General features: G+C 72.1%; 49 protein-coding genes (1 of these 49 cut by a window edge). 26 read left to right on the top strand and 23 right to left on the bottom strand.

From position 1 onward, the window contains the following. The 3 genes from ACWD12_RS07990 to ACWD12_RS07980 all read right to left on the bottom strand — a co-directional run. Window positions 1-836, bottom strand: the 5' end (the start) of a protein-coding gene (locus tag ACWD12_RS07990; RefSeq protein WP_450098831.1) for an FtsX-like permease family protein. It extends 1024 nt beyond the left edge of the window; only the first 836 of its 1860 coding nucleotides appear in the window; its start codon is at window positions 834-836; the stop codon falls past the left edge of the window. A gap of 103 nt (window positions 837-939) precedes the next feature. Further along, the gene (locus ACWD12_RS07985; RefSeq protein WP_450099059.1) at window positions 940-2175 is read right to left on the bottom strand and encodes a glycosyltransferase; all 1236 of its coding nucleotides are present in this window, start codon (window positions 2173-2175) and stop codon (window positions 940-942) included. 205 nt (window positions 2176-2380) lie between these two features. Beyond that, window positions 2381-3157 (bottom strand): enoyl-CoA hydratase/isomerase family protein, encoded by a 777-nt coding sequence (locus tag ACWD12_RS07980; RefSeq protein ID WP_358355623.1) that lies wholly within the window; start codon window positions 3155-3157, stop codon window positions 2381-2383. Between the two features lie 163 nt (window positions 3158-3320). Here ACWD12_RS07980 and ACWD12_RS07975 point away from each other — a divergent pair, with 163 nt between their 5' ends. Then, window positions 3321-4946, top strand: coding sequence for a FadD3 family acyl-CoA ligase (locus ACWD12_RS07975; RefSeq protein ID WP_450098830.1), 1626 nt, complete (start codon window positions 3321-3323; stop codon window positions 4944-4946). A 130-nt stretch (window positions 4947-5076) separates the two neighbouring features. On the opposite strand, the gene ACWD12_RS07970 is transcribed toward ACWD12_RS07975, so the two are convergent. Then, window positions 5077-5991 carry an NAD(P)-dependent oxidoreductase gene (locus tag ACWD12_RS07970; protein ID WP_450098829.1) on the bottom strand — a complete coding sequence of 305 codons (915 nt, stop codon included), beginning with the start codon at window positions 5989-5991 and terminating at the stop codon, window positions 5077-5079. Between the two features lie 71 nt (window positions 5992-6062). Between ACWD12_RS07970 and ACWD12_RS07965 the strand changes: the two genes are divergently transcribed. The 3 genes from ACWD12_RS07965 (at window position 6063) to ACWD12_RS07955 (ending at window position 8212) form a co-directional block, all read left to right on the top strand. Continuing rightward, on the top strand, window positions 6063-6413 hold the full coding sequence (locus ACWD12_RS07965; RefSeq protein ID WP_358355619.1) for a winged helix-turn-helix transcriptional regulator: 351 nt from the start codon (window positions 6063-6065) through the stop codon (window positions 6411-6413). 100 nt (window positions 6414-6513) lie between these two features. Beyond that, window positions 6514-7362 (top strand): helix-turn-helix transcriptional regulator, encoded by an 849-nt coding sequence (locus ACWD12_RS07960; protein ID WP_450098828.1) that lies wholly within the window; start codon window positions 6514-6516, stop codon window positions 7360-7362. Between the two features lie 76 nt (window positions 7363-7438). After that, entirely contained in the window at window positions 7439-8212 is a 774-nt protein-coding gene (locus tag ACWD12_RS07955; protein ID WP_450098827.1) for an SDR family NAD(P)-dependent oxidoreductase, read from the top strand. A gap of 54 nt (window positions 8213-8266) precedes the next feature. Here ACWD12_RS07955 and ACWD12_RS07950 read toward each other — a convergent pair whose 3' ends face one another. After that, entirely contained in the window at window positions 8267-9100 is an 834-nt protein-coding gene (locus tag ACWD12_RS07950; protein ID WP_450098826.1) for an enoyl-CoA hydratase/isomerase family protein, read from the bottom strand. Window positions 9101-9207: 107 nt separating this feature from the next. On the opposite strand from ACWD12_RS07950, the gene ACWD12_RS07945 reads away from it, so the two are divergent. The 5 genes from ACWD12_RS07945 to surE all read left to right on the top strand — a co-directional run bounded on the left by ACWD12_RS07945 (window position 9208) and on the right by surE (window position 17585). Then, on the top strand, window positions 9208-10158 hold the full coding sequence (locus ACWD12_RS07945; RefSeq protein ID WP_450098825.1) for a TIGR03619 family F420-dependent LLM class oxidoreductase: 951 nt from the start codon (window positions 9208-9210) through the stop codon (window positions 10156-10158). A gap of 232 nt (window positions 10159-10390) precedes the next feature. Continuing rightward, a complete protein-coding gene (locus ACWD12_RS07940) occupies window positions 10391-12127 on the top strand; it encodes an N-acyl-D-amino-acid deacylase family protein (protein WP_358355611.1) in 1737 nt (578 codons plus the stop codon). A gap of 205 nt (window positions 12128-12332) precedes the next feature. Further along, a complete protein-coding gene (locus ACWD12_RS07935; protein WP_450098824.1) occupies window positions 12333-14927 on the top strand; it encodes a bifunctional FO biosynthesis protein CofGH in 2595 nt (864 codons plus the stop codon). 279 nt (window positions 14928-15206) lie between these two features. Further along, complete coding sequence (locus tag ACWD12_RS07930; protein ID WP_358355608.1) at window positions 15207-16307, top strand: ADP-ribosylglycohydrolase family protein; 1101 nt, start codon at window positions 15207-15209, stop codon at window positions 16305-16307. Window positions 16308-16670: 363 nt separating this feature from the next. After that, complete coding sequence (surE, locus tag ACWD12_RS07925) at window positions 16671-17585, top strand: 5'/3'-nucleotidase SurE (protein WP_450098823.1); 915 nt, start codon at window positions 16671-16673, stop codon at window positions 17583-17585. A gap of 345 nt (window positions 17586-17930) precedes the next feature. Here surE and ACWD12_RS07920 read toward each other — a convergent pair whose 3' ends face one another. Then, window positions 17931-18665 (bottom strand): acyltransferase, encoded by a 735-nt coding sequence (locus tag ACWD12_RS07920; RefSeq protein WP_358355605.1) that lies wholly within the window; start codon window positions 18663-18665, stop codon window positions 17931-17933. A gap of 172 nt (window positions 18666-18837) precedes the next feature. On the opposite strand from ACWD12_RS07920, the gene ACWD12_RS07915 reads away from it, so the two are divergent. After that, the gene (locus ACWD12_RS07915; protein WP_450098822.1) at window positions 18838-19881 is read left to right on the top strand and encodes a zinc-binding dehydrogenase; all 1044 of its coding nucleotides are present in this window, start codon (window positions 18838-18840) and stop codon (window positions 19879-19881) included. Between the two features lie 124 nt (window positions 19882-20005). On the opposite strand, the gene ACWD12_RS07910 is transcribed toward ACWD12_RS07915, so the two are convergent. The 3 genes from ACWD12_RS07910 to dhaK all read right to left on the bottom strand — a co-directional run bounded on the left by ACWD12_RS07910 (window position 20006) and on the right by dhaK (window position 23461). Continuing rightward, window positions 20006-21679, bottom strand: a complete 1674-nt coding sequence (locus tag ACWD12_RS07910; protein ID WP_450098821.1) for a putative PEP-binding protein — start codon at window positions 21677-21679, stop codon at window positions 20006-20008. An 86-nt stretch (window positions 21680-21765) separates the two neighbouring features. After that, window positions 21766-22368 carry a dihydroxyacetone kinase subunit DhaL gene (dhaL, locus tag ACWD12_RS07905; protein ID WP_450099058.1) on the bottom strand — a complete coding sequence of 201 codons (603 nt, stop codon included), beginning with the start codon at window positions 22366-22368 and terminating at the stop codon, window positions 21766-21768. Window positions 22369-22468: 100 nt separating this feature from the next. Further along, entirely contained in the window at window positions 22469-23461 is a 993-nt protein-coding gene (gene dhaK / locus ACWD12_RS07900) for a dihydroxyacetone kinase subunit DhaK (RefSeq protein ID WP_450098820.1), read from the bottom strand. An 83-nt stretch (window positions 23462-23544) separates the two neighbouring features. Here dhaK and dhaM point away from each other — a divergent pair, with 83 nt between their 5' ends. After that, window positions 23545-23937, top strand: a complete 393-nt coding sequence (gene dhaM, locus ACWD12_RS07895; protein WP_450098819.1) for a dihydroxyacetone kinase phosphoryl donor subunit DhaM — start codon at window positions 23545-23547, stop codon at window positions 23935-23937. Then, the gene (locus ACWD12_RS07890; protein WP_450098818.1) at window positions 23921-24283 is read left to right on the top strand and encodes an HPr family phosphocarrier protein; all 363 of its coding nucleotides are present in this window, start codon (window positions 23921-23923) and stop codon (window positions 24281-24283) included. The genes dhaM and ACWD12_RS07890 overlap by 17 nt, the downstream gene beginning before the upstream one ends. 142 nt (window positions 24284-24425) lie before the next feature. Here the strand turns inward: ACWD12_RS07890 and ACWD12_RS07885 are convergent, their stop codons facing one another. Continuing rightward, window positions 24426-25031, bottom strand: a complete 606-nt coding sequence (locus tag ACWD12_RS07885; RefSeq protein WP_450098817.1) for a MarR family winged helix-turn-helix transcriptional regulator — start codon at window positions 25029-25031, stop codon at window positions 24426-24428. 223 nt (window positions 25032-25254) lie between these two features. Between ACWD12_RS07885 and ACWD12_RS07880 the strand changes: the two genes are divergently transcribed. The 3 genes from ACWD12_RS07880 (at window position 25255) to ACWD12_RS07870 (ending at window position 27724) form a co-directional block, all read left to right on the top strand. Then, complete coding sequence (locus tag ACWD12_RS07880; RefSeq protein WP_450098816.1) at window positions 25255-26016, top strand: SDR family NAD(P)-dependent oxidoreductase; 762 nt, start codon at window positions 25255-25257, stop codon at window positions 26014-26016. Window positions 26017-26143: 127 nt separating this feature from the next. Then, on the top strand, window positions 26144-27457 hold the full coding sequence (locus ACWD12_RS07875) for a cytochrome P450 (protein WP_450098815.1): 1314 nt from the start codon (window positions 26144-26146) through the stop codon (window positions 27455-27457). A gap of 105 nt (window positions 27458-27562) precedes the next feature. Next, window positions 27563-27724, top strand: coding sequence for a hypothetical protein (locus ACWD12_RS07870; RefSeq protein ID WP_450098814.1), 162 nt, complete (start codon window positions 27563-27565; stop codon window positions 27722-27724). 156 nt (window positions 27725-27880) lie between these two features. On the opposite strand, the gene ACWD12_RS07865 is transcribed toward ACWD12_RS07870, so the two are convergent. Next, window positions 27881-28471, bottom strand: coding sequence for a YidB family protein (locus ACWD12_RS07865; protein WP_450098813.1), 591 nt, complete (start codon window positions 28469-28471; stop codon window positions 27881-27883). A 571-nt stretch (window positions 28472-29042) separates the two neighbouring features. Continuing rightward, on the bottom strand, window positions 29043-29546 hold the full coding sequence (locus ACWD12_RS07860; protein ID WP_358355590.1) for an SRPBCC family protein: 504 nt from the start codon (window positions 29544-29546) through the stop codon (window positions 29043-29045). A gap of 161 nt (window positions 29547-29707) precedes the next feature. Between ACWD12_RS07860 and pcaD the strand changes: the two genes are divergently transcribed. Then, the gene (gene pcaD / locus ACWD12_RS07855) at window positions 29708-30475 is read left to right on the top strand and encodes a 3-oxoadipate enol-lactonase (RefSeq protein ID WP_358355589.1); all 768 of its coding nucleotides are present in this window, start codon (window positions 29708-29710) and stop codon (window positions 30473-30475) included. A gap of 102 nt (window positions 30476-30577) precedes the next feature. Here pcaD and ACWD12_RS07850 read toward each other — a convergent pair whose 3' ends face one another. The 4 genes from ACWD12_RS07850 to ACWD12_RS07835 form a co-directional block, all read right to left on the bottom strand. Next, window positions 30578-31087: a hypothetical protein gene (locus ACWD12_RS07850; protein WP_450098812.1), complete on the bottom strand. Its 510-nt coding sequence runs from the start codon at window positions 31085-31087 to the stop codon at window positions 30578-30580. 8 nt (window positions 31088-31095) lie between these two features. Continuing rightward, on the bottom strand, window positions 31096-31647 hold the full coding sequence (locus ACWD12_RS07845; RefSeq protein ID WP_450098811.1) for a hypothetical protein: 552 nt from the start codon (window positions 31645-31647) through the stop codon (window positions 31096-31098). A 102-nt stretch (window positions 31648-31749) separates the two neighbouring features. Then, a complete protein-coding gene (locus tag ACWD12_RS07840) occupies window positions 31750-34242 on the bottom strand; it encodes an FGLLP motif-containing membrane protein (protein ID WP_450098810.1) in 2493 nt (830 codons plus the stop codon). A gap of 315 nt (window positions 34243-34557) precedes the next feature. Next, on the bottom strand, window positions 34558-35139 hold the full coding sequence (locus ACWD12_RS07835; protein WP_358355581.1) for a TerD family protein: 582 nt from the start codon (window positions 35137-35139) through the stop codon (window positions 34558-34560). Between the two features lie 221 nt (window positions 35140-35360). On the opposite strand from ACWD12_RS07835, the gene ACWD12_RS07830 reads away from it, so the two are divergent. Continuing rightward, window positions 35361-35864: a flavin reductase family protein gene (locus ACWD12_RS07830; protein ID WP_450098809.1), complete on the top strand. Its 504-nt coding sequence runs from the start codon at window positions 35361-35363 to the stop codon at window positions 35862-35864. Between the two features lie 197 nt (window positions 35865-36061). Here the strand turns inward: ACWD12_RS07830 and ACWD12_RS07825 are convergent, their stop codons facing one another. Then, window positions 36062-37087, bottom strand: coding sequence for a cupin domain-containing protein (locus tag ACWD12_RS07825; protein ID WP_358355577.1), 1026 nt, complete (start codon window positions 37085-37087; stop codon window positions 36062-36064). A gap of 124 nt (window positions 37088-37211) precedes the next feature. Further along, window positions 37212-40211, bottom strand: a complete 3000-nt coding sequence (locus ACWD12_RS07820) for a PQQ-dependent sugar dehydrogenase (RefSeq protein ID WP_450098808.1) — start codon at window positions 40209-40211, stop codon at window positions 37212-37214. A 298-nt stretch (window positions 40212-40509) separates the two neighbouring features. Here ACWD12_RS07820 and ACWD12_RS07815 point away from each other — a divergent pair, with 298 nt between their 5' ends. From ACWD12_RS07815 to ACWD12_RS07785, 7 genes are all read left to right on the top strand, one after another. Beyond that, window positions 40510-41271, top strand: a complete 762-nt coding sequence (locus ACWD12_RS07815) for a PIG-L deacetylase family protein (RefSeq protein WP_450098807.1) — start codon at window positions 40510-40512, stop codon at window positions 41269-41271. Between the two features lie 13 nt (window positions 41272-41284). Further along, a complete protein-coding gene (locus ACWD12_RS07810) occupies window positions 41285-41494 on the top strand; it encodes a hypothetical protein (protein WP_450098806.1) in 210 nt (69 codons plus the stop codon). A gap of 165 nt (window positions 41495-41659) precedes the next feature. Next, window positions 41660-43279: an acyl-CoA synthetase gene (locus ACWD12_RS07805; protein WP_450098805.1), complete on the top strand. Its 1620-nt coding sequence runs from the start codon at window positions 41660-41662 to the stop codon at window positions 43277-43279. A gap of 91 nt (window positions 43280-43370) precedes the next feature. Then, a complete protein-coding gene (locus ACWD12_RS07800; protein WP_358355568.1) occupies window positions 43371-44354 on the top strand; it encodes a Zn-ribbon domain-containing OB-fold protein in 984 nt (327 codons plus the stop codon). Between the two features lie 26 nt (window positions 44355-44380). After that, the gene (locus tag ACWD12_RS07795) at window positions 44381-45445 is read left to right on the top strand and encodes a thiolase domain-containing protein (RefSeq protein WP_358355566.1); all 1065 of its coding nucleotides are present in this window, start codon (window positions 44381-44383) and stop codon (window positions 45443-45445) included. After that, window positions 45445-46608, top strand: a complete 1164-nt coding sequence (locus ACWD12_RS07790; protein ID WP_450098804.1) for a thiolase domain-containing protein — start codon at window positions 45445-45447, stop codon at window positions 46606-46608. The genes ACWD12_RS07795 and ACWD12_RS07790 overlap by 1 nt, the downstream gene beginning before the upstream one ends. 126 nt (window positions 46609-46734) lie before the next feature. Further along, complete coding sequence (locus ACWD12_RS07785) at window positions 46735-47859, top strand: nitronate monooxygenase (protein WP_358355563.1); 1125 nt, start codon at window positions 46735-46737, stop codon at window positions 47857-47859. Window positions 47860-48054: 195 nt separating this feature from the next. On the opposite strand, the gene ACWD12_RS07780 is transcribed toward ACWD12_RS07785, so the two are convergent. The 4 genes from ACWD12_RS07780 to ACWD12_RS07765 form a co-directional block, all read right to left on the bottom strand. After that, a complete protein-coding gene (locus tag ACWD12_RS07780) occupies window positions 48055-48849 on the bottom strand; it encodes an MHYT domain-containing protein (RefSeq protein WP_358355561.1) in 795 nt (264 codons plus the stop codon). 197 nt (window positions 48850-49046) lie between these two features. Further along, the gene (locus tag ACWD12_RS07775) at window positions 49047-50417 is read right to left on the bottom strand and encodes an amidase (protein WP_450098803.1); all 1371 of its coding nucleotides are present in this window, start codon (window positions 50415-50417) and stop codon (window positions 49047-49049) included. A gap of 294 nt (window positions 50418-50711) precedes the next feature. Next, window positions 50712-51779 (bottom strand): MHYT domain-containing protein, encoded by a 1068-nt coding sequence (locus tag ACWD12_RS07770; RefSeq protein ID WP_450098802.1) that lies wholly within the window; start codon window positions 51777-51779, stop codon window positions 50712-50714. A 262-nt stretch (window positions 51780-52041) separates the two neighbouring features. Beyond that, on the bottom strand, window positions 52042-53199 hold the full coding sequence (locus tag ACWD12_RS07765) for a P1 family peptidase (RefSeq protein WP_450098801.1): 1158 nt from the start codon (window positions 53197-53199) through the stop codon (window positions 52042-52044). A gap of 182 nt (window positions 53200-53381) precedes the next feature. On the opposite strand from ACWD12_RS07765, the gene ACWD12_RS07760 reads away from it, so the two are divergent. Continuing rightward, a complete protein-coding gene (locus ACWD12_RS07760; protein ID WP_450098800.1) occupies window positions 53382-54614 on the top strand; it encodes an MFS transporter in 1233 nt (410 codons plus the stop codon). Window positions 54615-54641: 27 nt separating this feature from the next. Here ACWD12_RS07760 and ACWD12_RS07755 read toward each other — a convergent pair whose 3' ends face one another. Next, complete coding sequence (locus tag ACWD12_RS07755) at window positions 54642-55496, bottom strand: TetR/AcrR family transcriptional regulator (protein ID WP_450098799.1); 855 nt, start codon at window positions 55494-55496, stop codon at window positions 54642-54644. Between the two features lie 145 nt (window positions 55497-55641). On the opposite strand from ACWD12_RS07755, the gene ACWD12_RS07750 reads away from it, so the two are divergent. Then, a complete protein-coding gene (locus tag ACWD12_RS07750; protein WP_450098798.1) occupies window positions 55642-57150 on the top strand; it encodes an MFS transporter in 1509 nt (502 codons plus the stop codon). Window positions 57151-57252: the final 102 nt, after the last annotated feature.

Genomic DNA, 57252 nt, shown 5'->3' with positions numbered 1-57252 from the left:
GCGGTACGGCGCGGCGACGCGAGCACACCCGAGCGCGCGAGTTCGAGGGCGACGGGCTCGCGGCCGCGCGTGACCCGTCCCAGCGCGCGCAACGGTGGCCCGACCAGGACGGGAGCCAGCAGGGCGATGCCGGGGATGACCAGCATCGGGGCGAGTGTGCGGTGCTTGCGGTGGATCGCCTCGTCGGGGGTGACCACCGCGGTGAAGCCGAGGTAGGCGACGGCGCTCACGAGCATCACCGCCCCCACCACGATCCGGGTGCGGGACGACCGCGCGTCGTCGACCGCCGCCGTCCGCAGTGCCTCGACCGGGCGTACGCGCGCCGCCTGCCGGGCCGCGACCGCCGCACCGGTCAACGCGACCACGACACCGGTGGCGAAGGCGGTGTAGTACGGCCAGGTGACGTGACGCATCGTCAGCCACGCAGGGGCAAGCTCGTGTTCGCCGAGCCACCGGATCAACCCCGGTGTGGTCAGGCGGCCGAGAAGGCAGCCGAGCAGGCCCGCCGGGATCGACAGCACCAGGGCCTCGCGCAGGACCATGCCCCGCACCTGGCCGGGCGTGGCCCCGACGCTGCGCAGCAGCGCCAGTTCGCGGCGGCGCCGGGCGACCGCGAAGGCGAAGGTCGAGGACACGACGAAGGCCGTGGCGAAAACGGCCGTTCCGACCGCCGTCCCGGTCAGCGCGTTCGTGGTGACGAGCGCGTCGTTGTCGTCACCGACCCCATCGGCGGTCGCCGACGACGCGAGGGTGAGCAGCATCGACGTGACGATCCCGACCCCCAGGGCCAGGGTCGCGAAGCTGCCTGCGAGGTCGGCGTACCGGCGGCTTGGCATGCTACGAGTCAACCGGCGGAGAGGCCTTCGGCGGGATGGTGCCGACGCCCGAATGCGGGTGGGGCTAGCCCCACCCGCATGCATCCGGCTGGGCCCACCCCGCTCAGGCTCGGCAGGCCGCGGCGAGGGCGTCGTCGACCGCGCCGACCGCGTCTTCGCCGGCCATGCGGTCGGCGATCGCCCGGGCCCGGAGGCGGTACCGGGGGTTGCCCGCCGCCTCGGCCAGCGCGGCACCGAGGCGGTCGGCGGCCAGGGAGCGCAGCGGAACGGCGGTGGGCGCCACGCCGAGACGGACGAGGCGGCGGGCCCAGAACGCGGCGTCGAACTGGACGGGGACCGGCACGGCCGGGACGCCCGCGCGCAGGCCCGCCCCGGTCGTACCGGCGCCGCAGTGGTGCACGACCACGGCCATGCGCGGGAACAACAGGTGGTGCGGGACGTCGTCGACCGCGAACATGTCGTCACCCGCACCTTCGGCGTCGAGCCCGGCCCAGCCGCGTTGGATCACGCCGCGCAGGCCGGCCGCGCGCAGCGCGCGTACGACGTGCGCGACCACCAGATCCGGGACGGGGACGGTGGCACTGCCCAGCCCGACGAATGCCGGAGGCGGCCCCGCGGCAAGGAAGTCCTGGAGAGCGTCGGGGAGTTGGCGGGTGTCGCCGGGCCACCAGTAGCCGACCGGCCGCAGTCCGGGCCGCCAGTCTCTCGGCGGCGGTACGACGGCCGGGCTGAAGCCGTAGAGCACCGGCCAGCCCTCGCGTTCGCGGGCCCGCCGCGAGGCGGCCAGGCCGATCGGCCGAAGTCCCAGAGCGCGGCGCAGGTCGCGGTCGGCGGCGGAGAAGACGTGGTCGACGGCCAGGTCCACGGCGTGGCCGGCCAGGCGGTTCCCCAGCGGGCCCAACGAGCGCGCGGAAACCATCGGCGGTGCGAACACCCTGGTCGGGTGCAGCGGTTGCAGGTACGCGCCGAGCACCGGTACGCCGAGGCTCTCGGCGAGCGTGCAGGCGACCGGGGCCAGCGACGCCGACGCCACCAGGACGTCGTGGCCGGGCGCTGCGTCCAAGAGGCCGTCCGTCAGTTCACCGGCCAACGCGCGGGCCAGCGCCACGACGCGGGCCAGCTTGCCCGCTCCGGTGATGCTGCGGTGGAGTCCGCGTCCCCGGGCGGAGTGCAACTCCTCGTGCGGATCGACCGGCAGGGCGTGGAACTTCACACCCGTGCCGGCCGCCAGCGGTTCGAAGCGGACGTGGGTCACCAAGGTCACCTCGTGCCCGCGCCGGGCAAGCCCCGCCCCGAGACCGGTGAACGGGGCGGCGTCCCCGCGCGAACCCGCCGTCATGATCGCAACGCGCACAGTGACGATTATGGCCCCGCGGCGTCACGCCCGACGCGTCACGCGCCGCGCGACACGATGGCGCGAGCCGTACGTACGACGGGCGCACGCACAACGGGCGCAAACACGACGAGCCGCGGACACAGATGGACCGCGGACACGACAGGCCGCGGACACGACATCGCCCGCGGCCGCGGCCGCGGCAACCGCCCTACCGAACGCGGTACTCCTTGCTGCGCTGCTGGAACAGGCCCGCCTGCTCCGACCAGGCCAGATTGCCCAGGGTGATCATGTGCGGCGCCATCGCGAGCGCCTGCGAGCGCGTCATGTCGCGGGCTGCCCAGATCGACCGCACCGAGCCCTCGACGCCACCCGGCGGGTAGGCGGCGATCGCCTCGGCCGCCCACTTCGCCGCCTCGTGCAGCTCGTCGGCCGGCACCACCTGTGAGACGAGGCCCGTCTCGTACGCCCGCTTCGCGCTCATCCGCTCCGCGTTGCCCAGCAGCGTCAGCCGCATGACCTCGCCGAGCGGCATGCGCTGGGCGAGGTACATCGACTCGAAGCCGGACACCATGCCGTATGTCGTGTGCGGGTCGAAGAACGTGGCGCTTTCACTCGCGATGATGAACTCGCACTCGCCCAGAAGGTAGAAGGCGCCGCCGCAGGCCATGCCGTTGACGGCGACGATGACCGGCTTCCACAGGTCGGAGTGCTTCGGGCTGATCTTCAGCATCGGGTCGTCCATCATGTACGGCGACGACGGCTGAGGAACGTCGACAGAACGGTCGATTCCGGTACAGAAAGCCTTGTCGCCGGCCCCGGTGAGGACGATCACACGCACGTCGTCGTCGTGGCGCAGCTCACGCCACAGCGTGTGCAGCTCCTCGATCATGACCAGGTCGAACGCGTTGTGCCGGTCCGGCCTGTTGAGCGTCACCCACGCGACACCGTCGGCCTGTTCGTACCCGAGCGTCTCGAACTTGCGCATGTGCCCCATCCTCCTGGTCGGCCCGCGTTGTCGGCCTGGATGCGAATCCGGCGTGGTCTCGATCTCCCGGTCGGCAGCTTCCCTCGCCGCCCTGATCTGACGTACCGTCAGCTCAGACTAGCAACGGCACAGGCGGCCACCGTCGGACCTCTCAGGAGCGATCATGCAGGGTGATCTCGAGTGGGGCAGCATTCCCGCTCTCGTCGACAGCGCGGCCGAGCGCTTCGGTGACCGCGAGGCCGTCGTGGACGGCGGCGTACGCATCACGTTCGCCGAGCTGCGCGACCGGGTGCGCGCCGCCGCCGCGGCGGCCGTGGCCGCGGGCGTCGAGAAGGGCGACCGCGTCGCGGTCTGGGCCCCGAACGGCCGCGACTGGATCACCGCCGCCCTCGGCGCGCTCGCGGCCGGTGCCGCGATCGTCCCGATGAACACCCGCTACAAGGGCGCCGAGGCGCAGTACGTCCTGGAGAAGACCCGCGCCAAGCTGCTCTTCGTCTCCGGCACGTTCCTCGGCGCGTCGTACGTCGCCATGCTGCGCTCCTCGGCCGGCGAGGGCACCGCGGGACGCCCGTTCGCCGCCCTGCCCGACCTGGCCACCGCGGTCGTGCTCTCGGACAGCGCCCCGGACACGTGCGTGACCTGGGCCGACTTCCTGGCCGCCGGGGAGTCCGTGCCCGCCGCGACCGTCGACGAGCGCGCCGCGTCGGTCACCTCCGACGACCTCGGCGACATCATCTTCACCTCCGGCACCACCGGCCGGCCCAAGGGCGTCATGACCACGCACGGCCAGTCGCTCCGCGTCTTCGAGACGTGGGCGAGCACCGTGGGCCTCGCGGAGGGCGACCGCTACCTGATCGTCAACCCGTTCTTCCACACCTTCGGCTACAAAGCCGGCATCCTCGCGAGCCTGATCAAGGGCGCCACGATGATCCCGCAGGCGGTCTTCGACGTCGACGCCACGCTCGCGCTGATCCAGGCCGAAAAGGTCACCGTCCTGCCGGGCGCGCCGACCATCTACACGTCGCTGCTCGACTCCGGCTCGCGCGGCAAGTACGACCTCGCCTCGCTGCGCCTCGCGGTCACCGGCGCCGCCTCCGTGCCGCTCTCCCTCGTCACGCGCATGGCCGACGACCTGGGCTTCGACACCGTCCTGACGGCGTACGGCCTGACCGAGTCCTGCGGCACCGCCAGCATGTGCCGCCAGGGCGACCCCGCCGAGATCATCGCCTCGACTTCCGGCCGCGCGATCGAGGGCGTCGAGCTGGTCACCGTCGACGACGCCGGCAAGCCCACCGCCGTCGGCGAGCCCGGCGAGGTCTGGGTGCGCGGATACAACGTGATGCGCGGCTACTTCGAGGACCCCGAGGAGACCGCCAAGGCGGTGGACGCGGACGGCTGGTTGCACACCGGCGACGTGGGCGTCCTCGACGAGCAGGGCAACCTGCGCATCACCGACCGCATCAAGGACATGTACATCGTGGGCGGCTTCAACGCCTACCCGGCCGAGATCGAGTCGGTCCTCGCGGGCCACCCGGCGGTCTCCGAGGCCGCGGTGATCGGCGTCCCCGACGCCCGCATGGGCGAGGTCGGCAAGGCGTACCTCATCCTGCGCGCGGGAGCCTCCGTCACCACCGACGAGATCGTCGACTACTGCCGCAAGGAAATGGCGAACTACAAGGTCCCGCGCTACGTCGAGATCGTCACCGAATTCCCCCGGAACCCCACCGGCAAGGTCATGAAGTTCGAACTGCGCGCCCAAGCCGCCGAGGAGTTCGCCGCCCGCAAGTGAGCGGTCCGCCGCGGCGGGCCGGAAAGCGTTCCGGCCCGCCGACGCGTCGACGAAGTCAGCGGTGAGCGCTGACCGTTGGCAGAGATGCGGAACCGTCGCCGCGAGGCCGGGGCCCGCGACGCCGTAACGGTCAGTGTCGGCCCAGGAGTTCGGCGATGCGGGTGAAGCCGTCGGTGGGGTGGCCGAGGTCGATCGCCTTGCGGGCGAGGGACTCGGCGGCGCGCATGACGCTCGCGTCGATGCCGTGGGCCTCGGAGGCGTGGATGATGTGGGCCATCGAGGAGGCGGCCGAGGTGATGGGATTGCCTTCGCCGGAGTGGGTGTCGTTGTCGATCTCGGCGGCGGTGTCGGCGAAGACGGGCGGCAGGATCGCGCCGATGCCCTGGGCGAACGGCAGCAGTTCCCGTGCCGAGATGCCCTCGGCCTTGGCGATCGCGACGGCGTGCATGTAGCCGGTCATCGCGGTCCAGAAGATGTCGAGGAGCGCGACGTCGTACGCCGCCGCGCGCCCGATCTCTTCGCCGAGGTGGGTGTGGCTGCCGCCGAGGGCGTCCAGGGCGTGGCGGTGCTCGGCGTACAGGTCCCGCGGACCGCTGTAGATGAACACCCCGTGCGGCGTGCCGATGGTGGTGGTCGGGGTCATGATCGCGCCGTCGAGGTAGTGGACGCCGTGTTCGGCCGCCCACTCGGCGGTGTCCCGGGCGCGGGCCGGGGTGTCGGCGGTCAGGTTCACGACCGTGCGCCCCTTGAGCGCCGCCGCGACCGGTTCGCGCCGCAGGACGGCGTCGGACGCGTCGTAGTCGACGACGCAGACGACCGTCAACGCGCTTGCCGCGACCGCCTCTTCGGCGGTCATGGCACGCTCCGCGCCGCGTCCGACGAGTTCGTCGTCGCGGCCGGGGGTGCGGTTCCAGACGACCGTACGCAGGCCCGCGTCCAGGAACGCCCCGGCGAGGGCGCGTCCCATCGGCCCCAGGCCGAGCACGGTGACGGACGGAGTGGCGGTGGCGGAAGAAGCGACGGTCCGGTCGGTGTTCGAAGACATGGCAGGACTCCCGGGCAAGCGCGTGAAGAGCGCGACGAATAGTGGTCAATTCATGATGAAAAGGACAAGGGATGACGCGCAGGAGAGCCGTTGAACCGGGCGTCTGCGGCGTCACCGCCGCGATCGGGGTGATCGACGGCAAGTGGAAGACGGTGCTGCTGTGGCTGCTGGAGTCGGGCCCGCGGCGCCCCGGTGAGATGCGCAGGCAACTGCCGGGCCTCACCGAGAAGGTGCTGACCCAGACCCTTCGCGAGATGCGGGAGGACGGCCTCGTCCACCGCGAGGTGCACGACACCCTGCCGCTGAAGACGGTCTATTCCCTGACCGGCTTCGGCCGCGATCTCTGTGAGGCACTGGCTCCCCTCTCCGACTGGGGCCACCGCCTCCTCGACAACCGCGCCGAGGACCGTCCCGCGTCCTGACCCCAACCCTCGTGCCCATCCCGCAGGCCCCACAAGTACCCACAAAAAGGTGGGTACCCGGCCGCCCGCGACGCCCTCGCGCCGGATTAGCCTGGCGGGCATGGTCGACATATCCCGGCTTCCGGCGGAGGCACGACAGCGGCGGCGGGTCGAGCTGCGCGAGTTCCTGAGGACGCGCCGGGCGCGGCTGACGCCCGCGGACGTGGGCATGCCGGCCGGCGGCGGACGCCGTACGCCCGGCCTGCGCCGCGAAGAGGTCGCCGTCCTCGCCGGCGTGGGCGTCAGCTGGTACACGTGGCTCGAGCAGGGCCGCGAGATCAACGTCTCGGCCGATGTGCTCGACGCGATAGCGCGCGTGCTGCGCCTGGATCCCGCGGAACGCGAGCACCTCTACCTGCTGTCGGGCCTCAATCCGCCGCCCGCTCGCCCGGCGGAGCGCGGCGTGCCCGACGCCGTGCGGCGTGTGATCGACGCGTGGATGCCGAAGCCCGCCTACGTCGTCGACCGGCACTGGGACTTCGTCGCCGTCAACACCGCCGCCCGCGCGGTGTTCGGGTACGACGAGGCCGCGCACAACTGCCTCGTGAGCTTCTTCACCAGCGCACGCCACCGCACCGAATGGGACGACTGGCACGACGTCGCCCGCGCGATCGTCGGCCACTTCCGCGCGGACGCCGCCCGCTACCCGGGCGACCCCGAGTTCGGCCGCATCGCCGACGACATGTGCGCGGTCAGCCCGGAGTTCGCCGCGATCTGGGCCGAGCACCCGATCGGCTCCGCGGGCCAGGGCGTCAAGGTCCTCGACAACCCGGAGGTGGGCCGGCTGACGTTCGAGTACACCTCGCTGCCGCTGCCCGACCTGCCCGGACACCGCATGATCCTGCACACCCCGGACGCCGCGACCGACACCGAGACCCGGCTCGCCCGGCTGCTCGCGGTCACCGTCTGACCCTCAGGGTGGTGGTGCCGGACCCAGGTTCAGCGCGCACTGCCGGGTCCGCCGGAACGGCCCCAGGATCGTCGTCATGAACCGATACACGAACAAGACGGTCCTGATCACCGGCGGCACCAGCGGCATGGGGTACGCCACCGCCCGCAGGCTCCTCGACGAGGGCGCGTACGTCGCCGTCACCGGCCGCAGCCGTCCCCGCCTCGACACGGCCGTGGCCCGCCTGGTCGCGGAGACCGGGGTGACGCCCGAGCGGATCCTCGCGGTGCCCGCCGACGTCGCCGCACTTCCCGTACTCGACGACCTGGTCGAGCGCGTACGGGCCTGGCGCGGCTCCCTCGACGCGGTCTTCGCGAACGCCGGGGTCGGGGTCTTCAAGCCCAGCACCGAGATCACCGAGGCCGACTTCGACTACACCGTCGACGTCAACTTCAAGGGCGTCTATTTCACCGTGCTCAAGTCCCTGCCGCTGCTCAAGGACGGCGGCGCGGTCGTGATCAACGCGTCGTGGACGCTGCACCGCGGCCTGTCCGTGGCCTCCGTCTACTCGGCCACCAAGGCCGCCGTGCACAACCTCGCCCGTACGCTCGGCGCCGACCTCGCCCCGCGCGGCATCCGCGTCAACTCGGTCAGCCCCGGCTACATCGACACCGAGATGTACCGCGACAACAACCCCGACCCGGCCGCCGAGGCGGTGAACTCGGCCGAGGTGCCGCTCGGTTCCCTCGGGCACGCGGACGACGTCGCGGCGGCGGTCGCCTTCCTGGCCTCCGACGACGCGTCGTACATCACCGGCCAGGACCTGGTGATCGACGGCGGCCTCGTCGGCTCCGTCCCCCAACCCGCCTGACGCCGCCCGGCCCCGGGTGCGCACGGCCTCCGCCGGCACGCACCCGGGCCGCGGCTACTTGCCCTCGAAGTCGGGGGTGCGCTTGGCGGCCTTGGCGCCGTAGCCCTCGGTGATGTCCTCGGAGGCGAGGGTGACCGCGGCGGTCATGGCGGTCTGGGCGAGGGCGTTGTCGAGGGCGGCGTCGGCGTAGGAGTCGATCGAGCGCTTGATGCCCTGGACGGCGAGAGGGGCGTTCGCGGCGATCTGCCCGGCGATCTCGCGGGCGGTCTTGTCGAGGTCGTCGCGCGGGACGACGAGTTGCACGAGGTTGAGGCGCTCGGCGGTGGCGGCGTCGATGCGGCGGCCGGTGAGGGCGAGGTACTTGGCCCAGCCGGCGCCCGCCTCGCGGGCGATGCGCATGTCGCCGCCCGCGTCGACGGCCACGCCGAGCTGGGCCTCGGGGAGGGCGAAGACCGCGTCGTCGGCGGCGACGCGGATGTCGGCGAGGAGCGCGAGTTCGAAGCCGAAGCCGAGGGCGTAGCCCTGGACCGACGCGACCACCGGCTGGGGGAGGCGGGCGAACGCGCGGAAACGCTCGTGCACCCAGCGCAGGCCCTCGTAGTAGTTGCGGGTGCGCTCGGCGCCGGAGCGGCCGGTGATGTTGCCGCCGGGGGCCGTGACGTCGATGCCCGCGCAGAAGGCGCGACCCTCGGCCCGCAGCAGCACCACGCGGATCTCCGGGTCGAAGCGGATGCGGTCCGCCATGACGCCGAGCTGGCGGCTGGACTCCCAGCTCCAACCGTTGAGCTTCTCGGGGCGGCAGAGCGTGACGACGCCGACACCGTCCTCCACGTCGAGGCGCATCCGCTCCTGGCCTGGTTCGATGGTCGGATCGGTGGTGTTGATCACGTGCCTGTCCCCTCGGTATGCGCCCGATCGGTCTTGTCTGACGGTGCGTTAGATCGGAGTATGTGACCGGTCTTCAGATGACACAAGGTGAGACAAGGGAGTCCCCGATGGCCGCGATCCTTCCCCCCGGAGTCCTGCATTACGGCATGCAGCTGCCGATCCAGTCGCAGAGCAAGCTGTACGCGGAGGCGTGGGAGGAGACCGCGGGGCCCGACGACCTGGCCGCCATCGCGCAGGCGTGCGACCGCGGCGGCTTCGCGTACATCGCGGTCTGCGACCACACCGCGATCCCGCGCAGCCACGCCCCGATGATGGGCACCGAGTGGTGGGACACCATGACCACGCTCGGCTGGCTCGCGGGCATCACCGAGAACGTGCGCCTCGTGAGCCACGTCGCGGTGCTGGCGTACCGGCACCCGATGATGACCGCGAAGGCCTTCGCGACGCTGGACGTCATCTCCAAGGGCCGCGCGATCGTCGGTGCGGGGGCCGGCCACGTCGAGGCCGAGTTCGAGATGCTCGGCCTGGACTTCAAGGACCGCGGCCCGGCGCTGAACGAGGCCCTGGAACTGCTCGACCTCGCGCTGCGCGAGGAGTTCGTGACGTACGAGGGCAAGCGCTTCAAGGTGGACGACATGGGCGCCCGCCCGCGCCCCGTGCAGGGCCCGCGTCCCCCGATCTGGATCGGCGGCTCGGCCGGTGCCGCGCTCAAGCGGGTCGCCAAGTACGCCGACGGCTGGCTCCCGCAGGGCAGCCCGCGCGAGACCTTCCCCGACCAGGTGGCCGAGCTGCGCCGCCTGCGCGCGGAGTACGGGCGCGCCGACGAGGCGATGGACATCGGCGCCATCACCGAGATGCTGTACGTCGGCAAGCCCGACTGGGAGGTCGGCGAGCGCACCCTGTCCGGCAGCCCGGAAGAGATCGCCGAGTCGCTGCGTTGGTACGGCGAGCAGGGCGCGAACCAGATCCAGATCCGCTTCCGCAACCGCACGCTGCAGGAGCTGCTGGACCAGATCGAGGCGTTCTCGACCCAGGTCGCGCCCCTTCTGAACAAGTAGCCGACCGTGCTCGGCGGCCCGTCACGAGGGCCGCGCGAGGCGTTTCGCGGGGGCTCGGAACGGGTTAGGGCAACCTAAGGTGAGTCCGAACTCACGACTCCGGGCCCCTCGCCAAATGTGAAATCTGACGTACCATCAGGAAATCGCGGTCGGTCCTCGGCATGCGCCGTGGAGGGCCGCCGGAACACCGCACCACGCAGGCGCCTCTGTATCGAAGTAGGGAGTCCGGGTCATGCTCGACCACCTCATCACCGGAGCCACCGTCGTCGACGGAACGGGCACACCCTCCTACCGAGGTGACGTGGGGATCCGGGACGGCCGCATCGTCGCGGTGGGCCCGACCGGAAGCATCACCGAGGAAGCCGCCGCCACCGAGGACGCCACCGGCCTCGTGCTCGCCCCCGGCTTCATCGACCCGCACACGCACTACGACGCGCAGCTCCACTGGGACGCGTACGCCACCCCCTCGGTCAACCACGGCGTCACCACCATCGTGGGCGGCAACTGCGGCTTCACCCTCGCCCCGCTCAAGGCCGAGGACGCCGACTACACCCGCCGCATGATGGCCAAGGTCGAGGGCATGGCCCTCCCTGCCCTGGAGAACGGCATCGACTGGAGCTGGGAGACCTTCGCCCAGTACCTCGACAAGCTGGACGGCACGATCGGCGTCAACGCCGCGTTCATGGCCGGCCACTGTGCGATCCGCCGCTACGTGATGGGCTCCGACTTCGGCAAGGCGGCCACGCCCGAGCAGGTCGAGGCCATGGTCGTCGAGCTGAAGAAGGCCATGGAGGCGGGCGCGCTCGGCTTCTCCACCGGCCGCTCGAACCACACCGACGGCGACGGCAACCCCGTCCCGTCGCGCCACGCGACCCCCGAAGAGGTCCTGGCGCTCTGCGCCGAGGTCGGCCGGCACGAGGGCACCCAGCTGGAGGTCATCGTCGCGGGCTGCCTCGACAAGTTCGACGACGACGAGATCGAGCTGCTCACCCAGATGACGGTGACCGCCGGCCGTCCGATGAACTGGAACGTGCTGACCGTCGACTCGGCCGACCCGGACCGCGTGCCGCGCCAGATCTACGCGTCGGAGAAGGCCGAGGCGGCCGGCGGCAAGATCGTCATCCTCACCCTGCCGGTGCTGGTGCCGATGAACATGTCGCTGCTCACCTACTGCGCGCTCAACCTGCTGCCGGGCTGGGGCGAGATCCTGGCCCTGCCGGTCCCGGAGCGCATCGCGAAGCTGCGCGACCCGGAGACCCGCACCGAGATGCTGCGCCGCGCGAACAGCCCCGAGGCGGGCGTCTTCCGCCGCCTGGTGGACTTCGGCCGGTACGTCATCGGCGACACCTACTCCGCGGCCAACGAGGGCCTGTCCGGCCGCGTCGTGGCGGACATCGCCAAGGAGCGCGGCCAGGAGGAGTTCGAGGCGCTGGTCGAGATCTGCGCCGCGGACGACCTGCGGACCGTGCTGTGGCCGATGCCGACCGACAACGACCAGGCGTCGTGGGACCTGCGCCAGGAGGTCTGGGAGAGCAAGCACGTCATCCTGGGCGGCTCGGACGCGGGCGCGCACCTGGACCGCATGTGCGGTGCGACGTACACGACCCGCTTCCTGGGCGACTCGCTGCGCGGCCGCAAGCTGGTCTCGCTGGAGCGCGCGGTGCAGATGCTCACCACCGACCCGGCCAAGCTGTTCGGCCTCAAGGACCGCGGGCGGATCGCCGAGGGCTACCACGCCGACCTGGTGCTGTTCGACCCGGAGAAGGTCAACTCCGGGCCGGCGCGCCTGGTGCACGACCTGCCGGGCGACAGCCCGCGCCTGACCGCCGAGTCGGAGGGCATCGTCTCGGTCCGCGTCAACGGCGTCGAGACCGTGCGCGACGGCCAGGTCACCGGCGCCGTCAACGGCAAGGTGCTGCGTTCGGGCCAGGACACCTACACCGTCACGAACGAATCGGTCAGCTTCTGAGTACGTCCTGATCGCACGCCGTGTACGAAGGCCCGGCCGCACCCGTGCGGCCGGGCCTTCGGCGTGTTCCGGATGCCGGAGCGCGGAGCGGCGTGATGTGCGACACGAGTCCGCGTACGTCTTCGGGGGCACGCCTACAGTTGGTCTGTTCAGGCCCAAAAGCCCTGTACGGACCGGCCATAAGCACGACAGCGAGGGGTGTCGCATGACCCAGACTCCGACCGAGAACGCGATGCGGCGCGCCCTGCGCCGTGCCCGTGACGGGGTCATGCTGGACGTCTCCGAAGCCGAGGTGCTGCTGCACGCGAAGGGCACGGACCTCGACGACCTGTGCGCCTCGGCGGCCCGGGTGCGCGACGCCGGCCTCGACGCGGTGGGCCGTCCGGGTGTGATCACCTACTCCCGCAAGGTGTTCATTCCGCTGACGCGGCTGTGCCGGGACAAGTGCCACTACTGCACTTTCGTGACCGTCCCCGGCAAGCTGAAGCGCGAGGGGCACTCGATGTTCCTCAGCCCCGACGAGGTCCTCGAGATCGCGCGCGAGGGTGCCGCGATGGGCTGCAAGGAAGCCCTCTTCACCCTCGGCGACCGTCCCGAGGACCGCTGGCCCGAGGCCCGCGAGTGGCTCGACGCGCACGGCTACGACGACACGCTCTCGTACGTCCGCGCCATGGCCATCCGCGTCCTGGAGGAGACCGGCCTCCTCCCGCACCTGAACCCCGGCGTGCTGTCCTGGACCGACCTCCAGCGCCTCAAGCCGGTCAGTCCGTCGATGGGCATGATGCTGGAGACCACCGCGACGCGCCTGTGGTCCGAGCCGGGGGGCCCGCACCACGGCTCGCCCGACAAGGAGCCCGCGGTACGCCTGCGCGTCCTGGAGGACGCCGGCCGCTCCAACGTGCCGTTCACCACCGGCATCCTCATCGGCATCGGCGAGACGATGGCCGAGCGCGCCGAGTCGGTGTTCGCGCTGCGCAGGACCGCCCGGCAGTACGGCGGCATCCAGGAAGTCATCGTGCAGAACTTCCGCGCCAAGCCGGACACCGCGATGCGCTCCGTCGCGGACGCCGACCTGCAGGAGCTCGCCGCCGCCATCGCGGTGACCCGCATCGTGCTCGGGCCCAGGATGCGCGTGCAGGCCCCGCCGAACCTGGTGGGCGAGGAGTTCGCGCTGATGATCCGCGCGGGCATCGACGACTGGGGCGGGGTGTCGCCGCTGACGCCGGACCACGTCAACCCCGAGCGCCCCTGGCCGCACATCGACGAACTCGCCGAGCGCACCTCGGAGTCCGGCTTCACGCTGCGCGAACGCCTGACGATCTACCCGGAGTTCATCCGCCGCGGTGAGCCGTGGATCGACCCGCGGGTGCTGCCGCACGTGCGGGCGCTGAGCGACGCCGACGGCATGGCGGTCGAGGGGAAGAACCCCGAGGGCCTGCCGTGGCAGGAGCCCGAGGACCTGTTCGCGGCCGCGTCCGGGCGTACCGACCTGCACGTCACGATCGACACGACCGGGCGTACCTCCGACCGCCGCGACGACTTCGACGAGGTCTACGGCGACTGGGAGGAACTGCGCGGCCAGGCCACCTACGGGCGCGACAGCATGGTCGACGGCCAGGCCGCACCCGTGCGGATCGACGGCGACGTCAAGGCCGCGCTCGCGCAGGCCGCCGCCGACCCGACGCTGCTGACCGACGAGCAGGCCCTCGCACTGTTCCACGCGGACGGCCCGGCGCTCGACGAACTCGCGCGGATCGCCGACGACTTGCGGCGCGAGGTGGTCGGCGACGAGATCACCTACATCGTCAACCGCAACATCAACTTCACCAACGTCTGCTACACCGGCTGCCGCTTCTGCGCGTTCGCGCAGCGGCGGACCGACGCCGACGCGTACACGCTCTCGCTGGAGCAGGTCGGCGAACGCGCCGAGCAGGCGTGGGCGGTGGGCGCCACCGAAGTCTGCATGCAGGGCGGCATCCACCCCGACCTGCCGGGCACCGCGTACTTCGACATCGCGCGCGAGGTGAAGAAGCGGGTGCCGGAGATGCACGTGCACGCGTTCTCGCCGATGGAGGTCGTGAACGGCGCGACGCGCACCGGCATGTCGATCCGCGACTGGCTGCAGGCGGCCAAGGAGGCCGGGCTCGACACGATCCCGGGCACCGCGGCCGAGATCCTGGACGACGACGTGCGCTGGATCCTCACCAAGGGCAAGCTGCCGGCGGCCACCTGGGTCGAGGTCGTGTCCACGGCCCACGAGCTTGGCATCCGCAGCTCGTCGACGATGATGTACGGCCACGTCGACACCCCCGCGCACTGGCTCGCGCACCTGCGCCTGCTCGGCCGCATCCAGGACCAGACGGGCGGCTTCACGGAGTTCGTGACGCTGCCGTTCGTGCACACCAACGCGCCCGTCTACCTGGCCGGCATCGCCCGCCCGGGGCCGACGCTCCGCGACAACCGCGCGGTGCACGCGATGGCGCGCATCCTGCTGCACGGCAAGATCTCGAACATCCAGACCAGTTGGGTCAAGCTCGGGGTCGACGGCACCAACCTGATGCTCCAGGGCGGTGCCAACGACATGGGCGGCACCCTGATGGAGGAGACGATCTCGCGGATGGCGGGGGCCGACAACGGCTCGCGCAAGTCGATCGCCGAACTCGAGGCGATGGCCGCGTCGTTGGGGCGCCGCGCGCGGCAGCGCACCACGACGTACGGCGAGGTCGGCGCGGAGCGGCAGGAAGTCGCGCGGCGCCACGACGACGAGGTGGAGAAGATCATGCTGCCGATCCTCGGATGACGGTGCGTCCGCTCCCGGTCGGCCGCCGCACCGCATGCGGCGGCCGTCCGGCAGCCGGACGGCCGGTCGGGCGGCCCGCCGGGGCGCGAAGCGGAGCGCCCATCTGACGCATCGTCAGATGGGCGGCCCGGGAACCCCGTGTGTCGGTACGCTTCCGCACGGGGCGCGACCGGGCACCCCGGCGGCACGCGACGGTACGCAGGTGAACTCAGCGGGGCGGGACCGGGCCGGAGGGGAGCCGGCGGTCCGCGGCCCCTCCGACTTCGGGGAGGGACATCCATGGCCGCACTGTGGTCTAGAGAGCGGCAGCAGGACTTCCGCAGCCGGGTCAGGGGATGCCTGGTCGGCGGTGCCGTCGGCGACGCGCTCGGCGCCGGGATCGAGTTCCTGTCGCTCGACGAGATCCGCGCCCAGCACGGTGCGGACGGGGTGACCGGGTACGTCACGGCGTACCACCGGCGCGGTGCCATCACCGACGACACGCAGATGACGCTGTTCACCGTCGAGGGGCTGATACGCGCGCACGTGCGCCGCGACGACGGCCTGTGGCACCCGCCGTCGGACGTGCACCGCGCGTACCTGCGCTGGAAGGCCACGCAGAGCGAGTGGGGCCCGGACGAACGCCGCGACGAGGGCTGGCTGGTACGCGAGGAATGGCTCTACAGTTCCCGCGCACCGGGCCATGCGTGCCTGCGCGGCCTCGACGACGAGGTGATGGGCACCCTCGACAAGCCCAAGAACGCCGACTCCAAGGGCTGCGGTGCGGTGATGCGCTCGGCGCCGTTCGGCATGCTGGTCGGCTGGAGCCCGGACCTCGTCTTCCAACTCGCGGTCGAGTGCGCGGTGCTGACGCACGGTCATCCGACCGGGTACCTGTCCGCGGGGGTGTTCGCGGTGGTGGTGCACGCCCTCATGCAGGGGGCGAGCATCGACGCCGGGGTACGCGGGGCGCTGGAAATCGCCGCCGCCCACGACGGGCACGAGGAGACCGTGGCCGCGGTCGAGGCGGCGCTCGCCATGGTCCGGACCGGCACCCCCGATTCGGGTCGCGTCGAGGAACTGGGCCAGGGCTGGACCGCCGAAGAGGCCCTGGCCATCGGGCTGTACTGCGCGCTGGTGGCGCCGGACGTCCGCAGCGGACTCCTGCTCGCGGTCAACCACTCCGGCGACAGCGACTCGACCGGCTCGATCTGCGGCAACCTGCTGGGGGCCATGCACGGGGAGACCGCGCTGCCCGCCGACCTGGTCGCCGAACTGGAGGGCCGCGGCACGATGTTGCAGCTCGCCGACGACTTCTCGATGGAGATGACGCAGTCCGCCGCGCTGCACGGCGCCGACGGACCGCGTACGCACTGGGCGAAGCGCTACCCGGCGACCTGACCGGCGTCGGCGCCGCCGCCCCGGCGTTGCCGGTGGCCCGCCTGGCTGCCGCCTGCCCGGCTGCCCGCCTGCCCGGTCGCCGGGTCGCCCGGCCCGCGGGCTGATACGGGACGCCGCCCCCGCCCGGGTGAACGGCCGCATTTGCTCTATTGAAATGTCCGCGTGTTGAGCCTATTTTCGCTAACCGCTGGTTGACACGAGTCCGCGCAGGGGAGCCGCGCGCGTGTCCACCGGGGGGAATCGTTTGCGCTCGATCGCGCTACCCGTACCGTCCACCGGGTGCCGCTGCACGTCATCGGCAATCACCTCTTCGTTCCACGGAGGCCCGAGATGGCTCGGTTCGGCAACAGACCCGTAAGACTCGTGACCGCATTTGCGGTCTGCGCATCGGTGCTCGGCCTGGCGGCGCCCGCCGCCGAGGCGGCCGCGCCCGCACCCGCGCCCAAGCGGCTGGACATCCTGCTGTCCAACGACGACGGCTACCAGTTCCCGTTCATCCGCGCGGTGCAGGGCGCGTTGAAGGCTGCGGGACACAACGCGGTGATCGTCGCCCCGGCGACGGACCAGTCCGGCAAGGGCACCGGCATCAACGCCAAGCCCGGCTCGGTGTTCAAGGCGGCGGAGGTCGAGCCCGGCATCTGGTCGGTGGAGGGCACGCCCGCCGACTCGGTCGCGTTCGGCATCCAGCACGTGTACCAGAACAAGAAGCCCGACCTGGTCATCTCGGGTATCAACGCGGGCCAGAACATGGGTGCCACGACGAACCACTCCGGCACCGTCGGTGCCGCGATCACGGCCGCCGAGAAGGGCGTTCCGTCCATCGCGGTCAGTGCCGAGTTCGACGTCGCGAACCCGACCAACCCGTTCCCGCAGATCCCGCAGGCCGTCGGCTTCACCGTCAAGCTGGTCGAGAAGCTGGTCGCCACCGCGCCGCGCAACGGCCCGGTGCTGCCCGGCAAGGCCACGCTCAACGTCAACTACCCGGTGAAGCCCACCGGCAAGGTGGCGCTCACCAACGTCGGTTCGGCCGAGGCGATCTTCACCAAGTACGTGCCGGCGCCCGACCAGTGCGCCACGTGCTTCCGTCTGGACCTGGGCGTCGACCCGAACGCCCCGGAGCCGGTCGGCAACGCGGACACCACCGCCGTCGGCCAGGGCAAGGTCTCCGTCTCGCTGCTGGACGGCGACTGGACGACACCCGCGTGGGCGCTGGGCCAGGTCGTGTCGGTGTTCGACAACCTGAGCCTGCGGTTGCGGCTCACCGGGCTGACCGCGTAGCGGAACGGCCCGGCGTACCAAGGCCGTCGGGGGAACGGGCGGCCAAAACGCCTGCGGAACAGGTGGGGATCAGATGGGGGAGCAAATGGGGATCAGGCGGGGGACAAGGACCACCGGTGCCGGGGACCGGTGCTGGAATGCCGGGGGCGGCATCGCACACGTGTCGCCCTCGGCAGGCCCTCGGACCCGCCGAACTCCCGGTCTTTCCAGGTCGGTTGACGCCGATGCGGCGTCGGCCTTCCGCCTGCTGCCCGTCTGACGCCGGACTTCCGTCCGCAGGCCTTGCCCCAGCAGGCCTTCCGTCCGCCGCGCGGGCGGCCCTGACACGTGACCGCCCCGGCCGTGTCAGTCCGCCGCGTGGTTCTCCCACTGCTCGATCAGTGCCACCAACTGCTCGTGCGTGACGCCGTCCGGGATGCCGGAGGGGATGTTGCGCAGGGGCGGGTCCCAGCCGGTGGCCGGGTCGTACCGGCGCACGACCTTCGCCGGTACGCCGGCCACCACGCTGTGGTCGGGCACCGTCCCGCGCACCACGGAGCCGGCCGCCACCACGACGTTCCGGCCCAGCCGGGCGCCGGGCAGGATGATCGCCCCGGCGCCCAGCCAACTGCCGTCGCCGATCACGACGGTGTCGTTGACCGGCCACTGCTTGCCGATCGGCTGGTCGGGGTCGGCGTAGCTGTGGTTCTGGTCGGTGATGTAGACGTACGGCCCGGTCCACACGTCGTCGCCGATCGCGATCGAGTGGTGGCCGACGATGTGGCTGCCGCGGCCTATCGTGCAGCGGTCGCCGATCGTGACGATCGGCCTGCTGCCGAGGTCGTGGCCCGGCGCGAGCCCCGCGGACAGGCTCACATGGTCGCCGAAGCCGGTCTCCTCGCCGATGTGGATCCAGCGTTCGCCGAAGATAGTGCCGGTCGGGAACGCGAACTTCGACCCCGAGCCGAGCGCGCCGAACCGCAGCAGACCGGGCCGGTCGGCGGTGATCGCACCGGCTTTGCGCACCGCGTCCCAGCCGCGGTGCAGGGTCCGCGAAACGGCCCGGCGGCCGTGTGCGCGCAGGGCTTGAGCCATCGACATGGCGCCCACGCTAGCGAGATCGACTCGACGCGAGGCCGGTGGTGGGACGAAGGTCACGCCGCCCGGGCGGCGACCCACCGGAGTTGCCCACCGAGCGCTCTGCCATCCGTACGGCACGTCGGCTAGATTCGCGCCTGTAACACTGTTACTGACTCTCTCCCCGGAGCAGCCCATGCGCGCCGTCGTCATCAACGGAACCCGCGACGTCACCGTCGAGAAGGTCGACGACCCGGTGCTCAGCGGTCCCGACGGGGCGATCGTGCAGGTGACCGCGAGCGCGCTGTGTGGCTCCGACCTGCACTTCTACGAGGGCGACTTCGCGGTGAGCGGCCTGCGGCCCGGCCACGAGGTGGTCGGCACGGTGCTGGAGACCGGCAGCGCGGTGCGCCGGGTGCGCGCCGGCGACCGCGTCCTCGTCTCGCCCGTCTTCGGCTGCGGCAAGTGCGCGGGCTGCGCGGTCGGCAACGGCATCGACTGCACCGGCGGCGGCCTGCGCGTGCTGGGCAGCGGCCCGGACCTGCCCGGCGGGCACGCCGAGGCGGTCGAGATCCCGGTCGCCGACATGGCCCTGCTGCCGATCCCCGAGGACATCTCGGTCGACAACGCGGTGCTCCTCACCGACGCGCTGCCCACCGGCTGGACGGCCGCGAGCCGCGCGGACATCCGGCCCGGATCCACCGTCCTGGTCATCGGCCTCGGCCCGGTCGGCCTCTACGCGCTCCAGTCGGCGCAGGTGCTGGGCGCCGGCCGGGTGCTGGCGGCCGACCGCGTACCCGAGCGCCTCGCGATGGCCGAGGCGCTGGGCGCCGAGCCGATCGACGCGTCCGCGGGCGACATCGCCCAGCAGGTGCTTGCCGCGACCGGGGGCCTCGGCGCCGACTCGGTCATCGAGGCGGTCGGACACGACGTGACCCTGACCGCCGCGTTCAACGCGGTGCGCACCTCGCACACCGTGTCCGTGGTGGGCGTCAACGCCAACTTCGCCTTCCCGATCGCCGCTCCGCTGCTGCTGATCCGCAACGTCACGATCCGTTTCACGACCGCGCCGGTGGCCGCTACGTGGGCCGAGCTCATCCCGCTGATCCGGTACGGCCGCCTCACCCCGGTGGACGTGTTCACCCACCGCCTCCCGCTGACCGAGGCCGCCCGCGGCTACGAGGTCTTCGCGGACCGCTCGGAGGGGTGCCTGAAGGTGCTGTTCGACCCCAGCTGTTGAGTGCGAGTCGGTTGAGTCCGAGTCAGCTGAGCGCGAGTCGGCTGAGTCCGTGTCGGTGGGCCCGCGCCATGTGAGCCCGCGCCCCGAGCCCTGCTGCACTCGTCCTGCGCCATCTGAGCCTGCGTCACTCGCCGCCGCGCGCAAGGCGTTCGCGCACCAACTCGGCGCAGTGTGTCGAGTCCAGCGCGCGCACCTGTTCGCGCACCGCCGCCAACGCGGGCGGCGCCACGGACAGCGCGTCGACGCCGAGCCCGAGGAGCAGGGGGAGTACGCGCGGGTCGGCGGCCGCGTCGCCGCACACCGAGACCGGGCGGCCGAAGGCATGCGCGTACCCGACCACGCGGCGCACCGCCGTCAGCACGACCGGATCGGCGGTGCGCCCGGGGGTCAGCGCCGGGTCGTCGCGCGCCAGACCGAGCAGTGCCGCGGTGAGGTCGTTCGTGCCCAGCGCCAGGAAGTCGGCCGCCGCGGCCAGCGCTTCCGCCTCGTCGACCGCGCCCGGCAGTTCGACCATCGCGCCGATCGGCGGGCGGCGCGTGACGCCGGACAGCCGGCACACCTCCGCCAACAGATGGCGGCAGCGCGCGAAGTCGGCGGCGCCCTCGACCATCGGCACCAGGATCCGTACGGCGCGCGCGGCGGTGGCGGCGGCGGCCAGGATGCCGCGGAACTGCGTGCGCAGCATGGCGTCCGAGCGCTCCGCACCGGGACCTCCGGTCAGGAACGCAGGCCGCTTGTCGCCCGCGAAGTCGAGCGTACGGACCACGACCGTGCCCTCCGGGCCGTCGCGCAGCAAGGGCACGAGCGACGCGGTGTGCTCCTCGGCGTCCGGCCAGTTGTCGGCCGCCAGGAACGGCAGTTCGGTGCGCAGCAGGCCGACGCCTTCGGCCGCGTTCGCCCGCGCGGCGGCGGCCTCGCGGTAACTGCCCACGTTGGCCCGCACCCGGACGCGGCGGCCGTCCCTTGTTGTGGTGGGGCGCACCTCGGCCTGCGCCGCCCCGTCGGTCGTCTCGGACTCCTCGGCCGGGGCGAAGTCCGGTACCAGGTCGCCGACTTGCGGGTCGACGACGACCAGGCCGCGGTCACCGTCCACCAGTACGCGGTGATCCGCCGTCCCGTGCAGTTCGCGGACGTCCGCACCGAGGACCAGCGGGATTCCCAACGCCCGTGCCACCACCGCAAGATGACCCGTCGGACCGCCGCGCGCGGACACCGCGCCGACAGGGCCGCGTCCCGGCATGAGCACGTCGGCGGCGGCGAGTTCGTCGCCCACCAGGACGACGTCCGTGCCGCGCGACGTCGGACGCCCGGTGCCGCGCAGCCAGGCCGCCGCGCGTCGGCCGATCTGCCGGATGTCGGTGGCACGGTCGGCGAAGACAGGGTCGCCGAGCGCGGTGAGCGCGTCCGCGTGCCGGTTTGTCGCCGCCACGACCGCCTCGACAGCGGTAAGCCCGGCGCGAACCAACTCCTCGGCGAGCGACCGCAATGCGGGGTCCTCCGCGATCAGCGCGCCGACCTCGACGATGTCGGCCTGCTCGGCGCGGTTCTCGCCGCGCAGCGCGTCGGCCAGCCCGGTCAGTTCCGCCGCGACGGCGGCGAGCGCGTCGGCCACGCTGCCGTGCCCGGCGCCGCCGGGGGTCTCGTCGACGCTCACCATCCGCCCCACCGCGACCCCGCCGGCGCCGGGCACGCCGCGCAGCACCAGGCCGCGGCCGTCGTCGTCCCAAGGGGCCGCGTCGCTTACGGGGCCCGCGTCGTTCACAGGGCCCGCGCCGCCCATGGGGCCGGCTTCCTTCACGGGGCCGGCTTCGTCCACGCGGCCCGCGTCGTCCCGGGGGGCCGGGCCGTTCCGCGGCACCGGTCGGCCGTCCCGCGCGCGGCGCGTCATGCGGTGGGGGTGAGGGCTCGGGCAAGTGCGCGGAACATCAGCGCCGTCGAGGTCGCCCCCGGATCCTGATGGCCGATGCTGCGGTCGCCGAGGTACGACGCGCGGCCCTTGCGGGCGCGCAACGGCGCCGTCGCCCGCATGCCCTCTTCCGCGGCCTCCGCGGCGAGCAGTGCCGCATGCGGGAGCGGCGCGTCCGCGGCGGCCTGCATGGCCGCCACCGCCGGGTCGAACGCGTCGACCATGGTTTTGTCGCCGGGGACCGCGCCGCCCAGGCGGCACAGCGCGTCCAGTCCGGTCCGCAGGGCCGCCGCCAGGGTCGTGGTGTCGGCGGCAGGCCCGGTGATGGCCTTGCCCGTGGTGCGCAGCGCGGTGCCGTACAACGGCCCGGCGGCGCCGCCCACGTTGGAGATCAGCGCGCCGCCCACCTCGACGAGGAACGGGCCGGGCTCGGCATCCTCGGCGGCGAGGCGTTCCGCGGCGACGGCCGCCGCGGAGAACCCCCGGCGCAGGTTCGCGCCGTGGTCCCCGTCGCCGATCGCGGCGTCGAGCGCCGTCAGCTCCGCCTCGTGCTCCGCGATCGACGCGGCGACGGCGCGCATCCAGGACAGTGTCGTCGCGGTGTCCAGGTCTCCCACGTTGCTCCCTTGTCCGGTGGTCGTCCCGGTGGTCGTCCCGGTGGTCGTCCGGCGGTCGGCGGCGTCAGCCCCAGCGCAGTGCCGGAGTGTCGACCGGCGCGTCCCATAGGCGCAGCATCTCGGTATCCGCCCGGCACAGGGTGAGGGACGCCCCGGCCATGTCGAGGCTGGTCACATACGTGCCGACCAGGTTCCGGGCGATGGGGACGCCCCTGCGGGCGAGTTCCTCCGCCACGTGTCCGTAAACCACGTACAGCTCCAGGAGCGGCGTCGCGCCCAGCCCGTTGACCAGCGCGATGACAGGGTCGCCGGAGGCGGGCAGCTCGGCGAGGACCGCGTCGACCATGGCGGCGACCAGCTCGCGCGCGGGGCGCAGCGGAGCACGCAGCCGACCGGGCTCGCCGTGGATGCCGACACCCATCTCGATCTCGTCGTCGCCGAGGTCGAACCCGGGTCGGCCGGCCGCGGGGGCGGTGCCGGGGGCGAGGGCGACGGCGTACGAGCGCGAGGCCTCGTTGGCCCGCCGCCCGGCCTCGGCGACCGCCTTGAGGTCGCCGCCCTCCTCCGCCCGGGCACCCGTGATCTTCTCCACGACGAGGGTGGCCGCGGTGCCGCGCCGCCCGGCGGTCCACGTCGAGTCCTGTACCGCGACGTCGTCGTCGACGAGGACCTTCGCCACCTCCAGGCCCTCTTCGGCGGCGAGTTCGGCGGCCATGTCGAAGTTGAGGTTGTCGCCGGTGTAGTTCTTGACGATGTGCACGACGCCGGCGCCCGCGGAGACCGCGCGGGTCGCCGCGAGCACGCGGTCCGGTGTGGGGGACGAGAAGATCTCGCCCGCGCAGGCGGCGTCCAGCATGCCCGGGCCCACGAATCCGCTGTGCAGCGGCTCGTGGCCGGAGCCGCCGCCGGAGACCAGGCCGACCTTGCCGGGCCGTGGCCCGCCCGCCCGCGTGACGACGCGCAGTTCCCGGTCGACGCGCAGATCCGGCCGTGACGCGGCCAGCCCGGCCAGCGCGTCGTCGACCGCCGACTCGGGGTCGTTGAGGAACTTCTTCATGGTCCTCTCCTTCGCCGGTACGCGTGCACCGTGCGTGCCTTCGCGAGTGACGGAGCGCGACTGTTCTCGTAGCATGCCCGATCGTGGGCAATCTCGTAGGTCTCGTCCTGGTATCGCACAGCCGCACTCTCGCCGAGGGAGTGCGGGAACTCGTCGGGCAGATCGGTGGCGGCGAGGTGTTCGTCGGGATCGCGGCCGGCGGTCCCGACGGCGGGCTCGGGACGTCCGCCGATCGTGTCACGGCGGCGCTGCGCGAGGCGGACGGCGGTGCGGGTGTGGTTGTGCTGCCCGACCTGGGCAGTGCGGTGCTGACCGTGCGGGCGCTGCTGCTGGAGGAGGCATGGCCCGGCGTGCGCCTGGTCGACGCCCCGTTCGTCGAGGGGGCGGTCGCGGCCGCGGTCACCGCGGGGACGGGCGCGGATCTGGAGGCCGTGGTGGTGGCGGCGGAGGAGGCGCGGGATGTCCGAAAGCTCTGAGCGGGGGCGCGGCCCGGAGCCCGAGGCGGAGGCGGGGCGCGAGACCGCCGCGGTGCCGGGCCAGGCGGGGACCGCGGCGGGGACCGGGGCCGGGGAGTACGCGGAGGACGTCGTGCTCGGCGCCGATCTGCACATGCGCCCGGCCGGCGCCGTCGTGCGTACCGCCGCCCGCTATGTCGCCGACGTCGAGCTCGTCGCGTGCGGCCGGGTCGCGCGTGCGTCGAGCGTGCTGGAGATCATGGGCCTGGGCGCCCGCGCGGGTACGCCGGTCACGGTGCGCGGGCGGGGCACGGACGCGGAGGCGGCGGTGGGCGGCCTGGCCGTGCAGCTGCGGGAGCCCGCCTGACCCGGGGTCAGGCCGGGCACGTCCGCCCCGCACACGGGTGCCGCTCGCCTGCGCCGCGTCCGTGGCCGCGCGTCCGTGCACGCATTCGCGCCGTGCGTCCGTGGTCGTGCATCCGTGCCGCGCGTCCGTGCCCGCCGCGCGCTCACCCCTTGGTCGTCTCGGGCCCTCCGCTGCCGTCGGTGTCCGCGTCGCGGTAGCGCACCGACTGCAGGTCGTCGACGAAGCGCGTCATCAGGTCGCCCAGCGCCACCAGTTCCTGTGCCGACCAGGCGGACAGCACCTCGAAGATGTGCCGGTCGCGCACGTTGCGCAGCCGCCGGACGATCCCGCGTCCCTTGGGCGTGAGGCCGACGCGCGTGACGCGGCCGTCGCGGGCGTCGGTGGCCCGCGTCACCATCGCCTCGGTTTCGAGTTTGCGCAGCTCGCGGCTGACCAGCGACATGTCCATGTGGGTGCGCCGGGCCAACTCGCCGATGGTGAGGCCGCCGTCGGCCTGGAGGCGGGCCAGCAGGATCACGGCGGGCTGCGACACCTGCGCGCGGGCGGCACTCATCAGCTCGCCGTGGACGCGGCGGCTCTGTTGCAGGCGGAGCAGCCGTTCGACGGCTCCCTGGACCTGCCGCTGGGCGGCCAGGGCCTCGGGTCCGTCGGCGGGCTTCGGGGCGTCGGAGGGATCGGGCGTGTTGGATATGCCCGGCGTTTCGGTGTCGGGCGGCTTGGGGTCGTCCGGCTGCAAGGGAACGCTCACTCCCGCGTCCTGGTCGGGGACCACCCGGGCCGGGGCGGGCGGGGTGATCGGTCGGTTGGTCGGCCGGGTCCGTACGGAGCCGTCCGGTGCCGCGAAGTCTACGGCTGAGGACCGGCTCCGTGTCACGTCCGCGCAGGTCGGCCGTGGGCCCAATCACTTGATTGACTCCACCATTGACTCTGTCGGCGGGCGGTGGTTTGCTCCGCGCGGGACGGAGGTGCGCATGTTTGAACTGCATGGCAGGACCGCGCTGGTGACCGGTGCGGGACAGGGCGTCGGCGCGGGTATCGCCGAGTTGATGGCCCGTCAGGGGGCCGCCGTGGCGGTCAACGACATCGTGGCCGAGCGCGCGGAGGAGGTCGCGGCACGCATCCGCGAGGCGGGCGGCTCGGCGTACGCGCTGCCGTTCGACGTCACCGACCAGGGCGCCGTCGCCCCCGCGGTACGTGCGTTCGAGCGCATGGTCGCCCCGGTCGACATCCTGGTCAACAACGCCGGCAACGGCGGCGCGGAGGGCTTCCGGCCCACCCGCTTCCGCGACTCGGACCCCGCCGACTGGCAGCGGTTCGCCGACATCAACCTCTTCGGCGTCATGAACGCCACGCGCGCGGTCCTCGACGGCATGTGCGCCCGCCGCCACGGCCGCGTGATCACCATCGCCTCGGGCGCGGGCACCCAGGGTCTCAACATCGGCGTATCGCTCTACGGCGCGGCCAAGGGCGGCGCCATCGCCTTCACCCGGCACCTCGCCGTCGAGCACGCGCGCGAGGGCATCACCGCCAACTCGATCGCTGTCGGGCTCATCGACCCGGCCAGCAGCGGCCGACAGGCCTCGGCGACCGTCGCGATGGCCAAGGCGATCCCCGTCGGACGCCTAGGCAGGCCCGAGGACATCGGCGCCACCTGCGTGTTCCTCGCCTCCCGCGAGGCGGAGTGGATCACCGGGCAGACCTGGCAGGTCAACGGAGGGGCGCCGACCACCTGACGCGGGACTCCCGCCGACCGGGCCCACCGGGGGCCCGGCGCCGGCAATTCGGTGTACGACCCCTGTACTTGCCACCGGAGTTCGTGGTTCCCTGTGCCTCAAACCCGAACCGTACCGGGGGTAACGCATGACGGTCACCGAGCACAGCGGGGGAGCCGGGGAATCCGCGGGACGGCAGCCGCGCCCCAAGGCCGCACCGGACTGGGTCAACCTGTCCGACATGGACTTCTGGGCAGGGCCGTTCGGCGAACGCGAGGACGGCTTCGCCCGCCTGCGTGCGGAATGGCCGCTGCCGTACTACCCGGAACCGCCGAGCCCGCTGCCCGGCGGCCCCGGCTACTGGGCCGTCACCCGGCACGCGGACCTGCTGGAGGTCAGCCGCCGCCCCGAGGACTTCTGCTCGGGGCGCGGCGCGACGCACATCCCGGACTTCCCGACCGAGTTCGCGGAGTTCTTCGGCTCGATGATCGAAATGGACGACCCCCGGCACCACCGGCTCCGCCGCATCGTGTCGCGGGCGTTCACCCCGCGCATGATCAAGAAGTTCGAGCAGGACGTCGAAACCGCCGCGGCAGCCGTCGTGGACGACGTCGCGGCCCTGGGCTCCTGCGACTTCGTCACCGAGATCGCCGCCCGCCTGCCGCTCAAGGTCATCTGCGACATGATGGGCGTGCCCGAGAAGGACTACGGCTTCATCCTCGACCGCACCAACACGATCATCGGGGTGGCCGACCCGGAATATGTGCCCGAGGACGCCGACCACATAACCGTCCTTCTCACGGCCGGAGCCGAACTGGCGGCGCTACTCACCGAGTTGGGCGCCTACCGGGTGGAGAACCCGGTGGACGACGTCATCTCGGCCCTCGTCAACGGCAACGTCGACGGCGAGCGCCTGACCGCCGACGAGCTCGCGTCGTTCTTCATCCTGCTCGTCGTGGCCGGCAACGAGACCACCCGCAACGCCATTTCGCACGGCCTGCGGCTGCTCACCGAGAACCCCGACCAACGCGCGCTGTGGCTCGGCGACTTCGAGCGGTACGCACCCACCGCGGTCGAGGAGATCGTGCGCGTCGCGTCGCCGGTGGTGTGGATGCGCCGCACCGCCACGCGCGACACGGTCCTCGCCGACCAGGCCGTCTCCGAGGGCGACAAGCTCCTGATGTACTACTGGTCGGCGAACCGTGACGGCGCCGTCTTCCCCGAGCCGCGGCGCTTCGACATCACGCGCGACCCGAACCCCCATGTGGGGTACGGCGGTGCGGGCCCGCACTTCTGCCTCGGCGCGCATCTCGCCCGGCGGGAGATCACCATCATGTTCCGCGAACTCCTGGGCCGGCTACCGGACATCCACATGGCGGCCGAGCCGCAGCGGCTGCGGTCGAGCTTCATCAACGGCATCAAGCACATGCCGTGCGCGTTCACGCCGGCGCCGGGAGTTTGAGCGGAGCGGCAGCCCGGGGGCGGGGTCCGGCCGACCGGGCGCGGGTTGTTGGGCCGACCGGGTGAGCGTGCGTGGCCCCGGGCGTACCGGGCCGTTGGGCACGGCATGTCGGCGCAACGATTCCTCGCAGCATTCCTTCTGGCCACCGCCGCCGTCGCCGCGTTCGGCGCCGCCGCTATTGCGTGCGGCGAGGACGCGGCCCCGGGGGAGGGCGGCACCTCCCACCACCGGGTCGCCCCCGGGGTTCCGAGCGGCTACCTCTTCTGAGCCACCGGCTTCCGAGTCCCGGACGTCCGAGTCCCGGACTTCCGAGTCCCGGACTTCCGAAGGTGTCGGCCTGCCGAGTCACCGGCCCACGAACGCGGGATCCGCGGAGTGGGCCCGCTTGCGGGGCAGCTCCGCGGATCCCGGACTCGGGGCCGCTCAGGAAGTGCCTGACGGTTCTTCCGTTCCCGCGGTCTTCTTGGGCGCCTCCGCGCCCGAGTCCGCGCCCGTCTCGGAAGCCGACCCAGGGGCCGGGTCGGGGGCGGCGTCCGGCGCCGGGCCCGTTGCCGGGGCCGCCGCCGGGGCAGAGCCGCCGGTCTCGTCCAGGAACTGAGTCAGTGCCTGGTCGAGGTCGGACTCGGGCGGCACCTCGCCGTCCGGCGTCACCGCGTCGACGACCTGCGGCAGCGTGGCGGCGATCCCGGCCGCGGTCTCCTCGCGCGTCATGCCGACCTCGCCCGCGAGCCGGTTGAGCCGCTCCTCGCCGAGCGCGTTGGTGATCTCCTGGCCGCTGACCGGCTGATTGCGGCCGCTGTCGACCCAGGACTTCGTCTGGTCGCCCAGGCCGCCCGCGTTCAGCTGCGACAGCAGCCCGCCCAGGCCGCCGCCTCCTGATCCGCCGCCCTGCAACATGCCGAGCACGGTCTTGAGCAGCTGGTTCTGACCGCCGCCCGAACCCCCGAGCGCGCCGCCCAGCAGCCCGCCGAGGCTGCCGAGGTTCCCAAGACCCCCCAGGTTCGCGGATCCCATGCGATCTTCTCCCTAGTCGACACACGTGGCTCTCATATTGTGTCAAAAAGGGCAATTCCGCCTGCGCGACCTGCCGTTTTGCGGGACCGTACGCAACCGGCGCGAGGTTCGAGGGAACCCCCGCCCGCGGTCGGCCGTCGGCGGACGAGTGGACCAGTCACCCCGAACCCCACCAGCCCGCCGCCGCCCCGCACGCCAACCCGCCCCGCGCCCCCACACCCGGGACGCTCCTCACCCACCCCGCGCGCCACCCGCTCCGCGAGGCTCCCTCTGCGCCCCGCCTGCTCTGCGTCCCCGTCCCACCAGCGCTGCGATGCTCCCCGCCCGCTTCGGTCCCACCCCGTCCGCGCTGCGCGCCGAGCCTCTGCGCAAAGCTTCCTCAGCTCCCGCCCGCTGCGCGCCCCACCCACCCGACCCCGCCCTCTCCGCGACGGCCCCGCCTGCTCCCGCCCGAGCGGCGCGGACACCCGCTGCGCGACCTACCCACCCTGCCCTTCCCCCTCGCGACGCGCCCGCGCGGTTCCCGCCTACTCCTCACTCGCTCCGCTTACGGGAGTGCGGGTCTTGCGGTTCAGGCCGAGACCGGGGCCAGTTTGCGGTCAAGGCGCTTCATGGCCCGGTGGAACGTGGAGCTCATGGCCCACGGCATGAAGCGCAGCGTGAAGGCGATCAACGGCATGGGGTCGGCGGCGAACGTCCAGGTCACCCGCGATCCGGTGCCGCGCTCCTCGATCGCCCACTCCTCGATCAGCGCGTGGCACATCGGCACCGTCAGCCCGTCGATCCGGTACGCCCAGCGCGTCGGCTCCTCGTACGCCATCACCGTCTCGTGGAACACCACCGGCTTGACCAGGCGCACTTCACGGCGCGCCCCGACCCCGTGACCGCCGTCCGGCGCCGCCGCGAGCCACCGCCCGCCCCGGAAGTTGGGGAACCACGTCTTCCACGTGTCCGGGTCGTCGGTCAGCGCGGCGAACACCTGCTGCGGCGGCGCGGCGAGGTCGGCCGTCCAGGACCGGCGGCGCGGCGCGGTCTGCACGAACTCGATCGGTTCGGCGCGGAGCGTGTACTTCACCGGGGCCTCCGAAGGCGGCTGGGCGGAATCACGGACGAACCGCTCAGGTTATTGACGACCCGTCAGACCCACAATGCACAACGTGTCGGGAGCGTACGGGCGCGTCTGCCGCCGAGGGCTGCGAGGATCTTCCGGAAGGATCCGCACGCGAAAGGCGACGCATGCCTGCCACCCTCCACCACCGGTTCGACGGCCCTGAGAACGCACCTGTCATCGTGCTGGGTTCGCCCCTCGGCGCGGACGGCCGCGTCTGGGACGCGGTCGTGCCCGCCCTCGCCGCGACGCACCGTGTGCTCCGCTTCGACACGCGCGGCCACGGCGGCTCCGAACTGCCGCCCGGCAGCCCGACCATGTCCGACCTCGCGGCGGACGTCGTGGCGCTGGCCGACCGGTACGGCGTCGAGCGGTTCGCGTACGCCGGCATCTCGCTCGCCGGCGCGCTCGGCCTCACCCTCGCCCTGGACGCGCCCGAGCGCCTCGACCGGCTCGTGGTGTGCTGCAGCGGCGCCAAGCTCGGCGAGCCCCCGGCCTGGCACGAGCGGGCCGCACTGGTCCGGCGCGACGGCGTCCAGGCGGTCGCCGAGACCGTGCTCGGCCGCTGGTTCACCCCGGAGTACGCCGCCCGCGAACCGGGCGTCGTCGCGGAGACGCTGGCGATGCTCCAGGCCTGTCCCGCGGAGGGCTACGCGTCGGTGTGCGACGCGATCGCGACCTTCGACGTACGCGCCCGCCTTGCCGCCGTGACGGTCCCGACCCTGGTCGTCGCCGCCGAGCGCGATCCCTCGACCCCGGTCGCGTTGTCGGAGGAGGTGGCCGCGGGGATCCCCGGCGCGCGCCTCGTCCTCGTGCACGACGCCGCACACTTGGTGATCGTCGAGAAGGCGGACGAAGTGGCGGAGATCCTGGTGGACTTCCTCAGCGGCTCCTGAGCACGGGGCCTCGGAGCGCCGCGCTTCGCGGACAAGCGGAGGCCGCCGCCCGGATCGCGGGATCCGGACGGCGGCCTCCGACCGCCACGCGCGCTTCGACCGTCAGAGCGTCACGATCGCCTCGAGCGCGGCACGGTACTGCAGGAGGGCCTGGCGCAGCGCCTCCGTGTCGCCGTTCTTGCCCTGCCGCTGACGCGACAGTTCCTCGCGGCGGCGTACCAGGGCCTCCATCAGCTGGTCGACCGCGGCGGCGTAGATCTCGTCGGCGCCGGCCACCGCGTCGTCCGGGCTGTCGACGAATCCGGCCAGCGTCTCGCGCAGCCGCTTGCGGAGGCCGTCGGCAACCGACTTGCCCAGCAAGGGCGGTAGCGTCTCGCCTGCCCTGGCCGGTGCGGCATGTGCGGGCTGCCGTGCCGAGCCGCGGCCGGTCGAAGGCGCCGGAACCGGTCCCGGCGGTGCCGGGATGGTGGCGGGCGGCTTGAGCGCGGAGCCGGTCTTCTCGGTCACGCGCGCCTGTCGGGTCGCCCGGTCGCGGTCGTCGCGCTCGACGACCGGCGCGTCATCGGTGGTCTTGTCGGTCGGCGAATTCGTGGACGACGTCGAAGAAGTCATGAGCAGCCTCACTTCCCCCGGGCCACCGGGACCGGAGCACGGCCGAGCAGGTCGGTGAACAGCGTGCGGTGGTGCAGCATCGCCTGGCGCAGATCCTCGGTGGACGCCTTGCCGGCCTCGCGAAGGCGCTCGATCTCCTGGGCCTGCCGGTAGCGGTCGATGGAGTGCCCGTACCTGACGGACAGGATCTCCATGCGCTTCTCCCGCGCACCGGTGGGGTATCCGCGGTCGTGCATCACGCGGGTGATGAGGACGTCGGCCTCCGCGAGCGCGTCGCTCGGGGACTCGACGAAACGCTCCTGGAGCGCGCTCCAGGCGTCCTCGTACTTGTCCTTCTCCGCATCCGGCAGTTCCCGGATGTCGAGGTCGCGGAACATGCGTTCTCGTTCCGCGAGGTTGCGTTCGGCGTCTCTGCGGGTGGCGAACTGGCCGAGCGCGCGGTCATATTCCGGACCGAAACGGCGCCGCAGTCGTTGCCTCCGCAGCAGCGGGCGTCCGACGACGAGTGCGGCGCCCGCGAGTACGGCCACGATCACGATGACGATCAGAAATGTGGTCACAGCGAATCCTCTCCGAGGACTCCTCTGCCCTGTTTCTCCTTGTCTCATACGGATGTTGGCAGAGGGGCCCCGGAATCCCGGTACGCGTGTGACGACGGCGGGTCAGTGGGTTCCCGGGGGTGGTCCTGCCGGCGGGGGAGGCGCGTCGGGCGGCGACACGTGGCCGGGCATCGTCGGCGGCACGTTCGGCGGCATGGCGGGAGGCGGCGGGGGCGGGGCCATCGTCGGCGGCGGCGGAGTCGCCGGCACCGGGGGCGCCTGGGGTCGGCCCGGCGGCGGTACGTACGGCTGCCCAACGGGCGGCGGCGGCACGGCCGTTCCGGTGCCGCCGGGGACGGGCGGGGCCGTGCCGGGCGACGCACCCGGCACCGCACCGGGCGGAGGCGGCGGCATGTACGGCGCCAACTGCGGGGGAACGCGCGGCGGCACCGCCCGGGCCGCGCCGACGGGCATGCCCGCGGGCGCGGGCATCAGCGCCGGGTCCGGGACGTACTTGAAGTACGCCCAGAACAGGCCCGACACGAGCGCGAATCCGGCGAACAGCAGCAGCGCGGCGGTCAGCGAAGTGTCGTCGTCCGAGCCGGCCCGGCCGGAGTTGAGCACCAGGACGTGCACGAAGAGGAGGATCGCGACGGTGTAAGTGGCCGCCCAGACCCAGGTGTTCCACTGGCGCAGCTTGTCGCCGTCCAGCACCCGCAGGGGGATGAGGCCGAACAGGACGGTCTCCACGCCGAGGATGAACGTGGTGCCCAGGATCGTGTCGGCGATCACCAGGCCGACGTTGGCGTCCACGGCGATCGCCTTCTCGTGCACGAACTCCAGGCCCACCCAGGCGGCGACGCTGACCAGCAGCGCGCCGACGGCGCCGAAGAGCACGCCCTTGCCCTTCTGGGCCCGGCTCAACCGCCGTTCGCGCAGCGCCACATAGCCGATCACGAGGCCGAAGACGTAGCCGGGAACGAAGTCCGACATGCGCGACAGCACCGTGCAGAAGATCGCCAGGCCGAGTGCGGCGGGCACGGACTTGAGCACTCCGGGGACGCCGGAAGCCCGCTTGGCGTTCCGCTCGTTGGGCCAGGAGTAGGCGAAGATCACGAGCGGCGCCGCGACCAGGAAGCCCAGCAGCAGGATCCCGGACTTCGCGTTGAACCCGGAGTCCGGGTCGACGAAGGTCGACGCCAGCGCGCTGAGCACGACGAAGACCGGCAGGATCCACGGCGACGCCCACAGCGAGCGCCCGGGGACCGCCGCGGTGCCGAACGCACCCGAACCCCCGGGGGCGCCATAGGCACCCGGCCCGCCGGACGCACCGTACGCGCCCGAGCCGCTCGCCGCGCCGTGGGCACCGGTGCCGCCGGACGCGCCGTACGTGCCGCTGCCGGAGGCGTACGCGCCGCCGCCGGCCCCCGCACCGCCCGCACCCGGGTCCATGCCCGCGGCGCCGCCCGGCCCGTACGCGGCCGCGCCCGCACCGCCCGCACCCGGGTCCGGTCCGGCGAAGCCGCCGGGGCCGTACGCCCCGCCGCCGCCCGCGTGCTGCCCGGTCATGCCGCCGGGGTCGGACGCGTGGAGCCCGGTCATGCCGCCGGACGGGGAGGCGTGCATCCCGGTCGTACCGCCGCCGGGTCCGCCGCCCGCACCGCCGGCGCCGGGGTCCATGCCGCCGCCACCGGGCGGGAACGGGCCGGTCCCGCCGCCGCCCGCGGGGTTGGGGCCGCCGGCACCCGCGGGGCCGCCGCCGCGCCGTCGCCACCATCGCGAGATGCGCCGCTGGTTCGCCTCGAACGTGCGGTTGAACAACTCGGCGGGGAAGCCGATCAGCAGGACGAGGCCGGCCGCGAGGCCCGCGGTCTTGCCGACGCTCTCCGGGTCCAGGGGCACGTCGCTCGGCATGGGCAGGGCGTTGAGGATCGTCGAGACGTCGCCGCCGACGACGGGCAGCAGCGCTTCCTCCAGGCTGTCGGTGATGCCCTGCTGGTCGTCGGCCGCGAAGTACTTGCCACCGGTGGTGTCGGCGATGCAGCTCAGCTCGGTGTTGGCCTGGTCGCTGGTCTGGAAGCCGACGGTGTGTGCGACGAACTTGATGCCGGCCTGCTGCTGGACCTCGACGACGACCTCGCACGGGTCCTCGTCGCACGAGCTCTCGCCGTCCGAGACGAGGATGAGGACCTTCTCCGACGAGTCCTTGGGGAACTCGTTCGCGGCCGCGCGGATGGCGTCGGGGGTGGGCGTGCGGCCGTTGGTCTGCAGCGCGTCCACCTCGTCGCGCAGCGCGCCGCGGTTGCCGGTGGCGGGCTCCACCAGCAGCTCGCCGCCGTCGCCGCACTCGCCGGAGAACTCGTGCAGGCCGACCTTGTCGCTGTCGGCCAGCGAGCCGATGGTCGAGCGCAACGCGGCCTTGGCCTCGGTGAGCCGGGTGTCCTGGCCGTTTCCGGTGGGCTCGTTCATCGAGTCCGAGGTGTCGACCACCAGGATGATCGTGCGCTTCGGGGCGGCCGACGCGGCCGGAGCCCAGAAGACCACCAGGACGAGTGCGGCCGCGGCGACCAGGGTGGCCCTCTTCCACCGGTCCGCTCGGCTGCTCGCTACCGCCATGTGACCACGCCTCCGGAACGACTGCTCGTTGATGGCACGGGCGACCGGCAGCGTCGTCTCTGGGCGCCCCCCGCCATGCACTGCAAAACCAGTGTGTCGGGCCGAGCGGTACGAAGGGAGGGGAATTCCCTCGATCGGGACCGTCGGCGCGACGATTTCCGAAGGCGCACCGGATCGGCGCACCCGGGATGACGGCAATCATCCGTATTCAGACGGTCTCTCGGACGTTCTCGGCGGGCGGCCTGTGTCGGCGACCGCCGAAGGCCGAAGGGCCCCGGCGGATGCCGGGGCCCTTCGGTGGTCGTGGTGCGGTGCTCAGACGTTGACGCCGAAGTCCTTGGCGATCCCCGAGAGGCCGGAGGCGTAGCCCTGGCCCAGCGCGCGGAACTTCCACTCGGCGCCGTTGCGGTAGATCTCGCCGAACAGCATCGCGGTCTCGGTGGACGCGTCCTCCGAGAGGTCGTACCGCGCCAGCTCGGTGTTGTCCGCCTCGTTCACGATGCGGATGAACGCGTTGCGGACCTGGCCGAAGGACTGCCGCCGGGTCTCCGCGTCGTACACCGACACCGGGAAGACGATCTTGTCGATGTCCGGGGTCAGCGCGGCCAGGTTGACCTTGATCTGCTCGTCGTCGCCCTCGCCCTCGCCGGTCTTGTTGTCGCCGGTGTGCACGACGCTGCCGTCCGGGGTGGAGGCGTTGTTGAAGAACACGAAGTGCTGGTCCGACGCGACCTGGCCCGACGTGTTGACGACGATCGCGCTGGCGTCGAGGTCGAAGTCCTCGCCGGTCGTCGTACGCAGGTCCCAGCCCAGGCCGACGACGACGGCGGTCAGCGTGCCGCCCGCGGCCTCCTTGGTGAGCGAGACGTTGCCACCCTTGCTGAGGCTCACAGCCATGGGGGAATCCCTCCGAGGTTCTGGATCTCGATGTGTCCGGTCGATTGTCCGGTTTCCGCACCGAAGGTACTTGCCATCAGCAGGACGCGGGGAGGGGTCCCGGAAGTTCCCGGGCCGCGTGTCGTACGTGAGCTTGCCTACGCCCTCTTGACGGGGGGTCGGAAATCGCGTGTCATAGGCGCAACGAAAAGTCATACGACTATTAGTCATAGTCGCTTTCCATGAGCTCTGGGGCCGCCATGTCCAGCGTCACGATCGACCCCGCGCGGATGCGCAACGTCATGGGGCACTTCGCGACCGGCGTCACGGTCATCACGGCCGTGCACGAGGGCGCGCCGGTGGGCATGGCATGCCAGTCGTTCACCTCGCTGTCTCTGGAGCCCGCGTACATCTCGTTCGCCCCGGCGCTGACCTCGACGACGTGGCCGCGCATCCGCGAGGCCGGGTCCTTCGTCGTCAACGTGCTCGCCGAGGACCAGCAGGACGTGTGCCGTGCGATGGGCCGCAGCGGCGGCGACAAGTTCGCGGACGTCGCCTGGGACAAGGGCGGCAACGGCGCGCCGCGGCTCGCCGGAAGCATCGCCTGGATCGAGGCGGACGTCGAGCACATCCTGCCCGGCGGCGACCACGAGATCGTGATCGGCCGCGTGAGCGCGCTCGAAGTGCCGCGCGACGCCGCCCCTTTGCTGTTCTTCAGGGGGGCGTACGCGGCCCTCACGGGCTGACACCCCGGCAACTGCCTTGCCGGACGGCCCTCTTCGGGCCGACCAGGACCACCCGCGGCCGGGGGACGGCCGGACGCGGGACGACGGCGGAACGCGGACACCCCTGTTTCCGCGATCCGCCGGGCACGCCGCAGGCCCGTCGCGATCCTCGTACCGGGGTCGCGGCGGGCCTGCGGCGTTCGCGCGTCCACCGCCCGCTACTTGCGGTCCGTGAAGCGGATGTCCAGGCTGCGCAGGTACGTCTGGAGGCCCGCGTCCTGGATCGGGATCAGGTGGGCTGGCGCACCCGATTCGTTGTGGTGCGCATGCCACTTGCCCGGAGGCGTGACGAACGCGCCGCCCGGCTCCCAGTCCACGCGCACCGGGTCGACGATCTCGCCGCGCTCGTCCAACCGGTCGCCCAGCAGCGAGTAGCAGCCCGGCCGGCAGTCCAGGATCAGGTCCAGTGCCACCGACTGGTGCCGGTGCGGGCGTTGGATCTGTCCGACGGGCAGCAGGCCGAACATCGCCCACAGCACGTGCGTGACGGTCAGCGTCTGGTCCTGCCCGGCGTTGTTGAGCAGCACGCTCACCCGGTTCTTGGCGTTCGCCCCGGGCGCGTTGGCGATCGCGTCCAACTCGGCGACCGCGCGCTCGCGCGAGAACTTGGTGGGGCGGAACTTCGGGCCGTCGGGCCGCACTCCGAGGTAGCGCAGCAGCGGCTCGTCGTGCACCCAGTACATGACGGTGTCCGCGTCGGCGTGGTGCACGACCTCGCCCACCGCGGGCAGGACGATGAAGTCGCCCTTCTCCCACCGGGCCACGCGGCCGCCGACCACCGACGTGCCGCGCCCGTACATCACGTAGTAGAGCTGTGAAGTCGCGTTGACGGCGAGTGCCAGCCGGTCGCCGCGGTTGACGCGGACGAAGCTCGCCAGCAGCGCGGGACTGGTCGCCGGGCCGCCTTCCACGCGCATCGGTTCGGCGAGGTCGAGCGGGATCGCCCGCGACGGCCCGTCGCCGTGTAGTGCGGCCGGGAACACCACCGCCGGGACCTCGGTCGTGAAACCGGCGCCGATCGGGTTCGCCGCCTTGGTGTACTCCCAATAGCGGGCGTCCGCGGACCAGTCGTCCGCCAGGGCGTCGAGGCGCCCCTCGAAGCCGTAGGTCGCGACGTCGACCACCGGAGGCGCGGGCACCGTGGGGTCGAACAGCGTGTCATTCGTCAGATCGATCGACGTCATGCCCTCGATGCTGCCAGCAAAGACGGGCGGGCGGTACGACGAGGATCACCCCGCGCCGCACCGCCCGCCCGTCACTCACCTGGCCCACGCCCCGCACCGCCCCGAGGGGGCGGCACGGGTCACGTCAGTTCCTGCGGTCCACCACCGCCCCGGTCCTGGCGTCCCAGACCACGTAGCCCTTCTGGAAGTTCTGGCGCCGCCCGTTGGGTACGCCGAACTCCTCACTCGTCGGGAACCCGAGGTAGGAGTTCTCCCAGCCGAGTTGCGCATAGCGCGTCTGGATGGCGCCGTAGACGGCATGCGCGCCGGTGGACGGCGACCAGTACACGAGGCCGAACTGGAAGGCGTTGAAGCGGCCGTACGCCTTCGGGGTGGCGGTCTCGCCGCTGGTGGGGAAGCCGAGGCGGCCGTTGTCCCAGCCGTACTCACCCCACTTGGTGTGGATCGCACCCATCACCATCTGGGCACCGGTGCCCGGCGACCACACGATGGTGCCGCCCTCGAAGTCGTTGAAGCGGCCGCCCGGACGTGCGGTGGGCAGTTCGTCGGTCCGCGGGAACCCGAGGACTCCCCAGTCCCACTTCAGCTCGCCGTAGTTGGTCAGGATCGCGCCGTACACGGCGTGCGCTCCCGTCCAGCCGGACCAGGTGATCGACCCGTTCTGGAAGTAGTTGTACCGGCCGCCGGGCTTGACGGTGCCCGTTTCGTCGGTCGTCGGGTACCCCAACGGGCCGCGCTCCAGGCCGAGTTCGGCCCACTTGGTGTAGATCGCGCCGAACACCGAGTGGGCGCCGGTCTGCGGCGTCCAGTAGGTCGCGGCGCCGTACTCGAACCGGTTGTACCGGCCGACGCCGTCCGCCGTCGTGAGCTCGTCGGTGGTCGGTGCGCCCATGCTGGCCGGGCCGCCGTTGGCCAGGTAGTTCGTCAGGATCAATCCCTCGACGATGTGCGCGCCGGACTGCGGCGTCCAGTACATGCGGCCGCCCTGGAACTCGCGGGTGCGCAGCGTGCCGTTGCCGGTCTCGGCGCCCAGCGGCGCCCCCAACTTGGCGGCCGCCGGCTTGTCCGTCGCGAGGCGCTTGTCGATCGGCGTCTCGTACGTGACGGTCAGCTCCACGTCGCGGTCGGGCATCGTCATGTCGTGCACGCGCGCCCCGCCGTCGCCCCACGACTTGAACGTCGCCACGCCGTCGATCGCGGTCTCCGCCGCGACCAGCGACAACTTCGAGCCGACGGTGACCGGGACGGTCTGCGCGTCCCGCGAGTTGATGGTCACCGCGGCCGGGGAGGTCGACCGGACGGTGAGGTTCATCAGCTTCGGCCACGCCTTGTAGGAGCGCTGCGTCGTCACGCCCTTCGCGTCCGTCACGAACGCGGTGATCTGCATGTGCGTGTCGTCGCCGTGGTCCTCGAACGGCACGTTGTACTCGGGACCGGTGTACGCCTTGCTCGGGTGCGAGTGGCAACCGCCCCCGTAGCAGTGGAACATCACCGATTCCCAGCGGACCGTGAGCGGTGTCGGCGTGCCGTCGGCCGCGAGTTCGTCCGCGTCGGTGGCCTGCGCCTTGATGACCAGCGCCTCGTCCACCTTGAACTTGTGGTCCTCGGCCGGGGCCGAGACCCATTCGATGGTGGGCGCGTGGTTGGCCGGCACCACCTTGAGCTTGTACGTGCCGCTCTTCCCGCCGGGGTCCTTGACGGTCAGCGTCGCCGTGTAGTCCCCCGCTTCCGCGTACCGGTGGCTCGCGGTGACCCCGGTGCCCTTCTCGCCGTCGCCGAAGTCCCACGCGTAGGTGAGCACGTCGCCGTCCAGGTCCGTGGTCGCGGACGCGTCGAACTGCACGGTGAGCGTCGCCGGTTCGACCGTCGTGGTGGCCTTGGCGACCGGGGCGCGGTTGCCGCCCTCGTACACCAGGCGCTTGACGACGTTCGAGCAGATGTCGACCATCACCAGGTCGCCGTTGGGGGCCGCGGTGAACTTCACGATGCAGTTGCCGCCGCCCTGCTGCATCGGCACCGTCTCGCGGCTGAAGACCGTCGGCACGGGCGCCGGGAGCAGCTTGCCCTGCGCGTCGCGCAGCTTCATGTTGCTGACGGTCTGCAGTGCGTAGTCGGCGAAGAAGTACGAGCCGCGGTACTGCTCGGGGTACGAGGTCCCGGTGTAGACGATGCCGCCGGTGACGCTCGCGTTCTTGCCGTTGTGGCTGTACGTGTGCAGCGGCTTGGTCGCCGTCACCCCGAAGCAGCCGGGCAGGTCGCGGTAGCCGCCCGCGGTGTCGTTGCCCTCCCAGCACGGCCAGCCGAGGTTGTCCCCGGCCTTGACCATGTTGATCTCTTCCCACCAGTTCCAGCCGACGTCGCCGACCATGGGCGCGCCGGTGACCGGGTCGAGGGTGAAGCGGAACGGGCTGCGGAAGCCCTTCGCGTAGACCTTGCTGCTCCAGGAGTTCGGCGTGGCGGCCTTGTAGTACGGGTTCGTGGCGACGCCCGCGCCGTCCTTGGTGATGTGCAGGAGCTTGCCGTACGGGCTGTCCAGCTTCTGCGCGTCGAGCGCCAGCGGGTCGACGCGGATGAAGTCGGCGGAGTCGCCGATGCTCACCCACACCGTGCCGTCGGCGGCCGCCTCCACCCCGCTGATGCCGTGCACCGCGGTGCGCGCCGGGGTCTCCAAGAGCACCTTCTCGGTGCCGAGGCCGACCGGCTTCGGGTCCGCGCCGGCGGAGAACTGCACGGTGAAACGGCCGAGGCGCATCACGCTGGTGTCTGTCGTGCGGGCGACGTAGAGAAAGCCCGAGGTCGCGAAATCCGGGGCCACCGCGATACCGGTCAGGCCGAGGTCCTGGTCGTCGCGGACCGGAAGGTCGCCGAGCGGCGTCACTTCACCGGTGGGGGCGACATAAGCGAGGTGTCCGGACTTTGCGGCAGATATATAGCCGCCGTCCGGTGTGTACGCGATATCGGTCGGCAGGGACTCCTGGCCGCTGGGCATTTCGCGTATCGAGAAGCCCGCGGGCAGAGTCTGCGCGGCCTCGCTCTTCTGGGCCATCGAATAGCCGAGGACGGACGCCGTGACGGCCAGGACGACGGCCACGGCGATGAGCAGGTGACGTATTGATCTACGCACACGCGGACGGCGGTGGCTGACTATTGGACTGCTAATGGGACTACTCCTCGTACTCGCGCAATGACAGCGTTGAGCGCGCGAATGGGGGTGGATCCGATGACGCTACATGTGGCGCGTGGGACGGAAAAGCGAGCACGGGGGAATTCCCCGTCACGTTTTGGTGTCCGGTCCAAGAGGCCTTCGGTGATCGCCCGCGCGCCGCGCGGACAAATCGTCCGACACAATGACGGAGGCCCCCATAAAGTCTCCTGAGACATACCGTTCCGCAGACTTCGTTCCTCACCGCAAGGGGATCCCCATGGCCGACTTCGCACCCCCGCCGCCCTTCGAGCCGCTCCGCGAGGACTGGTCGACCGCCGTGGCGATCGTCGCGCACCCGGACGACATGGAATACGGCGCCGCCGCGGCCGTCGCCCGCTGGACCGACCAGGGCAAGAACGTCGTGTACGTCATGGTCACCAGCGGCGAGGCCGGCATCGACGGCATGCACCCGGACGAGGCCAAGCCGCTGCGCGAGGCCGAGCAGATCGCCTCGGCGCGGATCGTCGGCGTCGACGTCGTGGAGTTCCTCGGCTACCCGGACGGCGTGCTGGAGTACGGGCTGCCGCTGCGCCGCGAGGTCGCGCGCGTGGTCCGCCGGCACCGCCCGGACATCGTCATCACCGGCAACTGGCGGGAGACGTACGGCGGTGCGGTCCCCAACCAGGCCGATCACATCGCCACCGGCCGGGCCGTCCTGGACGGCGTCCGCGACGCGGGCAACCGCTGGATCTTCCGCGAGCTCGCCGAGTCCGCGGGCCTGGAGCCGTGGAACGGCGTCTGGCAGATCTGGGCCGCCGGATCCCCGGACGCGGCGCACGCCGTCGACACCACCGCCACCTTCGAGCGCGGCGTGGCCTCGCTGGAGGCCCATGCCGCCTACCTCGCCGGCCTCGGCGGTTCGGCCGGGAACATGGCCGACGCGTCCGAGTGGCTGGAGGGCTTCGCCCGGGGCGCCGGCACGCGCCTGGGCACCCGCTACGCCGCCTCCTTCGAGGTCGTCCCGCTCACCTTCGACTGACGCGCCCGCGGCGGTGGTCCAGCCGGACCACCGCCGCGAGATCCGCGACGCGCTGGCGGACGGCGCCACCCTGCTGGACGCCCCGTACCTCACCGCGCAGCTGTCGTTCTTCCGCGCCGTGCAGGCCACGTCCGATGCCATGCGGGCGGATCTGGGGATCCCCGAGCTGGGCTTCGAGGCCATCGGGTTCGACGCCGGGAGCCGCCCGCCCGGCCCTGTGTGAGCGCTGCGGCGGACGGCGCCGCCGCATGGCCGGCGGGAGGCCGGGACAAGGCCCCGGAGTGGGCCGCCGTGCCGCCCTCTGGGCGGGCCGCGGGTGGGGATCGTCACGACTACGCGTTTTCCATAACCATTGACGTCGTCAAGGAACCTTACCTATCGTGCGGCCGTGGCCGACTTCAATCTCGCCGACCTCTGGGAGCTGCTCGCGGACGCGGGCGGCGACACCGAGGTGCTTGTCGCAGGCGATCAGCGACGGACGTACCGCCGACTCGACGAGCGGGCGAACAGACTTGCCCACCACCTCGCCGCGGCGGGGGTGGGACCGGGCGACCACATCGGCGTCTACAGCTTCAACCGCGCCGAGTTCGTGGAGACGCTGCTCGCCGCGTGGAAGATCCGCGCCGTGCCGGTCAACATCAACTACCGCTATGTCGAGGCGGAGCTCAAGTACCTGCTGGGCGACGCCGACCTGGTGGCGATGGTCTACGAGCGCGGGTACGCGGACCGGCTGGCGGCCGTGGCCGGGGAGTTCCCGGCGCTCAAGACGTTCGTCTCGATCGCCGACGACCAGCCCGACGTCGAGGACGTTCCGGGTGCGGTCGACTACGAGGAGGCGCTGGCCGCCGCCTCGCCGGAGCGCGGGTTCGGGGCGCGTAGCGCCGACGACCGCTACATCGTCTACACCGGCGGCACCACCGGCATGCCCAAGGGCACGATGTGGCGCCACGAGGACATCTTCTTCGGCGCGATGGGCGGAGGCGGCTGGCCGGGTACGCCCATCGCGGCACCCGCCGAGATCACCCGCAACGCCGAGCGCGACTTCCGGCTGACCTTCATGCCCGCCGCACCGCTCATGCACGGCGCCGCGCAGTGGTTCGCGATCGGCGGGCTGCTGGCCGGCAACCGCATCGTGCTCTACACGGACCGCAAGTACGACGCCGCCCGGCTGCTCGGCATCGCGGAGCGCGAGCAGGTCTCCTCGATCCAGATCGTCGGCGACGCCATGGGCCGCCCGCTCGCGGACGCGGCGAAGTCCGGTGACCACGACCTCTCGAAGCTGTACGTCATCGGCTCCGGCGGCGCGGTGCTCTCCGAGGCCGTCAAGGACGAGCTGAAGGCCGTCGTGCCGCACCTGATGATCAACGACAGCTACGGCAGCTCCGAACTGGGTGCCGGCGGCAGCGGCGTCAAGAAGGAGACCATCGACAAGGACGACGCGGCCGGCAACGCGCCGCGGTTCCTGATGGGTCCTCAGGTCACCGTGCTGGACCTGGAGTCCATGCGTCCGGTCGAGCCCGGCTCGGGCGTGGTCGGCAAGATCGCGCGGTCCGGGCACATCCCGCTCGGCTACTGGAAGGACGAGGTCAAGACCGCCGCCACCTTCCCGGTGGTGGACGGCGTGCGCTACGTCGTGCCGGGCGACTTCGGGATGATCGAGGCCGACGGCGCGATCGTCATGCTCGGCCGCGGCTCCGTCTGCATCAACTCCGGTGGCGAGAAGATCTACCCCGAAGAGGTCGAGTCCGCGCTCAAGGCGCACCCGGACGTGTTCGACTGCATCGTGGTGGGCGTACCCGACGAGCGCTGGGGCGCGCGCGTGGTCGGGGTCGTCGCACCGCGCGAGGGCGCCGCCCCCTCGTACGACGAACTGGCGGAGCACTGCCGCTCGTTGCTCGCCGGCTACAAGGTCCCGCGGGCGGTCGTCCTGACCGAGGAGATCGGCCGCACCAACGTCGGCAAGGCGGACTACGCCTGGGCGTCGCGCGTCGCGGCGCAGGCCACCTGAGCCCCCGAACCAACGGCCCCCGGGCCCTGAGCCCCGAGCCCCAGCAGACCAGCAGCATCGCCGATCAGCCCAGCGCCGAGAGGACGACCGCGTGTCGACACAGACAAGCAGCACCATCCAGTTCCCGTACAAGCGCACGCTCGGACCGGTCATCAGCCGGTTCTTCTCGGAGCTGACCGCGCAGCGCATCGTCGGGATCCGCAGCGGCGAGCGGGTCATCGTGCCGCCGATGGAGTACGACCCGGAGACCGGCAACCAACTGGAGCCGGACTTCGTCGAGGTCGGCCCGGCCGGGACCGTGGTGTCCTGGACCTGGGTCGCCGAGCCCGGCAAGCACCACCCGCTCGACCGGCCGTTCGCGTACGCGCTGGTCAAGCTGGACGGCGCCGACACCAACCTGCTGCACGTGCTGGACGCGGGCAGCGAGGACGCGGTGTCGACCGGCATGCGCGTCGTGCCGCGCTGGCGCGATGAACCGGTGGGCCGTATCGACGACATCGTGGCGTTCATCCCCGGCGAGACCCCCGAGGGGCCGGCCGCGGGCGAGGCGCAGGACGTCCAGACCATGGACTTCTTCTCCACGATCACCTACACCGACGTGCTCTCGCCGACGCTGGAGCGGTACGCGGCGAGCATGCGCGCGGGCGTCATCACCGGCCAGCGCTGCCCCAAGTGCAACCGCGTCTTCCTCGGCCGCGGCTACTGCTCGGTGGACGCGCTGATCCTCGGCCCCGAGCTCGAGGAGACGCTGCCGGACGTCGGCACGGTGTCGAACTACACCATCGTGACCCCGACTCCGTATCCCGGCCAGAAGGAGACCGAGCCGTTCGCGCGCGCTTCGGTGGTCCTGGACGGCGACGAGATGGTCATCGCGCAGCAGCAGATCATCGGCATCCCGGTGGGCGAGATCCGGGTGGGCATGCGCGTCAAGGCGCAGTGGTTCCCGGACGCCCAGCGCGACGCCGCCGAGATCACCAGCAAGGGCTGGGGCACCGTGGCCGGCTTCATCGAGGGCTGGCTGCCGACCGGCGAACCCGACCTGCCCGCCGAGCAGTTCTTGAACCGGGTGTTCTGACCGTGGCCACTCAGGAGACAGGCATCGTGCGTAACGACACAGACATCGCGGTCGTCTCGACCGCGTACCTCCCCTCCGTACGCCGCAACGAGCTCAGCGAGACCGAGATGCTCATCTCGGTGGTCGACGAGGCACTGGGCAAGGTCGGGCTCAAGCGCTCGGACGTCGGCTTCAGCTGCCAGGGTTCGTGCGACTACATCTCCGGCGGCACCTTCTCGTTCGTGCCGAACCTCGACGCGATGGGCGCCTGGCCGCCGATCCACGAGTCGCACGTCGAGATGGACGGCGCCTGGGCGCTGTACGAGGCGTGGGTCCGCATGCAGCACGGCGACGTCGAGATCGCCGTCGCGCTGGGCTCCGGCAAGTCGTCGACCGGCGACCCGGCGGAGATCTACCCGCTCGAACTCGACCCCTACTACCTGGCCCCGCTCGGCCCGGACCCGGTGTCGCTGGCGGCCCTCCAGGCCAGGCAGCTGATCGAGTCGGGCAAGACCACCGAGCGCGAACTCGCGGAGATCTCCGCGCGTTCGCGGCGCGACGCGGCGAACAACCCCAAGCAGCAGCTGCGTTCGGCGGAGACCGACGTCGACAAGCTGCTCGCCGAGCCGTACCTGCGCTCGCCGCTGCGCAAGAGCGACCTGCCGCCCATCTCGGACGGCGCGTCCTGCGTGGTGATGGCGACCGCCCGGCGCGCCCGCGAACTGGTGGCCCGCCCGGCCTGGATCACCGGCCTCGACCACCGCAGCGAGGTGCACAACCCGGCGCTGCGCGACCTGACCGACTCGCCGTCGACACGTCTGGCCGCGGAGAAGGCCGGCGGCGTGGCGGGGGTGGAAGTGGCGGAGCTGATGGCCCCGTTCACGTCGCAGGAGGTCGTCCTGCGGCAGGCTCTGGGCCTTGCCGACGACGTCGTGGTCAACCCGTCGGGCGGCCCGCTGACCGGCAACCCGCTGATGGCGACCGGTCTGGTCCGCATCGCCGAGGCGGCCGAGCAGATCCTGTCCGGCGGTCGCAACCGCACGTTGGCCCACGCAACCTCGGGTCCGCTGTTGCAGCAGAACCTGGTGTGCATTCTGGAAGGTGACGTCTGATGGGGCACGAGCCTGTCGCTGTGGTCGGCATCGGCCAGACGAAGCACAAGAAGCGCCGCGACGACCTGTCGATCGCCGGCCTGGTCCGCGAGGCCGCGCAACGCGCCCTCGACGACGCCCAGATGACGTGGTCGGACATCGACGCGGTCGTCATCGGCAAGGCGCCGGACATCTTCGAGGGCGTCATGAAGCCCGAGCTCTACCTCGCCGACGCACTCGGCGGCGCGGGCAAGCCGGTCTTCCGCGTGCACACCGCCGGTTCGGTGGGCGGCTCGACCGCCATCGTGGCGTCGCACCTGGTGAGTTCGCGCGTGCACAAGCGCGTGCTCGCGGTGGCGTGGGAGAAGCAGTCCGAGGGCAACGCGCAGTTCGGCCTCGGCGGCGGCAAGTCCGGTTCGATCGGCGCCGGCGGTGCGTTCGCGCCGTGGATCCGCGCGTACATCCGCAAGTCCGGGGCGCCCGAGCACATCGGGTGGCAGGTCGCGGTCAAGGACCGGCAGAACGCGCTGCGCAACCCGTACGCGCACCTGCACCTGAAGGACATCTCCATCGACAAGGTGCGCGAGTCGCCCATGATGTGGGACCCGCTGCACTTCCTGGAGTCGTGCCCGTCGTCGGACGGCGCCGGAGCGATCGTGCTCACCGACAAGGCCGGCGGGCTCGCGGCGGAGGCCGACGGCAGGCCGCCGGCGTGGGTGCTGGGCACGTCGATGCGCTCGGAGCCGTCGTCGTTCAACGGCCGCGACCCGATCCGCCCGCAGGCGGGCGTCGACTGCGCGTGGGACGTCTACAAGCAGGCCGGGATCACCGACCCGCGCAACCAGATCGACGTCGCCGAGCTGTACGTGCCGTTCTCCTGGTACGAGCCGATGTGGCTGGAGGGCCACGACATCGCGCCGGTGGGCGAGGGCTGGAAGATGGTCGACCGCGGCGAGACCGCGTTCGACGGCTCCTTCCCGGTCAACCCGTCGGGCGGCGTGCTGTCGTCGAACCCGATCGGGGCGTCCGGCATGCTCCGCTTCCTCGAAGCGGCGCTCCAGGTCCGCGGAGCCGCGGGCGAGCACCAGGTGGACGGCGCGCGGGTGGCCCTCGCGCAGGCGTACGGTGCCGCCGCGCAGTACTTCGCGATGTGGGCGGTCGGCTCGCGGCTCCCGTCGAGCTGATCCGCACGGCGACGACGGGCCGGACCGCGCGTGGGATGCGGTCCGGCCCGTTCGTCTGTCGGGCGCGGGCAAATTGTAAGGATGCCTGACCTTGTATTGGTCAAGCATCCTGTCTACGCTCTTCGCATGAAGCCACCGATCTGCGAAAAGCTCGGGATCGAGTTCCCGATCTTCGCGTTCTCCCACTGCCGGGACGTCGTCGCCGCGGTCAGCCGCGCGGGCGGCTTCGGTGTCCTCGGCGCCCTCGCGTTCAGCCCGGACCAGCTCGAGATCGAGCTCGCCTGGATCGACGAGCACGTCGACGGCCGGCCGTACGGCGTGGACCTCGCCATCCCGATGAAGTACCTCGGCAAGGGCGGCGGCGACGCGGCCGTGCCGGAGAACCTCGAGAAACTGATCCCGGAAGCCCACTGGAAGTTCGTCGACGACCTCCTCGCGGCGCACGACATCCCGCCGCTGCCCCCGGAGTTGGAGGGCAAGGCGGCCAAAGCCGCCGGCCTCAACGTCGACCTGGAGTCGCGGGCGCAGATCGACACCGCGCTCAAGCACCCGCTCGTCAAGATGTTCGTCAACGCGCTGGGCCCGCCGCCCGCCGACATCATCGACGCGTGCCACGACGCGGGTGTGCTGGTCGGCGCGCTCTGCGGCAGCCCGCGGCACGCGCAGAAGCAGGTCGAGGCGGGCGTCGACGTCGTCGTCGCGCAGGGCACCGAAGCCGGCGGCCACTGCGGCGAGATCTCCACGATGGTGCTCATCCCGCAGGTCGTCGACGTGGTCGGCCCCGACGTCCCGGTGCTCGCGGCGGGCGGCATCGGAGGTGGCCGCCAGATGGCCGCCGCGCTCGCGCTCGGCGCCCAGGGCGTGTGGACCGGCAGCATCTGGCTGACCGTCACCGAGGCGGACACGCACGAGACTTCCGTGCAGAACCTGCTGGAGGCCAAGTCCACGGACACGGTTCGCTCGCGGTCCATGACCGGGAAGCCCGCGCGCCAGCTGCGCACCGCGTGGACCGAGGCGTGGGAGGACGAGAACAACCCCGACCCGCTGCCGATGCCGCTCCAGGGCCTCATCTACAACAAGGCCGCACGGCGTTTCACGCGGACCAAGAACAAGGAGCTGAACGGCTGGCCGGTGGGCCAGATCGTGGGCGCCATCGACCGCGTCCGGCCGACCCAGGAGGTCGTGCTGACGATGGTGCAGGAATGGGTCGAGGCGACCGAGCGCCTGGGCGCTCTGCTCGCCGACGACTGAGCGCGCACCAGGACGACTCGGGGAGTTCGGCGCACTGGGCGCATTCAGAAGAGCCCTGCGTGCGGTGAGCGCACCGAGCGTACAGAGCGCACGGGAGAGGGTGTGCCCGCCGGGCTGGTGGTGGCGGCGGGCACACCCTCGCGCGTGCGGGTGCCGCGGGGCGTACGGCGGCCGGACGCGCGTTCGGCGGTCTTGCTAAGCGCCGGGGTGGGGCCCGGTCAGGCGGTTCACCCGCATGTCGAAGTCCCGGTCGTCGGCCATCTGTTCGACGTCCGGCCAGATCGCCACGATCACCAGGATGATCAGCGTGACGAGGCTGATGCCGGTGATCATCGGGGCGAAGAACTGCGTCGGCTCGGTGCCGTGCACGTGCTCGAGCGCCCGGCTGCCCGGCGCGGTCTCACCGGCCCGCATCGCGTACATGCCGATGTAGTGCATGCCCGTCACCGCCAGCCCCATCACCGGCACCGCGGCGACGGTCGCCTTGACCCCGCGGACGTGAAGTGCCGCCCACAGTGCGGCCGTTGCCGCGATGATGGCGACGACCAGCGACAGCGCGACGATCCGAGGGTCGTACGTGATGGGCTGCGACGTCTTCATCGCCGCCATCCCCAGGTAGTGCATGCCGCCCACGCCCGTGCCGGTGATCGCCCCGCCGGCCAGCAGCGTCGAGTTGCGGCTGCCCCCGCCGATCGCCAGGGCGAGGCCGATGCCGACCACCAGGACGGACAGCGCCATGCTCGCGAGGGTGAGCGGGATGTCGTACCTGACCTGGCGTCCCGGGATGCTGAATCCGAGCATCGCGATGAAGTGCATGACCCATATTCCGGTGCCGCCGAGCGACAAGGCCGCCAAGGCGAGCCAACGGGCACGCACCGCACCGGTGGTGGCCTGGGCCCGGGCGCTGCACAAGAGGCCCAGGCAGGCACCCGTGCACGACATCAGGAACGCGAGGCCAGGGGTGAGCGGGCCGTACGTGAAGTGGTTCATGGTGGTTCGCGCCGCGGCGTGCCCGCTCGTTCGCGGGGACCACGGCCCTCCTCTCGGTCACCAGCGTGACCGCGCGTGATGCGCTGTTTCCGCAAAGTGCCGGGAATCGTCCGCATGCTCCGTGCGCGGGCGTATAGTACGCCCGGCCCACGGGAGCGTACGCGGGCGCGCGGACGGCGCGCGGCGTCCCGGGGCGCTCAGGCGGCGGCCGGGATCCTGGCCAACTTCCCGCGCATGTCCGGAACTTCGTCGTGCCATGCGGCCCGCCGCTGGTACGCCTCGCCGGCCCGCAGCACGGTGGCTTCGTCGAACGGCCGGCCGGAGATCTGCATCCCGAGCGGCAGCCCGCCGTCGCCGAAACCGATCGGCACCGACAGCGTCGGGTTGCCGACCGCACTCCAGTACGGCGTGTGCACGGCCGAACGGAACACCGCCATGAACCCGGGGGTGTCGAGGCTGTCCACGCGCGGCGCCCCGACGGTCGCGGTCGGCGTCACGACGAGGTCCACCTTGTCCAGCAGGCCGTTGACGGCCCGCTGCCCGGTGCGGCGCACGGCCTGCGCGCGTACGAAGTCCGCCGCCGTGTAGAACGCTCCGGTGCTGAATGCCATGCGCCCCACCTGGCCGAACTCCTCCCAGCGGGTGGTCAGATCGGGGGCGTGGTGGGCCAGCGCCTCGGCCGCGAGGGTGAGCATGTCGGCGGCGTACAACTCGCGTACGAACGGGAGCTCCACGTCGACGATCACCGCACCCGCGGCGGCCAGCACGTCGAGCGCGGAGCCGAAGCGCAGCGCGAGCCCGGGGTCGGCGAGCTCGCCGCCGATCCGCAGCAAGGGGTCCACGCCGACCCGGACGCCCTCCAGGTCGCCGGTGAGCAGGGCCGGGTAGTCGGGGACCGTCCGGTCCGCGCAGCGGTGGTCGGCCGCGTCGTACCCGGCCATGACCGACAGCATGAGGGCGCAGTCCTCGGCGGTCCGAGCCACCGGACCGATGTGGTCGAGCGGCCTGCCGTCGCGCGCGTCGTCCACCGGGCTCGGCACCCGCCCGCTGGTCGGGCGCAGTCCGGTCACCCCGCAGAACGCGGCCGGCATGCGGATGCCGGCCGCGCCGTCCGCCCCGACGCCGGCGGGGAAGATGCCTGCGGCCACGCCGTTTGCGGTGCCCGAACAACCGCCGCCCGCCCACGTCGCGGGGTTCCACGGGTTGCGCGGCACCAGGGTCGGGCGGCCGGGGTCGGGCAGGCCGATGGTGAACTCCATCGCGGTGGTGGCGCCGAGCACGATCGCCCCGGCGGCGCGCAGCCGGGCGACGGCGCTGGAACTGCCCAGCAGGTCGCGTACGCCGAGCGGGATGCCGTGCAGCGGTCCGCGGGCGCGGCCGGCCTCGCGGTCGGCGTCGGCGCGCTCCGCCTCGAACAGCGCCTCGTCGTCGCGCCGGTGGGCGAACGTGCCCAGGCGCACGCCGAATCTGTCGGCCCGTTCCAGTGCCGCCGCGACGAGTTCGAGGGACGTGGTCCTGCCGTCCCGCAGCGCGCGGGCTGTCGCGACGACGGACATCGGCTCGGGCATGCGCCTGCCTCCCCCTGCTGGGCTCCGCTCCGGGGCCGGATCGTTTGCGGAACAGCCTGCGACGCAGGGGTTGCGGGTGCGTCACCCGGGCGTGTCCGGGGCGTTACGGATCGTCAGAAGGGCCGCCCGGGCAGGGCCGTCCGCGTCGTGCCGGACTCGCGGTCGGTCCGGCTGTCGGCCCGCTGTCGGCCCGCTGCCGGCCCGCTGCCGGTCCGCTGCCGGTCGGGCTGTCGGTCCGGCTGTCGGCCCGGTTGACCGCCGAGGGGACGGCAGGGCCCGTCGCCCCCGGCCCCGCTATCGGCGCGGATTGCGGAAGAAGTCCTCGTGCGTCCCGGGCCCTTCGCCCGGCGGCCGGGACTCGCCGGGACGGCGCTGCGGCATCGGCCGGCCGCCGCGCCTCGGCGGGGAATTCGGAATTCCGTTTCCGTTCCCGTCGGGCCGCTGCACGTTCGGCGCGGTGAATCCGGGACGGCCCCAGACGGAATCGTCGACGGTGTCGTCCGGGCCGGGCGGCTGGGGTGCCGGGCGGGCTGCCCGGCGAGTGGGCCGGGCGGCCCGGACGGTGGTACGCCGGCGGATCACCTGGTCCTGGGTCAATCTGGTGAGCCGGGCGCCGAGTTCGGCCTCCTCGCGCATTTCCTCCTCGGTCGGGGAGAGCGCCACGATGAACAGCGTGACAAACGTGAAGAGGCTGATTCCGGTGATCAACGGGGCCAGGAACTGCACGGGATCGGCGCCGTGCGAGGCGGCGCTCGTGCCACTCATGTCGACGCTCATCGACGACATTCCGGTGTAGTGCATTCCGCTTACCGCGAGGCCCATGATCAAAGCCGCCGCGGTGGTCGCCACGGCGCCTCTGATGTTGAATGCCATCCACAAGGCGGCGGTGGCCGCGACCACCGCGATTCCCACCGAGAGCGCGACGATCAGGGTGTCGTACTCGACCGAGCCGCGCAGCCACATCGCGGACATCCCGAGATAGTGCATGCTGGCCACCCCGCCGCCGGTCAGCGTGCCGCCCAGGAGCAGCGCGGCGACGCGGTTGCCCGCGTACCCCACGATCGTCAGGCCGATTCCGACGACGACCACCGCGACGATCAGACTGATGATCGTGCGACGCACCTCGTAGCGAATCGGAGTTCCGTCGACCGAGAATCCGAGCATCGCGATGAAATGCATGACCCAGATTCCGGTTCCGCCGATCGACAGGGCGGCGAGTACCAGCCACCGGCCGCGGGCCCAGCCTTGTGCGGCACGCGCTCGCGACGTGCACAGAAGGCCCAGCGCGGAGCCCATGCACGACATCACATATGCGAGTGCGGGGGTGATGGGTCCTGACGAGAAATGGTCGATCGTCCCCATTTCACCGAGCCTCCTAGATCGTTGGCGTGCCTTCGTCCCCCGCGCACGCAGATCACGGGTCGACGGCCGAACGACGAAGCGCCCGACGGGAAACCGGAAATGCGATCGCTGCGGGCCGATGATATGGGCTCGGCAAGTCCGTGTGCACTGCACGCTAACCGGACGTTTTTTGTTGATCTTGAATGCTGGTGCGGGTGGTGCGCATTCCGGACTGGAGATATTCGTCCGTTCCCTCCGGAATGATGGGCCATGGGTGGGGAATTCAGTTGCGCGGACGGTAACGGACTGCCGCGTTCGGATACAGCGAGCGATAGGAAGGCACCGTCCCGGCGGCCATTTCCGCCGATTCCGCCGCAAGCAGTCCGTCGACCACCGCGCGGGTCAGTACGTCCGCCGCCGCGGCCTGGATCGCGGCCAACGCGGCCGTCTCCGCGTCGATTCCGTACGGGGTGGCGGCAGGCACGGCCGGCAGCGGTTTGGCGCCCGTCGCCATCGCGAAGACCGTGTCGCCGTCGTAGAGCGTGTGTACGGGGCGCAGCGCCCGGGCCAGGCCGTCGTGTGCGGTGCCGGCCAGCTTGTGGGCCTGCGCGCGCGTCAGCGCGGCATCTGTCGCCACGACGGCGATGGTCGTGTTCAGGGGCGGCGGGCCGTCGGCAGCGCCGTCCGGGCCGTCCGCGGCGAACCGGTCGAGCGCGGCGGCGTGTTCGCCGTGCTCGGGGGCGGACAGCGGGAACTCGCCGGGCAGGCCCAGGCCGACGCCGTATGGCAGCCCGCCGACCGGGTCGACGGCCGACCCCGCCGCATTGACGACCGCGACGGCTGCCACCGTCACCCCGCCCTCCAGGACGCAACTCGCCGTTCCCACACCGCCTTTGAGCCCGCCTACCACCGCGCCGGCGCCGGCCCCGACGCAGCCGGTCGGCACCGCCGCACCTTCCGGTGAGGCGGCGGCGCGCTCGACGGCCAGTCGGCCGAGCGCGGCGTCCGGGCGGCGGCGGAAGTCCCCGCCCCGGCCCAGGTCGAAGACGGTGGCCGCGGGCACCACCGGGACGACCTCGTGCGGGGCCTCGCCGACGGGGAACCCGCGGCCCTGGTCCTCCAGCCAGGCGACGACGCCCGACACGGCGTCGAGTCCGTACGCGCTGCCACCCGTGAGGGCGATCGCCTCGATACGCGGCACGAGGTTGCGCGGGTCCAGGGCGTCGGTCTCACGTGTACCGGGGCCGCCGCCGCGTACGTCGACCGCCGCGACCGCACCGCCGGGCGGGGCGAGCACGACGGTGACCCCGGTGAGGGCGCCGTCACCGGTGTAGGACGCGTGCCCGACGCGGAGCCCAAGGACATCGGTAAGAGCGTTGCGCGGGCCGGGAGTCGGGGCGTACGGGGCCGTCGCGTCGTACGTCGGGACGGGCTCGCTCATGAGGGGCCTCCTGGTCGGCGGGGGTTCGGTTCGACCATCACACCGTGTCCGGCGATTCCGCGTCCGACGCGCCGCACCGGGCGCACGCTGATCCACTATGTGAGAAACAGATCTCGAATCATGAGATTCAGTGTAATGTGCATGCTGTTCCGTCGGGGTGGTCCGGCGGGGGAGGGGTGCGTATGACTGCGGGAGGCGGGGACTCGAACCGGCGGTGGCTGATGCTCGGCATCGGCATGACCGCGCAGTGTGCGTCGTGCGTGTTCCTCTACGGACTCGCCTACCTCGTCCCGGTGTTGCGCGCCGAGGAGGGCCTGTCGCTGACGTCCGCGGGCGTTCTCGTCACGTGTCCGACGATCGGGCTCATGTGCACCCTGGTCCTGTGGGGTGCCGCCGCCGACCGGTTCGGCGAGCGCGTCGTCATGGCCTCCGGCCTGCTGCTGGCGGGCGGCGCCATGGGCTTGGCGGTCGCCGGCGACGGAGTCGTCTGGACGGGCTCGTGGCTCGCCGTCGCGGGTGCGGCGAGTGCCTCGGTCAACGCGGCGAGCGGGCGCGTCGTCCTGGGCTGGTTCGGCCCGGAGCAACGCGGAGTCGCCATGGGTGTACGGCAGATGGCGCAGCCGCTGGGCATGGTGGCGGCGGCGCTGGTGCTGCCGCCGATCGGGACCGCGTACGGCTTCGGCGCGGCGCTGCTGTTCCCTCTGGCCTTCTGCGTGCTGGCCGGGATCGCGATCGCGCTGTTCGTCGTCGACCCGCCGCGCGCGGCCGCGGTCGAGGGCGCCGCGAAGTCGGGCTCGCCGTACGGCACTCCGGTGCTGTACCGAATCCACGCGGCGAGCGCGCTGCTGGTGATACCGCAGTTCGTGGTGGTCTCCTACTCCGCGGACTACCTGGTGCAGGACCACGGTTGGACGGCGACGTCGGCGGGCCGCCTGCTGGCCGCGGTGCAGGGCGTCGCGGCGGTCTCCCGGCTGGTCGTGGGGGCGTGGTCGGACCGCATGGGGTCCCGGCTGATACCCATGCGCAGGCTCTCGCTGGCCAACTCCGCCGCCGTCGCCGCCCTGGCGCTGGCCGCGTGGCTGAGCTCGTGGCCCGCGATCGTCGCCCTGCTGGTCGCGTCCGTGGCGACGGTGTGCTGGAACGGGGTGGCCTTCACCTCGGTCGCCGAACTCGCGGGCAGCGCCTGGGCGGGACGCGCACTGGGCATCCAGAACACCGCACAGAACCTGACGGCGGCCGTCGGGCCCCCGGTGTTCGCGATCGTGATCGGCGGGCCGGGGTACGCCGCGGCGTACGGGATCTGCGCGGCCATCCCCCTCGCGGCCGCGGCCCTGACCCCGGTACGCGCGGAGCCGAAGCGGGCCGGCGCGGTGGCCGTGGGCAGCACCGCCGCGCCGGTGCGGTCGCGCGGGTAGCGGCGGCCCGCACGGGAGTTCGCCCGGTCAGTTCGTGGAGCCGTCCGCGGCGGTGGTGGGTCGGTCGGTCGCGGCGGCGCCCTCACCGTCGGCCGCACCGGCTTCCGCCCCGGCCTCCGCGGCCTCCGCGGCCTCCGCGGCCTCCGCGGCCTTCTCGGCGAGCATGCGGTCGGCGTACGCCCGCAGGCCGAGCGTGATGACGTCGATCCCGAAGTCGAACCGCTCGTCGCCGTCGCCTTCGATCATCGACGCGAGCATGCTGGTCAGGGTGGGGAATCGTTCCGGCGGAAGGGCGAAGAAGAACTCCCCGAGCTGCCGGAAGTACTTGTCCGTGGCTCCGGGGTTCCGGCGCTCCTCCAGGCCCAGCAGCCCCTGCTCGAACGCTGCCGAGGTCGTGTAGAGGGCGAGCAGGTCGGCGGCCCACGACACGACCCGGTCGGGCAGGTCCCCGGCCTTGAGCAGGGCGAGCATGCCCTCGATCGCGGTGAGGCTGTTCGGCATCGTCGGGACCTTGCCGAAGCTGGCCTTCGCGAGGTCGTTGTGGGCCGCGTACACGTCCCGGATCTGCCGTGCCGACTCCCGCACTTGCTGCTGCCAGCGCTCGGGGTCGGGCTCGGGCAGCCGCACTTCGCCGTTCACCCGGTCCAGGACCAGTTCGAGCAGTTCGTCCTTGTTCTGCACGTGGGCGTAGAGCGTCGCGGCCCCGGTGTCGAGGCGCTGCGCGACCCCGCGCATGGAGAGGGCTTCGAGGCCTTCGGTGTCGACGATCTCGAGTGCCGCATCGACGATCGCCTCCGCGGTGACCGGGGGCTTGCGCGGTGCGCGCGCGGGTTTGCGGGCCGTGCGCCACGCGGGCGTCGGGACCTCGGGAACGTCGGACACCACACCACCTCCGGGACTCGGTGCGAACACTGTACTTGACGCGAACACTGTTCGTATCTATAACGGTGTTCGTAGCAAACGAACGACGTTCGTAAGGCGAACGGCGTTCGGACCGGCTCGCGAACCGCTTCTCCAGGGGGATCCCGTGACCACTACCGACGTGACGACCGCAGACCCGCGGGTGCACGGCGCCGCCGACGGCGAGGCGCCACCACGGGCCACCCCCTACAAGTGGCGCTGGCTCGCGCTCTTCGTCATCCTCGGCGCCGAGCTCATGGACTTGCTGGACAGCACGATCACCAGCGTCGCGGGCCCCCGCATCGAGTCCGCGCTCGGCGGCAGTTACAGCCAGCTCCAGTGGATGTCGGCGGCGTACACCCTGGCGTTCGCGATGCTGCTCATCACCGGGGCCCGGCTCGGCGACATGTTCGGGCGGCGCCGGATGTTCCTGGTCGGCACCGCGGCGTTCGCCGCCACCTCGCTCCTGTGCGGCCTGGCCACCTCGCCCGAGGCGCTGATCGCGTACCGCGCGCTGCAAGGCGTGGCCGCGGCGATGATGGTGCCGCAGGGGCTCGGCCTCCTGCGTGACATGTTCCCGCCCGGCGAACTGGCCGCCGCGTTCGGCATCTTCGGCCCCGTCATGGGTCTGGGCGCGGTCGCCGGCCCGATCATCGGCGGATTCCTGGTCGACGCCGACCTGTTCGGCACCGACTGGCGCGCCATCTTCTTCGTCAACGTGCCGATCGGCATCGCGGCCTTCGCGGCCGGGATGCGCCTGCTGCCGCGGGACCGCGTCGACGCGCGGCGTACGGTCACCCTCGACATGACCGGCATGGTGCTGCTCAGCACGGCGATGGTCCTGATCATCCTGCCGCTCGTGCAGGGCCGCGAATCCGGCTGGCCGACCTGGGCGTTCGGGTCGATGGCCGCGGCACTCCCGGCGTTCGCGCTGTTCGTGTGGCACGAGCGGCGGCGCCGTGCGGGGGGCGCCTCGACGCTCGTCGAGCTCAGCCTGTTCCGCAACCGCGCCTTCACCAGCGCCCTCGTGGTCGGCCTGCTGTTCTTCAGCACCATGGTCGCGTTCATGCTGATCGTCACCGTGTACCTGCAAGCCGGACACGGCTGGAGCGCCTCGGACACCGCGGTCGCGCTCATCCCGTGGTCGCTCGCCTGCACCGTCGGCGCGGGACTCTCCGGCGGCCTGCTCGCCCCGAAGTTCGGCCGCCGGGTGATCCACGCGGGGCTGCTTGTGCAGGTCCTCGGCGTGCTCGCCGTCTGGTACACCATCGACCACGACCCGGCCGGGGTCTCCGGATGGGGCCTGACGCCCGCGCTCGCCGTGACCGGCCTCGGCGTCGGCCTGATCATGGCGCCGTTCTTCGACATCGCGATCGCCGGGGTGTCCTTCGAGGAGACCGGGTCGGCCTCCGGCGTGCTCAACGCCGTGCAGCAACTCGGCGGCGCGGTGGGCGTCGCGGCCTTCGGCACGCTGTTCTTCCACTACGCCGAAGGCGGCGCCGCGAGTGTCCAGGCCGGCTTCACCGACGGCATCACGAACTCGCTGCTGGTGATGGCCGGAGTCCTGGCGGCCACCTGGTGCGCCGTGTTCCTGATGCCGAAGCAGGCCAGGGAGGACGGCGGTTCGGGGCACTGAATCGGATCGGGGTCGAATCAGGGACGGATCGGGCCGGAGCGGGGCCGGATCAGGACGACGGGCGGGGGGGGGGGCCCCCGCGGGGGGCGGGCCCCCCCGCGC

The sequence above is a fragment of the Streptodolium elevatio genome, from assembly GCF_053592165.1.
Note: the sequence above shows the minus strand (reverse complement) of the source record. Positions and strands in the feature narration are given on the sequence as shown.

What these genes read in the sequence shown, in the direction of transcription:
- ACWD12_RS07985 (WP_450099059.1), bottom strand. Translation starts at nt 2,175, where the DNA reads ATGACGGCGGGTTCGCGCGGGGACGCCGCCCCGTTCACCGGTCTCGGG.
- ACWD12_RS07980 (WP_358355623.1), bottom strand. Translation starts at nt 3,157, where the DNA reads ATGCGCAAGTTCGAGACGCTCGGGTACGAACAGGCCGACGGTGTCGCG.
- ACWD12_RS07975 (WP_450098830.1), top strand. Translation starts at nt 3,321, where the DNA reads ATGCAGGGTGATCTCGAGTGGGGCAGCATTCCCGCTCTCGTCGACAGC.
- ACWD12_RS07970 (WP_450098829.1), bottom strand. Translation starts at nt 5,991, where the DNA reads ATGTCTTCGAACACCGACCGGACCGTCGCTTCTTCCGCCACCGCCACT.
- ACWD12_RS07965 (WP_358355619.1), top strand. Translation starts at nt 6,063, where the DNA reads ATGACGCGCAGGAGAGCCGTTGAACCGGGCGTCTGCGGCGTCACCGCC.
- ACWD12_RS07960 (WP_450098828.1), top strand. Translation starts at nt 6,514, where the DNA reads ATGGTCGACATATCCCGGCTTCCGGCGGAGGCACGACAGCGGCGGCGG.
- ACWD12_RS07955 (WP_450098827.1), top strand. Translation starts at nt 7,439, where the DNA reads ATGAACCGATACACGAACAAGACGGTCCTGATCACCGGCGGCACCAGC.
- ACWD12_RS07945 (WP_450098825.1), top strand. Translation starts at nt 9,208, where the DNA reads ATGGCCGCGATCCTTCCCCCCGGAGTCCTGCATTACGGCATGCAGCTG.
- ACWD12_RS07940 (WP_358355611.1), top strand. Translation starts at nt 10,391, where the DNA reads ATGCTCGACCACCTCATCACCGGAGCCACCGTCGTCGACGGAACGGGC.
- ACWD12_RS07935 (WP_450098824.1), top strand. Translation starts at nt 12,333, where the DNA reads ATGACCCAGACTCCGACCGAGAACGCGATGCGGCGCGCCCTGCGCCGT.
- ACWD12_RS07930 (WP_358355608.1), top strand. Translation starts at nt 15,207, where the DNA reads ATGGCCGCACTGTGGTCTAGAGAGCGGCAGCAGGACTTCCGCAGCCGG.
- ACWD12_RS07920 (WP_358355605.1), bottom strand. Translation starts at nt 18,665, where the DNA reads ATGTCGATGGCTCAAGCCCTGCGCGCACACGGCCGCCGGGCCGTTTCG.
- ACWD12_RS07915 (WP_450098822.1), top strand. Translation starts at nt 18,838, where the DNA reads ATGCGCGCCGTCGTCATCAACGGAACCCGCGACGTCACCGTCGAGAAG.
- dhaL (WP_450099058.1), bottom strand. Translation starts at nt 22,368, where the DNA reads ATGCGCGCCGTCGCCGCGTCGATCGCGGAGCACGAGGCGGAGCTGACG.
- dhaK (WP_450098820.1), bottom strand. Translation starts at nt 23,461, where the DNA reads ATGAAGAAGTTCCTCAACGACCCCGAGTCGGCGGTCGACGACGCGCTG.
- ACWD12_RS07890 (WP_450098818.1), top strand. Translation starts at nt 23,921, where the DNA reads ATGTCCGAAAGCTCTGAGCGGGGGCGCGGCCCGGAGCCCGAGGCGGAG.
- ACWD12_RS07880 (WP_450098816.1), top strand. Translation starts at nt 25,255, where the DNA reads ATGTTTGAACTGCATGGCAGGACCGCGCTGGTGACCGGTGCGGGACAG.
- ACWD12_RS07875 (WP_450098815.1), top strand. Translation starts at nt 26,144, where the DNA reads ATGACGGTCACCGAGCACAGCGGGGGAGCCGGGGAATCCGCGGGACGG.
- ACWD12_RS07870 (WP_450098814.1), top strand. Translation starts at nt 27,563, where the DNA reads ATGTCGGCGCAACGATTCCTCGCAGCATTCCTTCTGGCCACCGCCGCC.
- ACWD12_RS07865 (WP_450098813.1), bottom strand. Translation starts at nt 28,471, where the DNA reads ATGGGATCCGCGAACCTGGGGGGTCTTGGGAACCTCGGCAGCCTCGGC.
- pcaD (WP_358355589.1), top strand. Translation starts at nt 29,708, where the DNA reads ATGCCTGCCACCCTCCACCACCGGTTCGACGGCCCTGAGAACGCACCT.
- ACWD12_RS07850 (WP_450098812.1), bottom strand. Translation starts at nt 31,087, where the DNA reads ATGACTTCTTCGACGTCGTCCACGAATTCGCCGACCGACAAGACCACC.
- ACWD12_RS07840 (WP_450098810.1), bottom strand. Translation starts at nt 34,242, where the DNA reads ATGGCGGTAGCGAGCAGCCGAGCGGACCGGTGGAAGAGGGCCACCCTG.
- ACWD12_RS07835 (WP_358355581.1), bottom strand. Translation starts at nt 35,139, where the DNA reads ATGGCTGTGAGCCTCAGCAAGGGTGGCAACGTCTCGCTCACCAAGGAG.
- ACWD12_RS07830 (WP_450098809.1), top strand. Translation starts at nt 35,361, where the DNA reads ATGAGCTCTGGGGCCGCCATGTCCAGCGTCACGATCGACCCCGCGCGG.
- ACWD12_RS07825 (WP_358355577.1), bottom strand. Translation starts at nt 37,087, where the DNA reads ATGACGTCGATCGATCTGACGAATGACACGCTGTTCGACCCCACGGTG.
- ACWD12_RS07815 (WP_450098807.1), top strand. Translation starts at nt 40,510, where the DNA reads ATGGCCGACTTCGCACCCCCGCCGCCCTTCGAGCCGCTCCGCGAGGAC.
- ACWD12_RS07790 (WP_450098804.1), top strand. Translation starts at nt 45,445, where the DNA reads ATGGGGCACGAGCCTGTCGCTGTGGTCGGCATCGGCCAGACGAAGCAC.
- ACWD12_RS07785 (WP_358355563.1), top strand. Translation starts at nt 46,735, where the DNA reads ATGAAGCCACCGATCTGCGAAAAGCTCGGGATCGAGTTCCCGATCTTC.
- ACWD12_RS07780 (WP_358355561.1), bottom strand. Translation starts at nt 48,849, where the DNA reads ATGAACCACTTCACGTACGGCCCGCTCACCCCTGGCCTCGCGTTCCTG.
- ACWD12_RS07775 (WP_450098803.1), bottom strand. Translation starts at nt 50,417, where the DNA reads ATGCCCGAGCCGATGTCCGTCGTCGCGACAGCCCGCGCGCTGCGGGAC.
- ACWD12_RS07770 (WP_450098802.1), bottom strand. Translation starts at nt 51,779, where the DNA reads ATGGGGACGATCGACCATTTCTCGTCAGGACCCATCACCCCCGCACTC.
- ACWD12_RS07765 (WP_450098801.1), bottom strand. Translation starts at nt 53,199, where the DNA reads ATGAGCGAGCCCGTCCCGACGTACGACGCGACGGCCCCGTACGCCCCG.
- ACWD12_RS07760 (WP_450098800.1), top strand. Translation starts at nt 53,382, where the DNA reads ATGACTGCGGGAGGCGGGGACTCGAACCGGCGGTGGCTGATGCTCGGC.